The 57,671-nt window shown below is 69.9% G+C and carries 39 protein-coding genes (2 of these 39 cut by a window edge); 19 read left to right on the top strand and 20 right to left on the bottom strand.

Annotated elements, in window-relative coordinates; all coding sequences use genetic code 11:
• The 7 genes from WME89_RS19800 to WME89_RS19770 form a co-directional block, all read right to left on the bottom strand.
• Positions 1-957, bottom strand: the 5' portion of a protein-coding gene (locus tag WME89_RS19800; protein ID WP_438010680.1) for a hypothetical protein. The gene continues 1,074 nt to the left of window position 1, outside the view; the window shows 957 of its 2,031 coding nt (coding positions 1-957); it begins with the start codon at positions 955-957; its stop codon lies off the left edge, out of view.
• A 42-nt stretch (positions 958-999) separates the two neighbouring features.
• Positions 1,000-1,488, bottom strand: a complete 489-nt coding sequence (locus WME89_RS19795; RefSeq protein WP_438010679.1) for a hypothetical protein — start codon at positions 1,486-1,488, stop codon at positions 1,000-1,002.
• Between the two features lie 11 nt (positions 1,489-1,499).
• On the bottom strand, positions 1,500-3,194 hold the full coding sequence (locus tag WME89_RS19790) for a DUF2330 domain-containing protein (protein ID WP_438010678.1): 1,695 nt from the start codon (positions 3,192-3,194) through the stop codon (positions 1,500-1,502).
• A gap of 133 nt (positions 3,195-3,327) precedes the next feature.
• On the bottom strand, positions 3,328-7,167 hold the full coding sequence (gene metH, locus WME89_RS19785) for a methionine synthase (RefSeq protein ID WP_438010677.1): 3,840 nt from the start codon (positions 7,165-7,167) through the stop codon (positions 3,328-3,330).
• A 2-nt stretch (positions 7,168-7,169) separates the two neighbouring features.
• Positions 7,170-8,123, bottom strand: a complete 954-nt coding sequence (locus WME89_RS19780; protein ID WP_438010676.1) for an ArsR/SmtB family transcription factor — start codon at positions 8,121-8,123, stop codon at positions 7,170-7,172.
• 227 nt (positions 8,124-8,350) lie between these two features.
• Positions 8,351-9,136, bottom strand: coding sequence for an SMP-30/gluconolactonase/LRE family protein (locus WME89_RS19775; protein WP_438010675.1), 786 nt, complete (start codon positions 9,134-9,136; stop codon positions 8,351-8,353).
• 288 nt (positions 9,137-9,424) lie between these two features.
• Entirely contained in the window at positions 9,425-10,258 is an 834-nt protein-coding gene (locus WME89_RS19770) for a calcium-binding protein (protein ID WP_438010674.1), read from the bottom strand.
• A 675-nt stretch (positions 10,259-10,933) separates the two neighbouring features.
• Here WME89_RS19770 and WME89_RS19765 point away from each other — a divergent pair.
• The 6 genes from WME89_RS19765 to WME89_RS19740 all read left to right on the top strand — a co-directional run bounded on the left by WME89_RS19765 (position 10,934) and on the right by WME89_RS19740 (position 16,727).
• On the top strand, positions 10,934-12,016 hold the full coding sequence (locus WME89_RS19765) for a hypothetical protein (protein ID WP_438010673.1): 1,083 nt from the start codon (positions 10,934-10,936) through the stop codon (positions 12,014-12,016).
• Between the two features lie 19 nt (positions 12,017-12,035).
• Positions 12,036-12,743 carry a hypothetical protein gene (locus WME89_RS19760; protein WP_438010672.1) on the top strand — a complete coding sequence of 236 codons (708 nt, stop codon included), beginning with the start codon at positions 12,036-12,038 and terminating at the stop codon, positions 12,741-12,743.
• A 97-nt stretch (positions 12,744-12,840) separates the two neighbouring features.
• The gene (locus WME89_RS19755; protein WP_438010671.1) at positions 12,841-13,701 is read left to right on the top strand and encodes an SDR family NAD(P)-dependent oxidoreductase; all 861 of its coding nucleotides are present in this window, start codon (positions 12,841-12,843) and stop codon (positions 13,699-13,701) included.
• A 376-nt stretch (positions 13,702-14,077) separates the two neighbouring features.
• Positions 14,078-14,452 carry a hypothetical protein gene (locus WME89_RS19750; RefSeq protein WP_438010670.1) on the top strand — a complete coding sequence of 125 codons (375 nt, stop codon included), beginning with the start codon at positions 14,078-14,080 and terminating at the stop codon, positions 14,450-14,452.
• Positions 14,453-14,559: 107 nt separating this feature from the next.
• Complete coding sequence (locus WME89_RS19745; protein ID WP_438010669.1) at positions 14,560-15,780, top strand: hypothetical protein; 1,221 nt, start codon at positions 14,560-14,562, stop codon at positions 15,778-15,780.
• 104 nt (positions 15,781-15,884) lie between these two features.
• Positions 15,885-16,727 carry a PfkB family carbohydrate kinase gene (locus WME89_RS19740; protein WP_438010668.1) on the top strand — a complete coding sequence of 281 codons (843 nt, stop codon included), beginning with the start codon at positions 15,885-15,887 and terminating at the stop codon, positions 16,725-16,727.
• A 91-nt stretch (positions 16,728-16,818) separates the two neighbouring features.
• Here WME89_RS19740 and WME89_RS19735 read toward each other — a convergent pair whose 3' ends face one another.
• Complete coding sequence (locus WME89_RS19735; RefSeq protein ID WP_438010667.1) at positions 16,819-17,778, bottom strand: hypothetical protein; 960 nt, start codon at positions 17,776-17,778, stop codon at positions 16,819-16,821.
• Positions 17,779-18,432: 654 nt separating this feature from the next.
• On the opposite strand from WME89_RS19735, the gene WME89_RS19730 reads away from it, so the two are divergent.
• From WME89_RS19730 to WME89_RS19715, 4 genes are all read left to right on the top strand, one after another.
• On the top strand, positions 18,433-19,299 hold the full coding sequence (locus tag WME89_RS19730; protein ID WP_438010666.1) for a phosphotransferase family protein: 867 nt from the start codon (positions 18,433-18,435) through the stop codon (positions 19,297-19,299).
• Positions 19,300-19,599: 300 nt separating this feature from the next.
• Positions 19,600-19,836 (top strand): type II toxin-antitoxin system Phd/YefM family antitoxin, encoded by a 237-nt coding sequence (locus WME89_RS19725; RefSeq protein WP_438010665.1) that lies wholly within the window; start codon positions 19,600-19,602, stop codon positions 19,834-19,836.
• 100 nt (positions 19,837-19,936) lie between these two features.
• Positions 19,937-20,155 (top strand): type II toxin-antitoxin system VapC family toxin, encoded by a 219-nt coding sequence (locus WME89_RS19720; RefSeq protein WP_438010664.1) that lies wholly within the window; start codon positions 19,937-19,939, stop codon positions 20,153-20,155.
• A 601-nt stretch (positions 20,156-20,756) separates the two neighbouring features.
• Positions 20,757-21,710, top strand: a complete 954-nt coding sequence (locus WME89_RS19715; protein ID WP_438010663.1) for a hypothetical protein — start codon at positions 20,757-20,759, stop codon at positions 21,708-21,710.
• Positions 21,711-21,732: 22 nt separating this feature from the next.
• Here the strand turns inward: WME89_RS19715 and WME89_RS19710 are convergent, their stop codons facing one another.
• Together WME89_RS19710 and WME89_RS19705 are read right to left on the bottom strand one after the other, a co-directional pair.
• Positions 21,733-25,113, bottom strand: a complete 3,381-nt coding sequence (locus WME89_RS19710; protein ID WP_438010662.1) for a protein kinase domain-containing protein — start codon at positions 25,111-25,113, stop codon at positions 21,733-21,735.
• Positions 25,114-25,282: 169 nt separating this feature from the next.
• Entirely contained in the window at positions 25,283-26,710 is a 1,428-nt protein-coding gene (locus tag WME89_RS19705; protein ID WP_438010661.1) for a sigma 54-interacting transcriptional regulator, read from the bottom strand.
• Between the two features lie 288 nt (positions 26,711-26,998).
• Between WME89_RS19705 and WME89_RS19700 the strand changes: the two genes are divergently transcribed.
• Positions 26,999-28,906, top strand: a complete 1,908-nt coding sequence (locus WME89_RS19700; protein WP_438010660.1) for a M6 family metalloprotease domain-containing protein — start codon at positions 26,999-27,001, stop codon at positions 28,904-28,906.
• A gap of 49 nt (positions 28,907-28,955) precedes the next feature.
• Here the strand turns inward: WME89_RS19700 and WME89_RS19695 are convergent, their stop codons facing one another.
• The 3 genes from WME89_RS19695 to WME89_RS19685 all read right to left on the bottom strand — a co-directional run bounded on the left by WME89_RS19695 (position 28,956) and on the right by WME89_RS19685 (position 34,100).
• Positions 28,956-30,086 (bottom strand): hypothetical protein, encoded by a 1,131-nt coding sequence (locus WME89_RS19695; RefSeq protein WP_438010659.1) that lies wholly within the window; start codon positions 30,084-30,086, stop codon positions 28,956-28,958.
• Positions 30,087-30,216: 130 nt separating this feature from the next.
• A complete protein-coding gene (locus WME89_RS19690; RefSeq protein WP_438010658.1) occupies positions 30,217-31,803 on the bottom strand; it encodes a DUF2357 domain-containing protein in 1,587 nt (528 codons plus the stop codon).
• Complete coding sequence (locus WME89_RS19685) at positions 31,800-34,100, bottom strand: McrB family protein (protein ID WP_438010657.1); 2,301 nt, start codon at positions 34,098-34,100, stop codon at positions 31,800-31,802. The genes WME89_RS19690 and WME89_RS19685 overlap by 4 nt, the downstream gene beginning before the upstream one ends.
• A gap of 235 nt (positions 34,101-34,335) precedes the next feature.
• Between WME89_RS19685 and WME89_RS19680 the strand changes: the two genes are divergently transcribed.
• On the top strand, positions 34,336-36,039 hold the full coding sequence (locus WME89_RS19680) for an AAA family ATPase (protein WP_438010656.1): 1,704 nt from the start codon (positions 34,336-34,338) through the stop codon (positions 36,037-36,039).
• 19 nt (positions 36,040-36,058) lie between these two features.
• Entirely contained in the window at positions 36,059-37,495 is a 1,437-nt protein-coding gene (locus WME89_RS19675) for a VWA domain-containing protein (RefSeq protein WP_438010655.1), read from the top strand.
• Positions 37,496-37,559: 64 nt separating this feature from the next.
• Here the strand turns inward: WME89_RS19675 and WME89_RS19670 are convergent, their stop codons facing one another.
• From WME89_RS19670 to WME89_RS19660, 3 genes are all read right to left on the bottom strand, one after another.
• On the bottom strand, positions 37,560-38,402 hold the full coding sequence (locus WME89_RS19670; RefSeq protein ID WP_438010654.1) for a hypothetical protein: 843 nt from the start codon (positions 38,400-38,402) through the stop codon (positions 37,560-37,562).
• Positions 38,403-38,620: 218 nt separating this feature from the next.
• On the bottom strand, positions 38,621-41,740 hold the full coding sequence (locus tag WME89_RS19665; RefSeq protein ID WP_438010653.1) for a DUF3427 domain-containing protein: 3,120 nt from the start codon (positions 41,738-41,740) through the stop codon (positions 38,621-38,623).
• A 746-nt stretch (positions 41,741-42,486) separates the two neighbouring features.
• Positions 42,487-43,356, bottom strand: a complete 870-nt coding sequence (locus WME89_RS19660; protein WP_438010652.1) for a hypothetical protein — start codon at positions 43,354-43,356, stop codon at positions 42,487-42,489.
• Positions 43,357-44,057: 701 nt separating this feature from the next.
• Here WME89_RS19660 and WME89_RS19655 point away from each other — a divergent pair.
• Positions 44,058-46,616: a SpvB/TcaC N-terminal domain-containing protein gene (locus tag WME89_RS19655; RefSeq protein ID WP_438010651.1), complete on the top strand. Its 2,559-nt coding sequence runs from the start codon at positions 44,058-44,060 to the stop codon at positions 46,614-46,616.
• A gap of 187 nt (positions 46,617-46,803) precedes the next feature.
• Here WME89_RS19655 and WME89_RS19650 read toward each other — a convergent pair whose 3' ends face one another.
• Positions 46,804-47,172 (bottom strand): hypothetical protein, encoded by a 369-nt coding sequence (locus WME89_RS19650; protein WP_438010650.1) that lies wholly within the window; start codon positions 47,170-47,172, stop codon positions 46,804-46,806.
• 53 nt (positions 47,173-47,225) lie between these two features.
• Between WME89_RS19650 and WME89_RS19645 the strand changes: the two genes are divergently transcribed.
• Both WME89_RS19645 and WME89_RS19640 read left to right on the top strand, forming a co-directional pair.
• Positions 47,226-51,665 carry a toxin TcdB middle/N-terminal domain-containing protein gene (locus WME89_RS19645; RefSeq protein ID WP_438010649.1) on the top strand — a complete coding sequence of 1,480 codons (4,440 nt, stop codon included), beginning with the start codon at positions 47,226-47,228 and terminating at the stop codon, positions 51,663-51,665.
• Entirely contained in the window at positions 51,634-52,122 is a 489-nt protein-coding gene (locus WME89_RS19640; protein WP_438010648.1) for a hypothetical protein, read from the top strand. Before WME89_RS19645 ends, WME89_RS19640 begins: the two co-directional genes overlap by 32 nt.
• 270 nt (positions 52,123-52,392) lie before the next feature.
• On the opposite strand, the gene WME89_RS19635 is transcribed toward WME89_RS19640, so the two are convergent.
• Positions 52,393-53,184 carry a hypothetical protein gene (locus WME89_RS19635; protein ID WP_438010647.1) on the bottom strand — a complete coding sequence of 264 codons (792 nt, stop codon included), beginning with the start codon at positions 53,182-53,184 and terminating at the stop codon, positions 52,393-52,395.
• Between the two features lie 317 nt (positions 53,185-53,501).
• Here WME89_RS19635 and WME89_RS19630 point away from each other — a divergent pair, with 317 nt between their 5' ends.
• Positions 53,502-55,091: a hypothetical protein gene (locus WME89_RS19630; RefSeq protein ID WP_438010646.1), complete on the top strand. Its 1,590-nt coding sequence runs from the start codon at positions 53,502-53,504 to the stop codon at positions 55,089-55,091.
• A gap of 194 nt (positions 55,092-55,285) precedes the next feature.
• Here WME89_RS19630 and WME89_RS19625 read toward each other — a convergent pair whose 3' ends face one another.
• Positions 55,286-55,786, bottom strand: coding sequence for a winged helix-turn-helix transcriptional regulator (locus tag WME89_RS19625; RefSeq protein ID WP_438010645.1), 501 nt, complete (start codon positions 55,784-55,786; stop codon positions 55,286-55,288).
• A 92-nt stretch (positions 55,787-55,878) separates the two neighbouring features.
• Here WME89_RS19625 and WME89_RS19620 point away from each other — a divergent pair, with 92 nt between their 5' ends.
• Both WME89_RS19620 and WME89_RS19615 read left to right on the top strand, forming a co-directional pair.
• Complete coding sequence (locus WME89_RS19620) at positions 55,879-56,541, top strand: glutathione S-transferase family protein (RefSeq protein WP_438010644.1); 663 nt, start codon at positions 55,879-55,881, stop codon at positions 56,539-56,541.
• 270 nt (positions 56,542-56,811) lie between these two features.
• The gene (locus WME89_RS19615; RefSeq protein ID WP_438010643.1) at positions 56,812-57,462 is read left to right on the top strand and encodes a DUF4360 domain-containing protein; all 651 of its coding nucleotides are present in this window, start codon (positions 56,812-56,814) and stop codon (positions 57,460-57,462) included.
• A gap of 174 nt (positions 57,463-57,636) precedes the next feature.
• On the opposite strand, the gene WME89_RS19610 is transcribed toward WME89_RS19615, so the two are convergent.
• Positions 57,637-57,671, bottom strand: partial view of an Ada metal-binding domain-containing protein gene (locus tag WME89_RS19610; RefSeq protein WP_438010642.1) — the final stretch only. Its footprint extends 1,711 nt past the window's final position; only the last 35 of its 1,746 coding nucleotides appear in the window; its start codon lies off the right edge, out of view; the stop codon is at positions 57,637-57,639.

Raw genomic sequence — 57,671 nt, 5'->3', positions numbered from 1 at the left:
GAACGGCTTGAAGTGGTCATTTTTCTCGCCATCGGCATGGTCCATGACCCCTTTACCCACAAGGAAATAATCTAGACGGCCGAGCTCTGCTATTGCTCCGACAGCAGAAGCCTCCATCTCGAGGCCGATCACCTTACGCATCGAAGCTGAAAGCCGATCGAAGACCGAGGTGTCTTCGCGCACCGAGTTGCCGCTGGCGATGGGCCCGACGTGAATCTGAAACGCGGTCTGTGGTGCTTCGCCATCCGGATTCATGAGCTGGTGCTCGTCGAGCGCGGTCCGTCCTGAATCGGTCAGCGCGAGCCCGGTAGCGGAGATCCATTGTTTTGCGCGCAGGTACTCGAGCGTAGCCCTCCAGTTCGGGCAGCGCAGCGCGCGTTCCGGCGACGCCTGAGGACTCCTGGCCGAAGATAGCTCCGAGAGAATCCAGATAGCCTGCTCTTCGAGCGGCTTCGGTCGCTCAGCCAACCAGGATGCCGACGGTGGTATGACCATCCTCTCCGCCGCTTGCTTCCATCTCGGGTCCAGGTTCCATGTTTTCATGTCACCGTAGAACCGCTCTCTCTCCACTCCGTCCTGTCCTCGCTCCCGCACCATCTTGCCAGTGTCGTAAGTCCACACGCGATCAGCGAACACAACGTCGCCTAACGATACTATACCACGTCGTCCGGCGCATACCCCGCACATCGCCAGGCATCGCGGCCTCCGCGCCAGTATGGCTGAGACGGCCGCATAGGTGGTCGCTTGTCCCCCCATCTCGAATGCCTGAGTAACGGCGACCCCAAGGACACCGCCATCGGCGGCCAAGAAGTCTCTCGTGGCCGTTCCAAGGCCGCGATCGTCCTGGAACTCGGTCCAGCGGTCTGCGGGCACGCTGCCATCCTCGACACGAAGCACTGCGTCGTACTCGTCTTTGGTGGCTGTAATGATTAGCAGATCTATCTCGTTATTCGCCATACATGTCGAGCTTCAGGTCTGTGCGCCCAACTATCAGTCCGACTACGGCCGCCCAGCACATGTCTCGTCGCCGCCCCATCGGGGGCGCACCTGCCGCTCGCCGGTCGCGACAGCGCCTCGCGCGTCGAGGACCACCCCCCTGACCTGGAGGGTATGGCCGATGGCGCAAGCAGGCTCGCGGAGCACGGCCGGCCATCCGATGAACTCGCACCGGCCGTCCTCGAGCTCCGTGAGCTCGATCCTCCCCCGGCTGGTCGTCGCCGAGGAGGGGTCGCCGATCACGGTCGTCGTGACCTCGAGCTGGACACCCTCGGGCTCCAGGCCGAGCGTCCGGACGCTGGTCCACAGGTGCCAGCCGCCCTGCGCGCCGTGCGCGAGCTCGACCTCCTGGCCGTCGGCCAGCGGCTCGAACTGCCACTCGCCGGTGCCGAGCTCGACGATGCCCTGCGCCGGCGCCTCGCCCCCGCCAGCGCAGCCAGGAGCGAGCGCGAGGAGCACGACGAGACCGGCGGCGGAGGTCGAGCCGGCCACGGCGTGGACCCCTAGGAGCGCCGGCGGCGACGCACGGCGAACAGCAGCCCGAGCAGCGCGCCGCCGAGGCCGCAGGCGCCGCCAGCATGACCGCCGGCGTTGCAGCCGCCAGACGCGGACTCGACGGCGGGCGGCGGCACGTCGACCGGTCGGCCACCCGGCAGCGAATCGGGCAGCGGCGGAACGCGCCCGTTGTAGAAGGACGCGGGGACGGGCTCGTCGGGAAACACGCAGGTCGTCGCCCGGCTGCCGTCGTCGGCGATGGCGCCTACCGCCACATAACCTGTCGAGCAGCGGCAGGTCGGCGTCATGTTCATGGGCACGCACTCGCCGTTCGAGCCGCAATCGAACGTCGCACAGGGATCCGCGAGCGGCGGCGCGTCAGGGAGCGCCCGGTCACCCGGGTTGAGGAACGACATGCGGAGGTCCTGACAGGTCACCGTCGGGCGACCCGACGGATCGAACGTGGTGCGCGCCGTCGTCCCGGGCACGCACGCGCAGGCGGCCACGGGCTGGGAGCCGGCTGCGACCTCGACGATGCGGCACAGGCCGCCCGCGCCGCACGCCGCAAAGTCGCACGGCGACGCGGCGGCAGCGTCGGCGCCCGGGGCGACGCACAGGTCGCGGCCTTCGACATAGCGCGGGAGCAAGCGGACGTTCGATACCTCGGGACCGTCGGTGCGCCGGAAGAGCGGATCGACGGTCATCTCCTCGGGCGACAGGCGGGTATAGAGGCGCGTGATGGTCGTGTTGCCCTCCAGGAGCGGCAGCAGCGCGTCGCGCGCGGCCAGCTGCGCATCGTCCGAGGTCATCGTGTTGCGGACCTGCTCGGCGATGCTGGCCGTCGGCCCGCTCATCTCCGTGACGAAGCCGCGACCGCCGGCCTCGTCGACGCCGCGCGCGACGAGCGCCGTCCAGTTCGTCTGCATCGGCCACGCGTCCGGCCTCCAGACGATCTGGTCGTCGTCGATCTCGACGTCCGGCCAGTTGGCCGGCCCGTAGCGCCGGTCGCCGAGGAGCATCACGGTGATGCCCATCTCCGGCTCGGCCGCGATCGCCGTCAGCCGGATCGGGATCGACGGCGACCCCGACGGGAGCGTGAAGCGGAACGGCTGGATGTCGCTGACCTCGGCGTCCGGCTGGAGCCGCAGCGCGAGGAACTTCATCCCCTCGCTCGTATAGATGCGGATGTACGGCGCCATCGCGTCGTTGACGCGGAAGCCGTTGCCGCGAAGCCAGTCGATGAGCGCCGTGGGATCGGTCGACTCGATCACGGCCACGTCGTACGGCCCTACCTCTGCCCGGACGTGCACCGTGACGCCGCCGTCGTCGACGCCGCCCGCGGTGGGCCCGCCCCCGGCGTTGAACACGGGGGGGTAGCAGCCCGGGTCGTCGGGCCACTGGAACTGCGGGCCCGTCGCTGTATCGAGGGCGGTGAGCGCGAGCTGCGGGAACACGGCAAGGCTCTCCACCGCCGGCACCTCGGCGAGCGGAACCACCCAGGCGAAGTCCGGCGCCGCGCCCGCATACTGGATCTGCGTCACCATCGTGACCGAGCCGTCCTGGTTCGTCGCGAACAGGATCCGCTCCGCGGTCTGGTCCACCGGCTGGCGTCCGCAAAAGAATCCGCCGCACGCCTCGGCAGGGCGTGGCGCTGCCGTCAGCGCCGCCGCCGCCATCACCGTAGCCGCCAACAGCTTGCGCATGGTCCGATACCTCCTCGCCCGACCGATCGGGCGGACGTCCCCAAGCAGACCCAGTGCCACGCTGGAAAGCAAGGCGATTCCTCGGTACAGCGCCGGGGCGCGACCGGACGGTTCGTCCCTGGGCGACGAGGGACTAGCTCGATGCGTCGTAGTTGAGGTTCGGGCCGAGCCAGCGCTCGACCTCGGCGACGGTCATGCCCTTGCGCGCGTGGTAGTCGATCACCTGGTCACGATCGATCTTTCCGAGGCTGAAGTACCGGGCCTCCGGGTGCGCGAAGTACAGGCCGCTCACGCTCGAGCCGGGCCACATCGCGAACGACTCGGTGATCCGGATGCCGGTGCTCTTCTCGACGTCGAGCAGCCGCCAGAGCGTGCCCTTCTCGGTGTGATCCGGGCACGCAGGGTACCCAGCCGCCGGCCTGATGCCGCGGTATTTCTCCTCGATGAGCTCGCTCTTCGTCAGGTCCTCCTGCCGGCCATAGCCCCACTCGTCGCGCACCCGCTTGTGCAGGCACTCGGCGAACGCCTCGGCCAGGCGATCGGCGATCGCCTCGGCCATGATGGCGTTGTAGTCGTCGTAGCTCGCCCTGAACCGCTCGCACAGCTCCTTCAGGCCGATCCCGGCGGTCACCGCGAAACCGGCGATGTGGTCCGGGAGGCCGCTCTCCCTGGGCGCGATGAAATCCGCGAGCGACCGGTTCGGCTCGCCGCCCTCCTTCGCCGTCTGCTGGCGCAGGAAGTGGAACCGCTCGAGCACCTCCTTGCGCGTCGCGTCCGTGTAAACCTCCACGTCGTCGCCCACGGCGCTCGCGGCGAAGAAGCCATACACGCCGCGCGCCGTCAGCAGCTTCTTCTCGATGATCGTGTCGAGCAGCGCGTTCGCCTCGGAGAAGAGCTGGCGCGCCTGCTCGCCGTACTTCTCGTGCTCCAGGATCCGCGGATAGACGCCCTTCAGCTCCCACGTGTGGAAGAACGGCGTCCAGTCGATGTACTCGCGCAAGGTGGCGAGCGGGAAGTCCTCGAGCACGCGCGCGCCGGTGAACTCGGGCGCCGGCACATCCTCGGCGCGCCACTCGATCCGCGTCCGGTTCGCGCGCGCGGCCTCGATGGAGACGAGCTTGTGCTTCGGCGCCGAGTGGAGCCGCCGGAGCTTCTCGTACTCGGCGCGGTGCTGGGCGACGAACGCCGGCTTGCCCTCGTCGCTCAGGAGGCTCGTCGTGACGGGCACGGCGCGGCTCGCGTCGACCACATGCACGACCGGCTCGCTGTAATGCGGGGCCACCTTCACGGCGGTGTGCGCCTTGCTGGTCGTCGCCCCGCCGATCAAGAGCGGCAGCTTGAAGTTCTGCCGCTCCATCTCGCGGGCGACGTGGATCATCTCGTCGAGCGACGGCGTGATCAGCCCGCTCAGGCCGATCAGATCCGCCTTCTCCTGCTTCGCGCGCTCGAGGATCTTCTCGCACGGGACCATGACGCCCATGTCGATCACCTCGTAATTGTTGCACGCGAGCACCACACCCACGATGTTCTTGCCGATGTCGTGGACATCGCCCTTCACCGTGGCGAGGACGATCTTTCCCTGCGTCTTCACCTCCTGTCCGGCGGCGGCCATCGCCGCTTTCTCCACCTCCATGAACGGCGTGAGGTACGCGACGGCCTTCTTCATCACGCGCGCCGACTTCACCACCTGCGGGAGGAACATCTTGCCGGCGCCGAAGAGATCTCCGACGACGCTCATTCCATCCATCAGAGGGCCCTCGATCACGGAGAGCGGGCGGCCGAGCTTGGCGCGCGCCTCCTCGGTGTCGACATCGATGTACGTGTCGATGCCCTTGACCAGCGCGTACGACAGCCGCTCCTCGACGGCGCCTTTGCGCCACTCCTCTTCCTTCTTCTCGGTCGCGGTGGCGCCGGCGCTCTTGGCCTTCAGCGCTTCGCCGAAATCGACCAGCCGCTCCGTGGCGTCCGGACGCCGGTTGAGCAGGACGTCCTCGACGAGCTCGCGGAGCTCCGGCTCGATCTCCTCGTACACCTCGAGCATGCCCGCGTTGACGATGCCCATGTCCATGCCCGCCTGGATGGCATGGTAGAGGAACGCCGAGTGCATGGCCTCGCGCACCCGGTTGTTGCCGCGAAAGCTGAACGAGATGTTCGACACGCCGCCGCTGACCTTGGCGTGCGGCAGGTTTGCCTTGATCCAGCGGGTGGCCTCGATGAAGTCGACGGCGTAGTTGTTGTGCTCCTCCATGCCGGTGGCGACGGTGAGGATGTTCGGATCGAAGATGATGTCCTCGGGAGGAAACCCCACCTCGTCGACGAGGATGTCATACGCCCGCTTGCAGATCCGGATCTTGTCCTGGTAGGTGGCGGCCTGCCCTTGCTCGTCGAAGGCCATGACCACGACGGCGGCGCCGTACTTGAGGATGGTCCTCGCGTTCTCGCGGAACTTCGCCTCACCCTCCTTGAGGGAGATGGAGTTCACGATGCCCTTGCCTTGCATGCACCTGAGGCCTGCCTCGATGACCTCCCATTTCGACGAGTCCACCATGAACGGGACCTTCGCCACCTCGGGCTCGCTGGCCAGGAGCAGCAAGAAGCGCGTCATCGCGGAGACGCCGTCGATCATGCCCTCGTCCATGCAGATGTCGACGACGTTGGCGCCGTTCTCGACCTGCTGGCGCGCCACGCTCACCGCTTCCTCGAATTTCCCTTCCTTGATGAGCTTCGCGAACTTCGGCGACCCGGCGACGTTGGTGCGCTCGCCCAGGATCATGTAGACGCCGGGCTGCTGCGTGAACGGCTGCGAGCCGGACAGGCGCAGGGGGATCGGCGGGCCGGACGAGGGCGCGCCGGCGGGCGGGGTGTCAGGGGAAGGCTTCGGGTCGAGGGCGCGCGGGGGCTTGCCGGCGACCGCCTTGGCGATGGCCGCGATGTGCTCGGGCGTGTTGCCGCAGCAGCCGCCGGCGATGTTGAGGAGGCCTGCCTCCACGAAGCCGTCGATGTGGCGCGCCATGTCCGCCGGCTCCAGATCGAAGCCCGTGGGCGAGAGCGGGTTCGGCAGGCCGGCGTTCGGGTAGCAGGAGATCGCGGCGCTGGACTTCTCCGAGAGGTCGGACAGGAACGGGTACATCAGGTCCGGGCCGAGCGAGCAGTTCAGCCCGACGGCGAGCGGGTTCACGTGCTTCACCGCGTTCCAGAACGCCTCGACCGTCTGCGCGGAGATCATCGTCTCTCCGCCGCGCCCGACCGCCGCCGAGATCATCACCGGCAGCGTCTTGCCGTCCTTGTCGAACACCTCTCGAATGGCGACGAGCGCGGCCTTCGCGTTGAGCGAGTCGAAGATGGTCTCGACCAGCAGCACGTCGGAGCCGCCGGCGATCAAGGCGCGGATCTGGTGGACGTACGCTTGTTTCACCTGATCGAACGTCACGACGCGGAAACCGGGGTCGTCGGCGTCCGGGGAGTTGGACAGGGAGACGGTGAGCGGGCCGATGGCGCCCGCGACGAACCGCTGCCGCCCGTCGGCGTTCGCCACGCGATCCGCCCATTCGCGGCACTGCCGCGCGGACTGCTCGTTGATCTCCCAGGCGAGGTCGTTGAGGAACGGGTCGTCGATGATCTTCTGATAGAAGGCTGGATCCTTCCGCCCGCCGTGCTCCCGCGGGTCGTCCACGAAGAACTCGCTCTGGGTGATGCTCGTCGCGCCGAAGGTGTTCGTCTCGATGATGTCCGCGCCGGCCTCGAGGAACCGCCGGTGGATATCGCAGATCATGTCCGGCTGCGTGAGCGTGAACAGATCGCCGTTGTTCAGCAGGTCTTTCTTCGAGTCCGCGAATCGCTTGCCCCGGATGTCCGCTTCCTTCATCCCGTAGGTGCGGATGGTCGTCCCCATCGCCCCGTCGATGATGGCGACGCGGCTCTGGAGGAGCTTCTGGAGTGGATGAAGGGGAGGCGTGGGGTTGTTGGACAGCATGATCAGCCTCGCTTGGCGCTCTTGGATGGACCCGGGGTCGGCTTGTCGGCGATGGCGAGCACGACCTGAAAATGTGGCTTTTTCGCCTCGCGGCAGGCGATATCGGACATGACGACATCGAGCCTCACGCGGGTGAGCATGGCGCGGATGTCGGAGGGCGAGAAGCCGGGGTGGCGCTCGCCGTAGGGCGCGGTGACCTCCCGCTGCTGGTGCGCGTCGAGCGACAGGATCACCACCCGTCCGCCCGGGCGGAGCACGCGGGCGCACTCCTCCAGCACCTGCGGCGGGCGCTCGGCATAGGTCAGCGTGTGAAACACGAGGACCGAGTCGAAGGAGGCGTCCTGGAACGGCAGATCGTGGACATCGGCGACCTGGGCGCGGACGTGGGGCCGGGTCGAGAAGCGCTCCTTCGCGGACTCGATCATCCGGCTGCTCGAGTCGATGCAGGTGAGCGAGCGGCAGTAAGGTGCGAGCGAGCCGGCCGCCGCGCCGTCGCCCGATCCGACGTCGAGGACGTCGCCGAGGCGCAGCAATGCGGCGATGCCGGCCGCGAGCGACTGCCACGTGCGGCCCGGGGAGTAGTGCTTCTCCATCTCGCCGGCGAAGGACTCCGGGAGCCCACCGCGCCGCTCGGCGTCGAGCTCCAGGAGGCGCCGCTGGTCGCCTTCCAGGGTCGGGTCGGCCGATTTCGTGGCGTCATCGAGGAGGGCCTTCGCGGTCCCGGGCAGGGTGTCGACCGCGAGCGTGTAGAACGACTGCGGTCCCTGGCGCCGATCCCGGACGAACCCTGCCTCGCGGAGCCGCCCGAGGTGCGTCGAGACGCGCGACTGCGCGATGCCCGTCACGCGAACCAGATCCGTCACCCGCAGCTCGCGCTCGCGGAGGAGCACGCAGAGCCGTATCCGGCTCTCGTCCCCGAGGAGGTTCAGCACCTCGATGTACTCGGAAAGACCCATGTATCCCTGTATCTCGATGCGCGAATGTAATAGAACCCCCGACCTCCGGAGTCAAGCGCGCCGGTACCCGAGGAGCACCGTGCGCTGGCCGCCGAGCTGAGCCCGGAACACCGGCAGGACCTCGGACCGTCGCTGTTCAGCCCTTCAGCATGTCGATCCACGGCTCCGCGAGCGACGCGGAGCGCGTGGGCACCTCGCCTCCGGGCCTGGGATCTCTCGCCCGCGGCTCACTTCAGCTCGTGGACGTCGACCCTGTCCTCCATCACGTGCGGCACGAGGACGCGTCCGCGCTTCGTGTCGTAGCCGATGTCCGTGGGCGTCTTCTGCTCGGGAATCGCGATCTCGAAGGGTCCGCCGAGCTTCCCGCGAAGCACCGCCGACGCCTCGTGGCTGGTCACGAGGAGCGAGTCTCCGACGGAGACCAGGCCGTCGAGGCGGCCGCCGGGCGCTGTGGTGGTCACGTCCTGCCTGGCGCCCTTCTCGTCGAGGCGGAAGACCTCGGGAGCGCCGCTCGAGCAAACCACGAGCCCCTTGTCCGTCCACGCGATGCCGTTCGGCATGTGCATGTCGGTGGTCTTCGCCAGCAGCCTGGCCTTGCCCTTCTCGATGACGTACACGGCGTCGCTCGACGTCGCCTCGAGGTTGCCGGTCGCGCCGATCGTGAAGCCGGAGTCGGACACGTAGACCGTGCCGTCCGGAGCCGCCGCGACGTCGTTCAGCAACGTCACGCCGGGGATGGCGATCTCACCCTTCGGCGCCCCGGTCGTGAGGTCGAACATCCGGACGGTCTTGAGGTCGGCCACGTAGAGCACGCCCTTCACGATCGCGGAGCCCGTCGGCGCGTCGAGCTTGACCTTGTTCTTGCCGCCCTCGATCCACCTCAGGTTCGTCACCTGACCGTCGGGCGAGAGCACGGAGATGAAGCCGTTGTTGTCCCTGTCGCTCGGATTGCCGTTGACGTTCGAGACGAGGTAGCGGTCGTTGTCCGCGTCGTACAGCACGCTCTCCGGCATGGCGAAGCCGGTGTACGTGGCGACCGGGCGCGGCGCGGTGAGCCTGGGCGAGCTGGGCGCAGCGGGAGCTGACGGAGGCGCAGGCGGGGATTCGACGCTGCTCGCCGCCGCGGGCGCGGCGGAAGGAGCAGAAGCCGCCGGTGCCAGCGCGCGCGGAGGAGCCTCGCCCCCGCAGGATGCCATCGCGGCCACAACGACGACGGACGTGAACGTGCCGGGGAGCCGTGCCATGGAGGCCATGAAAGTCCAGACGCCATCCGGCGGTCAAGCTCCTCGCAGCGGCAGCGCTCATCGAAGAGACATGTACACATCGATCACCGTTCCCCGGCGCGCCGTGCCCGCGGCGTCCGTGAAGGCAAAAGCGCTCCGCTCGCCCTCGCAGTTGCCGCGCGCGTCGCAGCGCATATCGCGGGAGTCGTGGAGGTCGATCGACGTCAGGCCGATCGCCTCGAGGGGCTTGATCTCGCTCGGCTCGCTCGTCCGATCGAGGTTTCTATCCGACCATACGACCACCCTGGCGAACGCCGGATCCTGCTTGTCGAAGACGCCGTTGTGATCCGCGTCGAGGTCCCGCAGCGCTTCGAAGCCGTTCTTCGCGAACCCCCCGCCCTCCAGCCGCGTGGCCGAGCCGAAGAGCTCGCCTCCATCACGGATGACGCCGTCGCCGTCGCGATCGAGCGCGAGCCAGGGCGTCGCCGAGGTGGGCCAATCGCTCGCGTGGCACACGCCGGTGCCGGTCAGATCGAAGGCGGCGCCCGCTCCGGCGGTGAACTCCACCGAGCGATTGTCGAAGGAGAGCACGAGAGGCGTGACGCATTCACATCCATCCGTGTTGAGGTACCACGCGGAGTCATAGAAAGGGCACTGGTAGTCGTACGTCTTGAGCCCCCAGACGGCCTCGCCGTCGATGTTCACGCACTTTTCACGGCAAAACCCCGTCGGACCCATGGAATCGTAGTCATCACATGCCCGCTCCTCGCCGATGGTGCATTCGCCGGGCGCCTCGGGGCCGAAGTCAGCCCAGCAGGCGGTCACCTCTTCTTCTTTCACCTCTTCTTCTTTCACCTCTTCTTCTTTCACTTCATCCTGCGCTTGATCGGTTCCGTCCACGACCTCGGCCATGCATCCCACCACGAGGGACGCACACGCCCCCAGCACCCCGACCACAACCGCTCGCCTTGCCATCTCGATGTTCATGATGGCCCGGATCAGCATGCTCCGGACCATCCAGAATGCGCTGGAATTTCGCCAGGTTTCGCAGATGCGGTGACATTTTGTGCCAAGATTCGCCCAGCATGCGCCAGGCGGTCCGGCCCAGATTGGCACGCTTCCTGGGCACGGCGCGCTCCGGGGATGGGGTCGCTACCGCGCCAGGGCGGTCGCCGCGGATCGCTCCGGCGAGCCCCTCGACGGTCGGGCTCTCGAAGAGAGCCGAGACAGGGATCGCCTGGACGCAATCGACGCGACCGACGCGACCGACGCGACCGACGCGACCGACGCGACCGACGCGACGCCCGGGCGAGCTCGCGCTCCGGGCCTCCTGCCCGAATTGACGGCGAGCATGGCCCACGATATCAGCGATGAAGCGCCCCTGATGGAACGGGCCGCGGGTCGCCGTGGGCGGTGGTCCACGGCACGCTGGGCTCGTCGTGGAGGTGCCGCCGGTCGTGACGGACATGGCGCTGGCGACCGGGCGGGCTGTGCAGCAGGCCGGGCGCGAGGTCCCAGCGCGGCCGGGTCGAGGCCGCGCGCGCCGGCGCTTGTGCCGGGCCGCGGGCTCCCGTATCGCATCCCTGCATGCCGCCCCTCGACCTGCACGTCGCCGTGTTCGGCGCTTCCGGCGCCGGCAAGACCGTTCTCCTGGCAGCTTTCTACAGGGCGCAGACCCAGCCCTCGTTCCAGGAGGAGTACGCGTACAAGATCCAGGCGGTCAACAAGGCGCAGGGCAACCAGCTCCTCGGCCGCTTCTATCGCCTCGAGGAGGGCAAGTTCCCGGAGGGCAGCACGCGCTTCGACGAGATCGAGTTCGACTTCTTCCCGAGGGACCTGCCCGAGGCGGCGGTCCGCGTTCACTGGTACGACTACCCCGGACGGTGGTGGGAGGACGAGCCGGTCGACGCGGAGGAGCGGGAAGCGATGCGCCAGGGCCTGCTCAAGCTCGGCATGAGCCAGGTGGGCATCCTCCTCGCGGACGGCGCGAAGTACCGGAGCGAGGGCACCGGGTACATCCGCTGGCTGTTCGAGCACTTCGCGGACGAGTGCGACCGGCTGCGCCGGACGAGCGCCGCCACGGGCGACGAGGTGAGCTTCCCGCGCGAGTGGATCCTCGCCCTCAGCAAGGCGGATCTCTTCCCGCCGGACTACGGCGCGCGCGACTTCGAGCGCGAGGTCTGCCGCGACGCCGACGATCAGCTCGCGAAGCTCTGCTCCGTGCTCCGCGCCGAGCAGGCGTTCGGGCACCGCTTCATGCTGCTCTCGTCGGTCGCCGCGCCAGCCGACGCGCAGGTCGACCCGCGGACGTCGCTCGGCGTGCGCACCCTCGCCCCCGCGATCCTGGTGAGCACGGTCGAGGGCGCGGTCCGCGAGGCGCAGGCGACGCGAAAGGAGAAGTCGGCGAAGGAGACGTTCTTCCAGGGGCTGCGCGATCTCGTGCAGTTCGTGGACTCCGTGGACGACTTCCTGCCGAAGAGATACCAGATCGTCAGCAAGATCCTGAGATTCGTGTCGTTCAAGGACTTCGCGAGCACGCGGGTCGACCGGCTCAAGAAGGTACGCGAGGACGCGCTCCGGCGGGGCGACACGTTCAAGGCGGTCCTGACCGGGATGGTGGCGGCCCTTCGCGACGAAGAGGGGCTGCGGGCCTACCACCAGAACCAGTAGCGCTGTTATGCTCGCGCCCGTGCCGGCCCTCCTCGTCGAGACATCGCGGCTCCTCTGGAGGACGCGCGGCGAGCACTGGGATTACGAGTTCATCTGCGTGCCCGAGACCCCGGCGCTCCCCGCCTGGCTCACGACGCTCGAGGCCATCGTCGGCGACGCGGACGCGGCCGCCGGCGAGCTCCGCTATGGCCTGCTCGAGATCCACGAACAGGGGCCGAGGGAGCCGGGCGTGTTTGCCTATGTGGCGGCGCGGTTCCTCGATCCGGCGCGGAAGGACTGGACCGGGCGGCCGGTGCAGCACTTCGCGGTCTGGTTCCCTCCTGTCGCGCCGGAGGCGGTCGAGGCGCTGCCCGGGGCGGTCCCCGCCGACTGGCACCTTCGCGTGCTCGCCGGGCTCGCGGCGACGTACGGCTCAGGCGAGGTGTTCGGGCTGCCAGAGGAGCAGATCCGCGCCTGGAAGCGGGATCATCAGGTGAGCCGGGCGGCGAGCGCGATGGCGATCGTGAAGCGCACGCCCGCGCTCTCGCTGGCCGACGGCGAGGCGGCGCCGTCGCGGTGGAGGCGGGCGCCGACGGTAAAAAAAAAGTCCCCGGCGGCGCGCGGCGAGGTGGCCCTGCAGACGGTGGGAACAGGCCGTAGGGGCGGGCGCCGTGGGTTCGGCTGCTTCGCGCTCGGCGTGATGATGCTCGTCGCCCTCCAGCACCTGATGGCGTGCGGCGCGGGCTGAGCCGGATTCACGGTGGCTGAGCGCGCCGACGCCCCTTACACTCGCCGCGACCGTCGCGCCACCTGCTGGCGCGCCCAACGCATGATGGAGATCCCCAGTGAATGACCATCCCGCATTGACGCCCGGCCGCGTGGCCGTGGTGACCGGCGCGGCGAGCGGCATCGGCCTCGCCGCCGCCCGCCGCTTCGCGCGCATGGGCCTGAAGGTCTGCCTCGCCGACCTCGACGGGCCGGCGCTGCACGAGGCGGCCGCAGGCGTGGCCGCCGTCGCGGCCGGCGGCAAGGACGACGTGCGGGCCGTGCCGACCGACGTCGCCAGGCTGGACGACGTGCAACGCCTGAAGCAGGTCGCCTACGAGGCGTTCGGCGAGGTGGCCGTGCTGATGAACAACGCCGGGGTGGGCGGCGGCGGCAAGCCCTGGCAGAGCTACGACCGCTGGCGACACCTCATCGAGGTCAACCTCTGGGGCGTGATCCACGGCGTGCAGGCGTTCACCGAGGCGATGCTCGCGCAAGGCACCCCCGGCGCCATCGTCAACACGGGCTCGAAGCAGGGCATCACCACCCCGCCGGGCGACGCTGCCTACAACGTGAGCAAGGCCGGCGTGAAGGTGCTGACCGAGCAGCTCGCGCACGAGCTGCGCAACGTCGCCGGCTCGAAGATCACCGCCCACCTGCTGATCCCGGGCTACACCTACACCGGAATGACCGCGCGCGGCCCGGAGAAGCCCGCGGAGGCATGGACCGCCGACCAGGTCGTCGATTTCATGATCGACAACATGGGTCGCGGGAATTTCTACATCGTATGCCCCGACAACGCGGTCACGCGCGAGATCGACGAGCGCCGCATACAGTGGGCCGCCGACGACCTGATCCGGAACCGCCCCGCGCTGTCCCGGTGGCACCCCGATCACGCCGAAGCGTTCGCGGAGTACATGGCGGGCGCGGCGAAGCCCTGACGCTCGCGACCTCCGGCTCGAGAGCGGCCCGCTGGCCGCCGACGACTCGGCTCTCCCCCCACGACATCTCGAAGCGCTGCACCTCGGACGCGGACCGCGGCGCGACCGAGCCCTTGGTCTCACGTACCGTATCAGGGGAAATCTACGTGCGTTGTGCCGCATCCGGGAATCGGCATTTCAAATTGACGTGCTGATCGGAAGTCTCAGCGCAACAAGCCACCCGATCTCGAGGCGTGGTGTCGGTTTCTTGGGTCCTCCGTTGAGATCTTGCTATAATGTCTTCAACAGATAGTCATCCACGCCACATCCTATCGCGCTCACCATGCTGACCTTCCCTGAACAGCCACTGCAGAGTCATTGGTGTCTCGATGGCACCGTGAAGATCTGGTGCCCTGCCCCGGGGCTGATCGTCACATGCGTCACCGGGAAGCTGGTGGAGGACGGAGCCGCGGCGATCGAGGAGGCGATGTTGCGCCGGGTCGCCGAGGATCGCCGGATCCTCGTCTTCAACGACTGGGAGTCGATGACCGACTACGAGCACGCCTCGCGCACGCGGCTGACCGAGGCGACGACCTCTGTCCTCCACGCGGTCGAGGGAGGGCACTTTCTCCTGAACTCCAGGTCCGTTCACTTCGGGGTTCAGGTCGCGAACGCCGCGATCCGGAAGCTGACGGTCCACCCGTCCCGCGTCCTTTTCGAGCGCGCGCTGCAGGACGTGCTCCGCCAGCGCGTCCTGTACGGCGTGGCCTGACCGGCGGAGCTCCACCGACGCCCCCGCGGCGAGCCGGTGGCGCCCGCGTGGCGCCGGGAGCGTGCTCCGCCGTTCGCGCGCCGGCCTGCCGGGCGGATCCTGCGAGCATGCTCGAGGTGCGCGCCAGCCGTCCCGTCGCCGCCGGCCTCTGCGCCGGCATCGTCGCCCTCGCGGGCTGCAGCCGACCTGCGTCGCACTACGCCATCGAGACCGTCATGGCGAGCGCGTACAGGCCGCCTTCGCTCGCGACGATGGGGTCGCCGGCCGCGGGCGCCGCGCCGGATCTGGTGCTCGCGGGCGACATGCACTGCCACCTGAGCCCGCCGGATCACCCGCGCGAGGCGTCGCGCGATCCGGCGGCGACGGTCGCGCTCGCGGCCGACGAGGAGCTCGACTTCCTGGTGCTGACGCCTCACGTGCCGGCGCGCTTCTTCGAGCACGAGGAGCTGCGCGCGGCCGTGCTCGCGGCGCAGGATCGCCTGCGGGCCGAGCTCGCGGCGCGCTCGGCCGGCCGCACCGTGTACGTCATCGGGATGGAGTACACCGATCCGGTCTACGGCCACGTGGGCGCGGCGTTCGCGGATCTCCGGGCCGTGCTCGCGGACGTTCCGGTCGACGAGGCGCGCGCGCACCCCGGCCGGTTCTTCGAGCGGTTCGTGGCGCGCGGCGGCTTCCTCGTGATCAACCACCCGCTCTCCACGCCCCTGGACTCGTCGTTCGCGATGGCGCGCGCGGATCTCTCGTGGCGCCCCTTCACGAGCGCCGCTCCGGTGCCCGAGGAGATCGCGACGGTGAACCGCCTCGCACCGGGCATCGAGGCGTACAACATGGTCGTCACGCACCTGCGGGATCGGTACCTGCTCCTCGACACGCCCCGCACCCTGCTCGCGACGATGGCCCGCGTGGATCGAGAGATCGCGGCGCAGCAGCGGCGGCTGGTGCCGGTCGGCGGCAGCGACAGCCACACCGATTTCCTGCGGCCGACGACGTACGTCCGCGCGGCGGGGCGCTCGGAGGCCGCCGTCCGCGACGCCCTCGCCGCGGGCCGCGTGTGCGTACGGAGCCCGGAGGCGTGCTCGTTCGAGGTGCGGGCGCCGGGCGGTGCCTGGCAAGGCGTGGGAGCGTCGCTCGGGGCCGCGCCGGTGATCGAGGCGCGAGCGCGCGGCGGGGACGTCGAGGTCCTGGTCGGCGGCGAGGCGGTCGCGGGCGCCGACGACGGCGAGACCGTGCGCGTGCCGCTCTCGAAGCCGGGGTGCGCGGTGGTACGGGCTCGCGTGGGCGACGGCTTCTCCGCGCCGATCTACGTGGGGTGTCCGTTCGCCGGTTGAGACCCCGGCTGCTCGGGGTCGACACGCGGGAGAGGGAGCTCCGGGCGACAGGGCCGTGAGCACTTGACGCGGAGCTGCGCGGGCGCCGTGCTATGTCGAGCCGCATGGCAACGCCGCGCATCGCCGTTGTGGGCCACGTGGAGCACGTCACGCTCGGACGCACCGAGGGCATCCCCAGGCCGGGCGACATCGTTCACCTCCAGGACGCGCGCTTCCTGCCCGCCGGGGGCGGCGGCCTCGCCTTCGCGCAGCTCTGCCGGAGCGACGCCGAGGTCCACCTGTTCACGGCGCTCGGGCGGGACGAGGCGGCGCGGGCGGTCGAGGAGCGCATCCGGGCCGCGAACGAGCGCGTCCACGTCCACGCGGCGCGGCGCTCCGCGGCGCACCCGCGCGTGGTGATCTTCGTCGACGCCGACGGGCGCCGCACCATCATCGTCACCGGGAGCCCGCTCCAGCCCGCGGCGACCGATCCCCTCCCCTGGTCGCTGCTCGCCGACTGCGACGCCGTGTACTTCACCGGCGCCGACCCCGAGAGCCTGCGCCTCGCGCGCGCCGCGCGCCGCCTCGTCGTGACGGCCCGCAGGGGCGCGGCGCTCCGGGCCGCGGCGGTCGCGCCCGAGGTGGCCATCGGCAGCGTCGCGGATCCGCGCGAGAACGCGCCGATCGACGCCTACGACCCCCTCCCCGGCGCGCTGGTGCTCACCGACGGGCCGCGCCCGGTGCGCGTCGTCCGGCCCGGGGGCACGACGCTGGTGGATGCGCCGCCCGCGCCCGAGCGGGTCGTCGGCGACTACGGCGCCGGCGACAGCTTCGCGGGCGCGCTCACGTTCTTCCTCGCCCACGGCCTCTCGGTCGAGGAAGCCTGCCGCCGCGCCGGCCCGCACGGGGCCGCGGTGCTGCGCGGGATCGATCCGCTGGAGACGCAGACGCCCCTCGTCGCGCCGTGATTGTCTCGGACTGGAGGGGGCCATGCGGCCTGTCTCGTCCAGCGGTGGATGGCCGGGGGGCCGGCGGGAGAGCCCGCATCGTCCCCGACTCCTACCCCCACGGGGCCAGCACCGCTCGACGGAGCGCGAGCGCGCGCGCGAGCTGGTAGTCCAGGCGCTCTCGCCGCAGCTCCGGGATGATCGCGGCCAGCTCGCGGACGGCCAGGTTCGCGTGCTCTTCCTGGAGCGCACCCACGAAGCCGTCGACCCCGCGGAGCAGGCCATGGTCCTCCCACACGGCGAGCTCGAGCAGATCGCGCAGGAGGCCGTCGAGCCCGGCATGGTCGCGGGCGAGCCCGAGATAGGCGCGCTCGCTCGCCGCGAACACCTCGCCCATCCGCGCGAAGGAATCATCGACCTGCTCCATCATCTCGACGATCGCGGTCATCGCTGCCCGGTGCAGCGCCAGGCGCTCGAGATCCGACGCCGTCCGCGCCTCGAGGAGGTCGATCTGGCTCTCGACGAAGCTCGCGAGCAGATCCGTGGCGCGGTGATCGTAGTAGCCATCGGCTCCGGCGAGGCTGCGGAGCTCGGGCTCGAAGCGCGCGGGCGACACAGGGAACCGCGGCCAGTGCCCCCGGAGCGCGCGCGCCTCCAGCCGCCGCCGGGGCGTGTTGCGCATCGCGTCCGTGCGGTGGCTTGGACCGCTGTGCCATACGCGCTTCCAGGCCTTCTTCAGCAGCCACTCGCTCGCCTGCTCCTCCGCGTCGAGGACGCCCGCCGGGGTCCGCGCGAGGCGCTCGAGCCGGCCACGAAGGTCGACCACCTGCGCGAGCATCGCCTCGGCCGCATCGCCGCGGATACCTCCGCTGGCCGCGCGCGCGCGGAACTCCCGCGCGATCGCGTCGAGGCCGCGCGGCTCCTCCAGCGCGAGCCGCAGGAGCCATCGATCCCAGTGGGAGAAGGCGACGCCGTCGATCTCGCGCCACGTCTCCGGGCCGTAGCGCACGCCGTCGTCGAGCGGACGCTCTGCCGGGCGCGGCAGGCGCCTGGCTCGGGCATCGTCCTTCACCAGCACCTCCGCTCGGTCCGCGCCAGCGCGGTTCGATCCGAGGTGCGCCCGCCGCCGCACAGGCATGCTTCGTCGCATCCGGCCTCTCGCACGCGGCGCAGGGTACGCGATCCACGCGCGGTGGAACCAGGGAGATGAGCCATCAACTCATGACGGCTGTGCAACCCAAAGCTCATTCCGTTCAGCAAGCATAATTTGCCAACAAAAATCAACAATCTACCGGTCGGGATGAGACGCGCTACCGCAAGATGGGCGAGAATTCGCAACCACGCTTCGTAATGCAAAAGCACATGGAGAGCGTTTCGGAGCGTTCCACCCCGGGGAAACCGCGTGCGCTCCGCGTTCTCATGCACGAGAGGGCTCCACTCCAGGCATCGTTTGTGGCATGAGCTGGCGCACAGATGACGACGGGTTGCCACAAGCCCTCGCTCCTGGACGAGCGCCGCTTCTTCCGGGGTTGTCCTCGGGACGACCGGCTGCTTCCCGGCGGCATGCAGGCGGCGCGTGGGCGGGTCGCTCCTCGCGTCGGGTCCGCAGACGGCGGCGCAGGGGTTGCGTGAGATGGCTGCCCGCGGTGCTGGCGCGGGATGGGCCCGCGCGAAGCTGGCCTTCGAGGCCGCCTTCGCGAGCTCCGGCAGGGCTCGAATCGACCGCGTGAGCAAGGCGGGTCATGGCCTCTCCAGCGAGGTCTATGCTGCCCACGTCGAGCTGGTTCCCGATCCAGAGGGCCGCTCTGGCACCTATGTGGCCCTTCTGCCGGTCACGGGCAGCGCCTCGCGGGCGCTCGCGAGCTGGCAGCGAGAAGGCGCTCTCCTCGCGCGGGTCGCCGCCCGCACGGGCGCGATCCGCGTGCCCACCTTGACGGCGATCGTCCCCATCGGGCGGGTCAACGTCGTCGTGCGACCTTACCTCGACGGGCTCCCCCTCGACCTGCGCGCCGGCCGCCAGCCCAGCGTGGCGCCCTGGGAGGTCGTCGCGCGCGTCGCCGCGACGGTGCATGCCATCGACGTGGACGACATCGCCGACCTCGGGGGACACGCCACGCGGCGCGCGCACGCCCTGTCGGAGATCTCGGCCCTCCATGGCGTCGCCGAGCTCCGCGAGGCGGAGCAGTGGGCGCTCGCTCATCTGCCGCAGGAGGAGCCCTCGACGCTCGTCCATGGGGACCTCCTGGGTCAGAACATCCTGCTCCACTGGGAGAAGCCGTTCGCGGTCATCGACTGGGAGTACGCGACGCGCGGCGATCCCGCGTACGACATGGCCATCGTCACGCGCGGGGCGAGGAGGCCGTTCCAGATCGACCACGGCCTGACGCGGCTCCTGGATGCGTACGCCACGCAGGGGCGACCGCGCATCGAGGCGTCGGCGGTGCGCCTGTACGAGCTTTGCCTGGCGGGACGCTGGTACCGCAATGCGCTCGAGGGCAAGGGCGGCGGAGAGCCCCCGGACCAGAGCTTGCGACACGTCGAGAGAGTCCTCCGGCGAGCCCGCGCGGCGAGCGGAGGACGCGAGCAGGGGTGAGGTGGGCGAGGTATTGATGGCTACAAGCTCGCCCGCAGTGAATTGCGGCACCCCCGGGTCCGCACCCTGCTGAAACGATCTCCGAAGCGTCTGTCATGCCACTGGCCTCGAGCAGCCTGGACACTGTCTCGTGGCGCAGCCGCGACCAGGAAAGTCTCCTCGACGCGGAGTTGCAGGGGCGCTTGGCCCATGAGACGACGCAGGAATCCCTGAAATCCAAGAACGAGCTCCACCGCGCGCTAGCAGGGCAGCGCGTTTCTCGTTCCACGCCGGCCACCGACGCGATATGCTCGGGGTGGTATGGTGCAGGTCACGCTGGATGAAGCGGTGGCTCGCCTCGACGAGCTGATGGCCGCCGCGCGCGGCGGGGAGGCGGTCGTGATCGTGCATGGAGGGGCTGCGGTACAGCTCGTTCCAGTGCCGACGCCCGCCGCGACGCCCGGGAAGCGGCGCGAGGCCGGCGGGGCCGCCGGCCAGATCTGGATGGCTCCTGATTTCAACGCGCCTCTCGACGACTTCGAGGAATACGAGCGGTGAGGCTGCTCGTCGATACGCATGCTTTCCTCTGGTTCCTCGCGAACGACCCGCAGCTCAGCCCCGTGCGAAGAGCTTCCTTGAGGAGCCCACGAATGAGCTCGTGCTGAGCGTGGCAAGCCCATGGGAAATCGCTATCAAGGTGAGCCTGGGAAAGCTGTCCATCCCAGGCGACGTCGAGACGTTCATCAAGCACCACTTGGCGATAAACGACATCGAGCTCCTCGACATACGGCTACGGCACGTCGCGCGCGTGAGCGACTTGCCATTCCATCATCGCGATCCGTTCGATCGTCTCATGATCGCGCAGGCGCTCGTCTGAAGACATCCCCATCGTGAGCCAGGACGTGGTCTTTGACGCATACGGCATCAAGCGCATCGGCTGATCCTGACCACGAGCCCCCCTTCACGCCGCCGCCACGCCAGACCCACGCCGCCGCTCACACGCTCGTGGTCGGGCTTGGGCACGCCGGAAATGGCGCGCGGCACGACCGAGCTGCGGCGCGATGCGGCCAGCGCGGACGCCTGCCCCAAGCGGCGATGGGCCGCGATCGCGACAGAAGCCGTGCCGTGCCGCGCCGCCGGGCAGGGCCTACCCGGTCCGGCACCTCCGACTTCCCCGCCGGCCGGCCGCGCCGTCATGGCCGCCGCGTGACAGCGGCGGTCCCGCTGACCTGAACGCTGTCATGGCCGCGTGACAGCGGCGGTCCGCGCGGCGGTCACCTGTCGCGCCGCCGTTACATCGCCGCGCCGCCTCGCCGGGAGGGCCGCGGGCGATCCGCGGATTCCGCGCCGCTCGCGGCCATGGCATGGCGCATGCTATCTTGTCCGGCTCGCAGGGCGGCGCGCATCGCCGCCGGCATCCTTGACCGGCAAGCGTGCCGGAACGACGGCTTGAACCTCTCCGGAGGATGGAGATCGCAATGAAGCGCTCAGTCTTTGGGCTCGGGATGGTCATGGCGGTGGGGCTCCTCCCGGCGGCTTGCGGGCCGGAGTCGCAGCTCGACGGCGAGCTCGACGGGCCGGGGCTCGAGGCGATGGCGGGCAAGCCCGGATCGGAGGACACCAACGGCACCCCGAAGCGCGCGTGGGACACCTGGAAGGAGCCGATAGCCCGCGCGCTGCGAGTCCGGCTGCTCAACAGCGACGGCACCATCAACCCGGTGATCCTCGACCTCGGGCTCCTCGAGGACCCCATGGGCGACGGCGCGGGCGGCGACGGCGCGGGCGGCGAAGACGCGGCTGGCGAGTGGGTCTCGGGCCACGAGGTCTTCGATCATACCGTCCGCTGCGCCCTCGCGAGCGGCACCGCCGTGACCCACAACGGCAAGTCCTACGTGGGGCGGGGCATGGTGGGCGGCGCGTCGGTCTGGACGAACGAGGGGCTCCCCGAGCACGTGCGCAGCAACGTGCTTGAGTGCGTCATCGCGTTCGTCAACGACAAGACCGACGGCGTCAACGTCCTGCTCACAGGCCCGAACGTGAACGATGACAAGGGCGAGCACGCCAAGTTCATGTTCGGCGAGGCGGTCTGGTGCGCGGACGCCACGGGCGTCGCCGTGAGTGTCTACGCTACGCGCTCGTTCGTGGGGAGCTGCGGGATGGACGCCAAGGCCGCGCTGGAGCAGCGGTACTGCTACGAGCCGGAGGCTTGCAACCTCGACTACAAGGGGATCTTGGAGCTCAACGACGAGTGCGTGCGCGTGGGCGCGCCGGGAAGCGGTCAGTACAAGTGCAACGGCAAGGCGTGCACGATGACGTGGCTGAAGGACCCCGACCCCGAGTGGTGCGTGCCCCCTGCCACGACGCCCCCGACGCCCCCGACGCCCCCGACGCCCCCGACGCCCCCGACGCCTCCGACTCCCCTGCCCCAGTGAGCCCCCGGCGCTCCCGGGCGGCTCAGGGCGCGGCGGGGGCGGGCGCCTCGCCCGTGAGCCGCCGCGCCTCGGCGAGGCGCGCGCCCAGCGTCCGCGCGCGCAGCGGGTTCGCGTGGATCGCCGCCTCGAGGGCCGCCACCTCGCGCAGCGTGTCCTGCCTCCGGGCGGCCGCGTCGGGCGCCGCCGCGGCGCGCAGGCGAAAGAGCGCGCCCTGCGCCGCGAGCGCCCGGTCGTACCGCGGGTTCAGCGCGAGCGCCGCGCCCGCATGCCGGAGCCCCTCGGCGATGTCGTCGGCGCCGTCCTGCCGGCGGCCCACCGTCCGAAGCGCGGCGCGGGCCCCGTGGATCTCGGCCAGCACCGCGTACAGCAGCGGATCGGCGAGCGCCTCGCCCAGCAGCAGCGGGCGGAGCGGGACGAGCGCCGCGTCGAGCCGCGCCGCATCCGGACGGCCTCGCTGCGCGCCCCACCGGAACGCGAGGAGCTCCGCCTCGGCGCGCTGCACGCGGTCCCACACGTCCCAGGGCGTCTCGGAGAGGCTGCGATCGAGCGTCTCACGCGCGACCTGGATCGCGGGCGCCGGGTCCTCGCCCCGCGCCATCCGCACGCGCGCCTCGAGCATCGCCAGCATCGCCCGCAGCGACTCCGGATAGCCAGCCACGCCCGGCGCCATCTCCCGCGCGCTCGCCTGCACGCGCGCGAACGCCGGGCCGGGATCGGCGCCGGCGTCGAGCGCGTACAGCGCCAGCGTGTGATCCAGCCAGAGCCGCCAGTAAGGCGCCCCGGTCCACGAAGGATCCTTTTGACGCATCGCATCAATCACCCCGTGCGTGCGCTGGACGACCTCCTCGGGAGAGCGTCCGGCGCGGGCGAGGTGCTCGGCCTCGTAGATGCCGGTGATCAGCCGGGAGGTGCGCGCGCTGGCGAAGCCTGGATCGAGCGCGAGGACGCTGTCGCAGCGGGCCCGGGCGCGCTCCAGGGAGCCCGCCGGATCGAGGCCGCGCAGGGACTCGTAGCGGCCGCGCTCGGCGAGGACGCCGCAGAGCTCGTGGAGGGCCCAGGCGAAGTCGGGCTCGCGCTGGAGCGCGGCCTCGTAGCCCCGGATGGCGCGCTCGAGGGCCTCGCCCTGCTCGCGCCCGGTGAGGTCCGCGTGGTACGCGCGCGCCCGGAAGACGGCGGCGAGGACGTACCGCGCCATGGCGTCGTCGGGGCTCGTGGCGAGCGCCTCCTCGGCGCGCGCTGTCGCCTCGCGGAGCACCACCCCGGCGTCCTCGCCCGGGGGCATCCTGCTCGCGACCCACCAGGCGAAGGAGCTGTGGACCCAGGCCAGCTTCACGCGCGCCTCGGGGCTGCGCGGGCTCGCCGCGAGCGCCCGCCCGCAGGCCTCGCGCGCCCGCTCGAAGCTCGGGCGCATCGCGTCGCGGCGCTTTCCGGCGGCGTTCATGGTCTGCGCCCAGAGCTCGCACTCGCTGGTGTGGACCGAGGGGTCGGAGCGGCCGTGGTCCGCCGCGATCCGGTACGCCTCGGCGGCGCGATCGAAGTGGGCCTTCATCCTGTCGAAGTCGAAGGCGGCGTCGTGGCGGTAGCGGCTCCCCATCGCGAAGAGCACGTCGCCCTCGAGCTTCTTCGCCTCGTGGAGCCAGGGCGCCTCGGCGAACGCGGCCCGGGCCTTCTCCAGCGCCTCGTCGTGCCTGCCCTCGGCGAGCGCGAGCAGCCCCTCGACGTACGCGGGCGCCTCGATCGCCGCGGCCCCCTCGGCGGCGCCGTCGAGCGCGGCGCGCAGGTGCGCGGCCGCCGGGGCCCTGTACTCGGCCTCCAGCGCCGCGATCCGGGCCTCGCGCTGCGCCTTGTCGTGGATGCGGCGGGTCTCCTCGAGGCCGCGGCGGTAGAGCTCGGAGAGCGCCGCGCCGGCGGCGTAGTCGAGCCCCGGCGACCCGTAGCCGGCGCGCTCGGCCTCCCGGAGGTGCTCGAGGGCGGCGCGCGGCTCCTGGAGCGCGAGCAGGCCGCGGCCGAGGGCGTACTCGCCGGGGCCGCGGCCGAGCGCGCCCGCGGTCGCCATGCGGGCCTCGACGGCCTTCAGCCGGGCGCGGACGACGTCGCGCTCGCGCTCGACGTCGTGGAGGGGCATGCCGTGGGCGCCGCGGAGGAAGAGCTCCATCTCCTTGACTGTCTCGCCGACGGTCTCGCCGAGCTCGCGGGCGAGGGTGGCCTGCTCCGCGGCGGCGCGCCGGCTCCGGACGAACAGGCCGGCGACGACGAGCGCCGCGAGGAGCAGCGCGGCCGCGCCGAGGACCGCGGCCCGGTGCCGCCGCGCCTGCCGGGCGAGGCGGCGCGCGAAGGAGGCGCGGCGCGCGAGCACCGGGTCGCCGTCGAGGAAGCGCTGCAGGTCCTCGCCGAGCGCCCGCGCCGACTCGTAGCGGGCGCCGGGTTCTTTCTCCAGGCAGCGCAGCACCACGGCCTCGAGGTCCTGGGGGATGTCGCGGTCGAGGGTGCGCAGCGGCGGCGGCTCGGCCTCGAGCACCTGGCGGAGGACATCCATCACCGCGCCCCCCGCGAACGGCGGGCGCCCGGCGAGCAGCGCGTGGAGGGTGGCGCCCAGGCCGTAGACGTCGGTCCGCCGGTCGAGCGAGCGCACCATGCCGGCCGCCTGCTCGGGGGCCATGTACGCGGGGGTCCCGAGCAGGGCGGCGCCGGTGAGGGTGAGCCCGCTCTCGCCGACGTCGCGCGCGATGCCGAAGTCCATGAGGTAAGGGCGGTACGCGCCGTCGTCGCCCCGCTCGAGGAGGATGTTGCTCGGCTTGACGTCGCGGTGCACGAGGCCGAGCCGGTGCGCCTCGTGGAGCGCCGCGGCGATGGTCCGGGCGACGCCGACCTTCTCCTCGAGGGTCAGGTCGCCTCGGGCCTCCTGGAGGGAGCGGCCCTCGATGTAGCGCATGACGATGAACGGCACGCGATCGGCGACGCCGGCCTCGTAGACCTCGCAGACGTTCTCGTGGCGGAGGCGCGCCTGGGAGCGGGCCTCGCGCAGGAAGCTGCCGTCGATCTGGGCGCCCGAGGAGACGAGCTTGATGGCCACGCGGCGGCCGAGGCGGAGATCCCAGGCCCGGAAGACGACGCCCATGCCGCCGCGGCCGAGGAGGTGGAAGTCCTCGAAGCGGGCGTGGAGGGAGGGCGGGATCGGCGAAGGGTCGTCGGGGGCGGCGGGGGCGCGGGGGCTGTCGCCGGTCGGGTCGAGGCCGAGGTCGGGGGTGGGCTCGGGCGCGGCGACGGGGACGTCGCCGGACGAGCCGAGGCCGGGATTGGGGATGGCGGGCGTGCTCGGGCCGGTCACGGTCGCGTCGTCGCGGCCGCGCCTGGGCGCCGGCGACGCCAGCACCGCGTCGCCCAGGTGCATCCCTGGTTTCATGTGAAAAGGAACCACAGAGGCACAGAGGCACAGAGGACAGAGAGTTTCTTTGTTCTCTCCTCTGTGTCCTCTGTGCCTCTGTGGTTCAATTTTTCCCCCTCACGGAATCAGAAACGAACCTGGCGACATGGTACCAGGGCGGCGGGATGGTCGGCGCCCGCGGGCAGGATCATCGGGCGCGGAGGCCGTAGCGCTGGATCAAGCGGTGGACGAGCTGGCGGGAGACGCCCATCGCGTCGGCCGCTTGCGAGATGTTGCCGCCGTGCTGGCGGAGCTTCTCGGTGAGGTAGGCGCGCTCGAGCTCCTCCATCACGACCTCGCGCGCCTCGGGGAGCGGCAGATCGAGGAGCCGGCGCAGGCGGGCTTCCTCGGGCCCGGCCGGCGGCGCGGCGGCGGGGGTCGCGCCGGCGGGCGACGCGGTCGCGCCGGTCGGAGCCGGATGGGGAGGCCCCTGCGGCGCCGGCGGCGCGGCGCTGACGATCTCGTGGAGCAGCTCGGGGAAGAGCACGAGCCGCGCGACGGTGTTGCGGAGCTCGCGCACGTTCCCTGGCCAGTCGTGGGACTCCAGCAGCGGGAGCGCGCCCGGCGGCAGGTCCGCGAGCGCGCGCGGCGGATCGCGCGCGACGAGGAAGCGCTCGACGAGCAGCGGGATGTCGTCCTTGCGCTCCCGGAGCGCGGGGACGTGGACCTCCACCACCGAGAGCCGGAAGTAGAGATCGGCCCGGAACGAGCCGTCCTGGGCCTTCGCGCGCAGGTTCCTGTGGGTGGCCGCCACGATCCGCGCGTCGAAGGGGACCCACTCGTTCGAGCCGAGCCGCCGGATCTGCCGCCCCTCGATCGCGCGCAGGAGCTTCGGCTGGAGATCGAGCGGGAGCTCGCCGATCTCGTCGATGAAGAGCGTGCCCCCGCTCGCCTGCTCGAGCAGCCCCGACCGCGCCCCCGCGGCGCCCGTGAACGCGCCCCTGGCGTGGCCGAAGAGCTCGCTCTCCACCAGGCTCGGCGCGACGGCGCCGCAGTCCACGACGACGAAGGGGCCGTCCTTGCGGCGGCTCCGGGCGTGGATCGCCCGCGCCAGCACCTCCTTGCCGGTGCCGGAGTCGCCGAGCAGGAGCAGCGTCTCGTCCGTCGGCGCCGCGCGCTCCAGCTTGGCGAAGAGGGCGCGCATGGTCAGGCTCCGGCCCACCGCGTCGCCGAACGCATCCGCGGCGGAGAGCGGCAGGACGGACGGCGGGCCCGCAGCGCCGACGACGAGCTCGGAGCTGCCGACCGTGGCGGGCACGCCCGGCGAGAGGAAGGCCTCGAGGATGCGGACGTCGCGGACCAGGGTGCCGTTCTTGCTGCCGAGGTCGCGGAGGAGCACGCCGCGCTCGGTCATCCGGACCTCGCAGTGCCTGCGCGAGGCGCGGGGATCGGTGAGGACCAGATCGCAGTCGGCGCCCGCCCCGATGACGAGGGGGCGCAGCTCGAGCGGCGCGGTGAGCGTGCGCCGGTCCGGGAGCGTGACCGTCACGGAGAGCGCAGGGAGCCGCAGGGAGCGACCCTGATCGAAGCTCGTGAGCGTGAACGTCGCCCCGGGATCCTCGCCCATGAGCGCCATGGTGACCCTGGGGGGGTCCGCGTCAACCCGGAAGCGGCGCGCGCCGGGGAGCACGGAGCGGTGCGCGTGTGGGACGCCTGTTGGAGCGGACTGTCATGCTACCGCGACAGCGGCCGTCATGCGCGCGTGACAGGTGTCCCGGCGGCGTGTCGGTGAGGGGCTCGGCGCCCGCGGGAGACGCGGGGAACGGCCTGAAAGCGCCTCGATTCGCGCCGGGCCGGGGGACGGCACACGGGTTGCGATGTGCCCCCGCGACGCGACGAAACGCGGATCGAGGAGGATGCGAACATGACATCTCGTGACAGCGGCGCAGGCAAGGTGGAGCACGGGGCGATCTTCGGAGCGCGACGCGGGACGAGGCTCGGGCTCGTCGCCCTCGCCGCGCTGGCGAGCGCCGTCTCCATGAGCCGCCCGGCGGCCGCGGTGAGCGCCGAGCCGGGCCTGCGCGCGATCCCGCTCGACCCGACCGGCGCGACCTTCCGCGCCGAGGTGATCGGCGACGAGCACTTCGACTACCTCCGGATGGCGGACGGCACCGTCGCCGTGCTCAACGAGCTCACGGACGACTACGAGGTCGCCGAGCTCGGCCGGGACGCGAGCGGCGCCCCCGCGCTCGTGCCTTCGGGGATCCTGATTCGCGATCTCCGCGAGCTGGGCGGCCGCGTGGATCCGGCGCTGCTGCCGCGCATCGACGACGAGGAGATCGACGCCCTCTGGGAGGCGGCGACAGCGCGCGCCCCGAGCCCGCTCCCGCTCGCGGCGGGGACGACCCCGATCACCGGGATCCGGCGCCCGCTGCTCACCATCCTCCTGGAGTTCACCCAGGGGGGCGGGATCACGGCCCCGAACGCGTTCACCGGCAACTTCGAGACCGACATCGCGTACTGGAAGCAGACCCTGTACGGGAGCCTCGAGGGCTCGGTGAACCACTACTATGGCGAGATGTCGCGCGGGAAGTTCTCCTTCATCCGCGCGCGGGAGACGCAGGGCACGGCCAACGACGGGATCGTCCGGATCAAGCTGCCTTTCGCGCACCCGAACAGCAAGAAGGACTTCGCGCTGATCCAGCCGTACCTGAAGGAGGCGCTGGCGGCGGCGAATCCGTTCGTCAACTTCGCCTCCTTCGACACGAACGGCGACAACAAGGTCCGGGGCGACGAGCTCAACGTGCTCTTCGTGGTGGCCGGCTACGAGACCTCGAACAGCAGCAAGACGCCGTCCATCTGGGCACACGCGAAGGGCTTTGAGGAGCCGATCACGCTCGATGGGAAGGCCTTGAGCGGATACGCGGCGATCGGAGAGCGGCAGGTCCACAAGATCCGCGGCGTGTCCATGACGATGCCGGCCACCGTGGGGGTCATCGTCCACGAGCTCGGGCACTCGGCGATCGGGCTGCCGGATCTGTACAAGGGGCCGACCCCGCTCGGGGCGTGGTGCGTGATGGCGAGCGGGAGCTGGGGGACGACGAGCGGCTCGCCGGCGGGCTCGACGCCCGTGGCGATGGGCGCGTGGAGCCGGCTCCGGGCCGGGTTCCTGGCGCCGACCGTGATCGAGCCGGGGGCGCCGGCGCAGGACATTCCGGTGGTCCAGTCGGCCGGCGCGGAGCTCTTCGGGCAGAGCGTGGATCCGACGATCTACAAGATCGAGACGTCGGATCCGGACCAGTACTTCCTGGTCGAAAACCGGCAGAACGAAGGGTACGACCGGGGGCTGCAGCGGTGGATCGACTTTGGGGGGGTGTCTGGCGGCGTGGGGGTGTACCGGATCGACGAGGCGAGGTCGGCGGGCAAAGGGAAGGTCGCGTTCATGGCGAGCAACCCGAGCTCGACGAGCTCGGTGGAGAACCTCTACAACGAGGAGGGGGGAAGGACGTTCACGCCGTTCACGGATCCGAGCAGCGACGACGGGGACGGGCAGTTCACCGGGCTGTCGCTCACGGGGTTCAATGAAGCCGGGCCGATCATGCTGGCTCACGTGAGCTACGGGCCGTTCGGGTGCAACGCGATCACCGCGTCGATCGCGGAGCACGAGGTGCACGGGAGGGTGCAGAAGCAGGTGGTGGACTTTGGGGACGAGCAGATGTTCCTGGGATACCGCACCACGGGGGCGCTGGAGGGGCTGGGGGTCGACAAGAACGAGGTCGTCACGCTCCACGTGGAGGCGCCGGGGATGTGGAGCGTGGGGGAGTGCGACTGAGCGGGGGGATGGTCGGGCGGAGCGGAGAGGGAGGGAGTTGCGGTCGTTGTCAGGCGCCCGCGGTTCCCGCGTCGCCCGCGAGCAAGGACCTCGCATGGGCGAGCGCGGCGCGCATCCCGGCGACGGAATGCTCGAAGAACCTGTTCTCCGCATGGTTGCCGTCCTTGTAGACGACCAGCTTGACGGGGCCCGTCTCCGCACCCCACTCGAGGTCGATCGTGTACCCGCTCGTCTCCTTCTTCTTCACGATGCGACGGGTGATGCGCCGCTCCTGCGCCTTGAAGTCCGGGCACCAGCCGTCGTAGGTGACCCCGATCCCGTCGTGGTCCTCCGGAGAGAAGGCCGGGTCTTTCAGGGTCTGGACGAAGGTGAGGTAGAGCGGGTCGTTCGCGCGGAAGCCGGCGAGCCATGAGTCGTACCTCTTCCGAGCTTCCTCCTTGGCCATGCGCCTCGCCTGCTCCTTCTCGGACACCCACTCGCTCTGGAGGACGAGCTTCAGGCCGTCGCGACGGAATGTCTGGGTCGCGGCGATCGGGGCCTCGGCGATCGGAGCCGCGGCGCCCGGAGTCGCGGCGGCGTCGGCCTTGACGTCGTCGGCGGACGCCGACTGGTAGCAGATGATCGTCCCGTCGGCGCTGAACGTCGGCGGACGCCGGTCGGCGTCGATCATCGTGGCGGACTCGATCTCGGGCCACCCTGACATCGGGTCCGAGAAGTCGAAGAAGCGGAACTCGTACGGGCACGCCCAGATGCACCCCTCGACGACGAGCACCGCGGCCGGTACCTCGAAGCGCATGTCTGTCCAGCAGAAGCCGATTCCCTGCTCTGCCTCGTTCGGCAGGTGATCGCGGCGCTTCCCCGTGTCGAGCTCCACCACGCTCTGGCCCTGATAGTCCTCACCGCACACCAGGTAGTCGTGGCCGTTGGGATGCTCCTCGATGAAGAGGAACGGGAACGAGTCGTGGTTCCTCTGCACGACGACGATTGGCGCATCGGAGCCGGTCCTGTAGACCTTGCCCTGGGAGTAGTCCCAGGCGCCACGTCCGGTCGAGAAGCTCGACACCACGAGACGGAACTTCCCCGTGGGGCTCAAGAACTCGCTGCGTGAGCCCTCGCGCTCGTTCTCGGGTCGGAAGAACGCTGCCTTCTCGAGGGCGTGGGCCGCTGATTCGTCCGTCATGTCTCCTCAGCGCGCACGGCGTCGTCAGGCTGCAGTGTGCTGAGTGTAACAGAGCCGCGGGGCGGTGGCGGTGCCATCATCAGGCTCCAGAGAGACTGTGCTTTGCGAGGAGCGCCGCCGCCATTGGCACCTACGCTCGATCGGGTCCACGTCCCATGGCGAGAATGAGCTTCGCCAGCTCGAGATCCGGCGGCTCCCCGGGCGTCAGCCGCCAGGCTCCGATCCCAAACCGCTCGCGGAACTCGCCCGCGAACCAAGGCTGACATTCCGGCTCGACCGCCGGAACGAGGAGCAGCCCGCCGCGGCACGGGCCGCCGAACGCCTCCCACCGCAGCGCGTCACGGTAGATGTGGAGCGAGGTGAAGGAATCCGCGAGCGCTTCCCGCCCTACCCGGTACTTGGCATCCAGACAGATCCACGAACGCTGCCCGTCGGGTGACTCGAACGAGATCACGATGTCGGGTCGGCGCTCACGGGAGATGCTGTATCGGTCCGAGGTCCCCCGGGCGAGGTATCCGGGGAACGTCATGTTGTACCGGAGTTCGAGCCGCGCCCCGTCCGTCGGACGCCTCGCGGTGAACGCCGCCCCCGCCCCGAAGCCGGCGAGCAGTTCGTTCCCCGGCCCCTGCTGCCAGGTCCACGTCCACCCATCGAGGACTCCGGCGAGCGCCCGCTGCACGGCGAGCAGCGTCCACAGCTCGTAAAGCTCGAAGCTCGGGCGCACCGGGGCTTCACCGCCGTCCAGCGACTCGCGCAGGCGGAATCGCGGCGACAGGAAGGGTCGAGCCAGCGCGTGAGCGCGGGCGTAGACGGGATCGTCCTGCACCGCGAGGAGCGCGGCCTCGGTGGCAGGCGTGGGCGTCAGCGACCCGAGAAACGTCCGGCGCAGCGTGATTGACAGCTCGTCCGCCGCGCCTGCGGCCACGCGAGCTCGCGCACGGCACCATTGCGCGGTGTCGGGCTGCAGGCGTCGTTTCACGGCGGCGTCTCCAAGCACGCTGCTCAGCTCACGGAGCACGCGAGCGACCCGCCCGACGAGCCAGGCGAGGTAGCGGTTCACCGGGTGATCGACGGTCTCGTGCGTCGTGTCCTGCGGCACGTACGGGTCCTGCTGGCCGTGGCGAGCGGCCAACCAGGGATCCACCGCGCGTGCGGCCGCCGGGTGCCTCGCAAGCCAGTGGAGCGTCTCCCGATCCGCGCGACGCACGCCTCGCAACGGGACGTCCTCGCGCCTGGACGTCGCGAGCTCCCGCGGCGCGGCGGCGATGGCGTGAACGGCGCGGACGAGCGCCGGCACCAGGGGCAGCAGCGCTGTGGCCAGCACCGTCGCCGTGGTGCCCTCCGACTGGACGGCGCCGACGCCGCCGCCCTCGAGGCCGATGGACAGGCCCGGCGACCACGCCTCCAGGTCCGCGAGGAGCGCGAGCCATGCCCCGTCGGAGAGCTTCTCGTTGCGCGGGCCCACCTGGACGGCGACCACCGTCTCCTGGGCGCCGTGCGCCACCCTCAGCTCCGCGGAGCCGACCCAGTGGCCCACCTCGAGCGTGAACGACCCGCGCTCCTGGCTCCAGGGCAACTCCAGCGGCCCGAGCCACGCCCGCGGCGCGCCGGCACCAGGAGGCGCATCGACGTGGTAGGTCCTTGCCTCTTCGAGGTGCAGGACGCTGTCGACGATGTATTGGTCGAGGCCGGCCGCGTCGCGAACTTGAAGGCTCATGCCCAGAACCGGGTCACGCCCGTGCGCTTGAGCAGCTCCATCATGCTCCCGAGCTTGGCCTCGCACATGGTGAGGCCGCGGCCCTTGCAAATCTTCAGAAGCGTCTCCATCGCGCCCTTGAACGCCGGCGTGTCCTCGCCGCGCAGGCGCGGCAGCACCTTCGAGAACACGGCCTGGTCGAGGAACGTCGTCTGGGTCGCGCCGCCCAGCTCCGCGACGGCGTGCATGAACGCGAGCACCTCGCCGGCCGTGCGGTAGCCGAAGTGACGACGTACCGCGCGCATGGCGTCGTGCAGCTCGAGCAGCGTCGCCTCCACGTCCGGGAGCCGCTCGCCCGGGCTCCTGGCCGCGGCGCGCTCGAAGAAGCGCTTGAGATCCACGTCCCAGAACTCGAGCGTGAAGGCCCGGTCCAGCACCTTGTCGCTGAACGGATGGGTCGTCTCGTCCATGTTGACGGTGCCCGCGATGTGGAGGTTCGCCGGCCAGGGAACGCGCGGGGGAACGTCATTGACCTCGGCACCGTTGGCGTGAAGCACGAGATCCTTGCCCGTCTCCATGGCCGAGAGGAACGGCGCGAAATAGCGCTCCACACGGGCGAGGTTCATCTCGTCGAGGATGAGGAAATAGGGGCGCCCCGGGTCGGCGGCGGCGCGCAGGACGAGGCGGAGCGCAGGCTCGGCCTGAAACGTGGGGTCGGCGTGCAGGGCGTTGAAGTACCCGAGCAGCCCCGAGGGATCCCGCCAGTCGGGCGAGACGGGCACGACCTCCCGGTGCTCGGACTCAGAGAGCCCCATCAGCTCGCAGACCGCGCGCGAGTAGCAGAGCGTGACAGCCGTCTTGCCGGTGCCCGAGAGCCCGGAGAGGAGCACGAAGCGCTTGCGTGGATTGCTGCGCCAGGCGGCGTGGAGGGTGGCGAGCTGGCGGTCGTCGAAGACGAAGTCGGCGATCGCCGGATCGGCCTTGAAGCGCGTGAGGATGGCATCGAAAGCGGGGTATGGGGTCGCCGGCCGCGCGAGGGCGGCCGTGGTCGCGGTGGGGCCCGTATCGATGCGCTCCTCGGGCGGAGGCTTCGGGAGCTCCTTCGGGAGCCGGGCAACCCAGGCGGCGCCATACTCCGTCAGGTGGAGGCCGCCGCGCTCGTCGCGCTTGAGCAAGCCGAAGTAGAGGCTCCAGTTCCGGAGATCGCTGGGAACACCCGCGGTGGTCCAGTTGGGATAGATCTTCTGGAGAGCGTCGACCACGGCATCGTCGGTCGCCCCGCGATGCTCGTCGACGAACCGGAGGAGCTGGGCGAAGCCGAAGACGCGCTGGAGGAGGCGCTCGATGAAGAGGTCCGGCTGTCCGCTGCCCAGCAGCTCGTCGCCCTCCTTCGAGGGGTAGAGCAGACCGTCGCGCTGCTCGATGAACCCGAGCCCCTTGGCGCGGATGATGAGCTGGCGCAGCGTCGTCGTCGGGACATTGTCGAAGCTCCCGCTCGCCTGAAGCACGCCTACCAGGTCGTCTTGCGAGAGCCCCGGGAGCGCCGCTTGCACCACGGCGCGGTACGCGCCCGCGAAGTTGCGCACCGCGAGATAGCCCACGTACTGCTTGGCGAAAGGCCAGACCACGAGCAGAGGCAGCTTGTCGTCGGGCGGGGGCATCGCTGTGCCGTCGGCGGGCACGTCGCCTCTCCAGGGCGGCATCTGCCCAGCCGAAAGGCGTTCGTAGTTCTCGTGGAGCCACCAGCAGAAGGTCGAGCGCTGCACGTGCTCGGCCAGGGTTGTCTCCTCCCCGAGCACGGCCCGGAGCCGCGCGCGCATCTTCACCTGGGCCACGAGCGGGGGATCGCTCGCGTCCCCCAGAAGGAGCTTTGCGATATTCCGGACGGCATCGTAGCTGAGCACGCAGCTCAGCTCGGCTGGCATGAGCGCGCCGACCAGCCGCTGGAGCTTGGCGAGCGGCCGGGGCTTGACCTCGCGCGCCACGGCGATGCCGAGGATGCGCTCGTACTCGCCCTGGATTTCAGCGGCTCGGAGGGCGACATCGGACGAAAAAGCGCGCCCGCGGAGGCCGACGATGGCGTCCACGCACTCGCGGTCGGCCAGGAGCGCGTCGACGTTGATGGCGTCCCCGGGGCCGGCGGGGGTGATCGCGCGGGCGTTCCAGAGCTTCTTCTGCGCAGCTTCGGTCCGCAGCTCAGACTCGTGGGCGTTGCGCACCCAGGAGAGGAAGTCGAGGTAGTCTTTCTGCCACCTCGCCCACCACGCAGGTGGGGTGAAGCCCTTCCAGACGGTGGTGAGCTGTTCGTCGGTCAGCATGACGATGCGCTGCGACGGTAGCGGACCGTGGAGAGGTCACGCAAGATCCCGGACCTTTCCGGAGCGCTGGGCGCTTGCCGTCGCGCATCCTCGCACATGGGCTCCGTGGGAGGCGCTGACTGCAGCCGTCACGGCAGGTCGGAGGACCCACGACGCTGCGGAGCGGCGATCGAGACGCCTCGACGGACCTCTTCGCCCTCGACACGCCACGGCCTGGTCCCGCTATGCTGTGCCGGTGAAATCCGGTTCTCATAACGTGGCGGCTCCGGTGACCGCCGCCGACCCAGAGCTCGCGTTCATCCAGGGGAAGATCAATCGGCTCTTGCAGGCGCTCGATCGAAGCTTCGTCGAGCGTGCGACCCACGTCCGCGTGGCATTGCTCGCGATCCTGTCGGGGCACCACTTGTTGCTGCTCGGGCCGCCGGGGACGGCGAAGAGCCTGCTGGCCAGGGCGCTCTGCGCGAGCCTGCACGATGCGACACTCTTCGAGTACCTCCTCTCGAAATTCACCCACCCCGACGAGCTCTTCGGGCCGGTCAGCATCCCCGGGCTCAAAGAAGAAGATTACCGCCGACTCACCGAGGGGTACCTGCCGCGCGCGCACATTGCCTTCCTCGACGAGGTCTTCAAGGCAAACAGCGCGATCCTGAACAGCCTGCTCACCCTCATCAACGAGCGGGTGTTTCATCACGGCAAGCACCGCGACGAGGCGCCGCTGATCAGCATCATCGGCGCCAGCAACGAGCCCCCGGACCCGGAAGGAGGGCTTGGAGCTCTCTATGACCGGTTCCTCGTCCGCATGAGCGTCCCCCCCATCGCCGATTCGCAGAAGTTCCTTCAGGTCTGCCTCGGCGAGGTGCCGGCATATCAGCCAGTCGCCACCGACAAGCTCACACGCGAAGAGATCGAGTGGCTGCGAGAGCGGACAAAGAGGATCGGCGCCGATGACAGCGCGCGCAAGGCGCTGCTCCGGGTGCGCGAGAGGTTCTCCGAGGAGGACGTCGATGCGAGCGACCGCCGCTGGCGCTGGTCGCTGGAGCTGCTCAAGATGTCCGCCCTCACCTCCGGGCGAGCCAGGATCTCGCCGCTCGACGTGGTGCTCCTCGAGCATTGCTTCGGAAATCCAGGAGCCGACCAGGCCGGCGTCCGCATGTGCGTGCGCGAGTCGCTCGTGGTTCTGGACGAGCATGACGAGTACCTGACGCCCCTGCGGCAGCTGTGGGCCGAGATCGAGGCGGACGCAGCTTCCCCGGAACTGTCGACATGGCGCCTCGGTGCCGTCCGCCGGCTGGACCGGTTCGACGACGCATGCCGCAGGGCCCGGGAGCTGCTCGATCAGCACCTCGAGCACCTGCAGCAGGAGCTCGCACGCACGCCCTGGTGCACGGAGCTGCCTCCCGAGCTCGTCGCAGGGCTCGTGGCCGTTCGCACCAGGCTCCAGGTTTTCGAGCGCACGAGCGCTCAACATCGCGCCGCGGTCGCCGCCTATGGTCCCGCGAGCCTCTTGATATCGCGCATGCGCCAGGCGTCGCAGGAACGCGGATATTACGGCAGCGACGTGAGGCTGTGGGTATGCGCTCCCACCGACTCCGAGGACGATGCGATCGGCTTGGGTACGGATGGGGAGCCGACCCGGCGCAGCTCGTACCACCAGGAGCGGGCTGCACCGGTCGTGGTCGACGACACGAATGCGCACCGCCTCCTTGTCGGGAAAGACACGGGCGCCGTGCTCGCGTCGTTGGTTGCTCAGATGGTTGGTCAGGCGCGCGTCCGAACGAGCTCGCGGGGTAGCGGCCCAGCCGAGCGAAACGAGACCTCGCAGGCGCACCTGAAGCAGGTGTTCGAGGGCTGGACCACCTGGATCCAGAAGAACGTCTCGCGACACCTTCCCAAGGCCCCTTCCCTCCCCGCCTCCGGATCGCCGACGGCCAATGCGTGAGGCTCGAACGAGCTCGCCTGTGGAAAGTGATCCGCTGGCGCCGCTCGCGGACGCGACGCCGGAGCTCCGCACGCTGGCTGCGTCCGTCGGCCTGGAACCGTGGATCGGCGCGGCGACGCTCGCTGTCGCCAGGCGACTCTGCGGCGCGCCCGTGGGCGATCCGGGCCCGCTGGGCGCGCTGTGGTTCGCCGTGGCCGACGGCGAGCTGCGCCTGCTGGAGATGGCGTGCCAGGGAGAGCCGTTGCGAGCGGCGGCCTGCGCGGTCGCGTGGAGTGCGCACGTCCTCCGCCTCCACGGCTCGCGCGCCCCGAAGGCGACCGGCGCCCACCAAGACGCCACTATGAAGGAGGGTAACGCCGGAGATGAAGAAAGCGAGCTACGGGCGCTGCGCAAGCAGCTCGCGGTGCTCATGGGGCGGCGCCTGCCCGATGGCTTCCCGCTGCCGGTCTCAGGCCCGCTTCCCCGCGAACGAAGCGCCTTGGGCCTGGGCGCTCGGGTCCGGGACCAGCTCGGCGCCGATGACGCGACTGCGGCAGCCGCGGCCGCCGCGCGCGCGTGCGACGAAGCGGTCCTCGCCCTCGGCGCGCTCGTCCCCGGGATCGGCTGGGATTTCTCGACGGGCCAGCTCCACCGGACGTTGCTGGCGCGCATCGAGCGCCTGTCGGCGCTGCTGGGCCGGCTGCCGGTGCTTCGCCGGGTCGTCGAGGAGCTCGGGCGCCTCGAGGCCCTGCAACGTCAGGCGCGCCGGGCAGAGCGCGGTGGGCGCGAGGCGGTCGCGGGCGTGCGCGTCGGCGGCGAGCTCTCGGACGCGCTCGGCTGCGAGCTCGCCCTGCTCGCGTCTCCCGAGACCGAGGATCTCTTCTTCCAGCGCTTCGTCGAGCATCGGCTCGTCTGCCTGGAGCTGCTGGGGACCACGACGCAGACCACGCCCATGGACGAGCGGCGTGGTCCTGCCATCGCGTGCGTGGACACGAGCGGCTCCATGCAAGGTGCGCCCGAGGCAGTCGCGAAGGCGCTGGTCCTGGCCGTGGTGCGGCAGCTCGTTCCCAAAGGCCGTGCAGTCCAGCTCCTCCTGTTCGGCGGGCCCGGGGAGGCGGAGCCGCTGGAGATCCGGCGTGGTCGGCAGGGCCTCGCGCACCTGCTCGACTTCCTGAGCATGGGCTTTCATGCCGGCACCGATTACGACACCCCCCTGCTCCGCGCTCTCGAGCTTCTGAGAACGGACGCATACGCCAGGGCGGATGTCCTGGTGGTGACCGACGGCCTGTGCCGCGCCAGCGCACGCGTCGCACAGCAAGTGGCTCGGGCGAAGCAAGACGCCGGGGCCCGCGTCCTCTCCGTCGTGGTGGGCGGCGACCCTGCCGGCGTTGAATGCTTCAGCGATCAGGTGTGGCTCGTGGACCCGAGCGCACCAATCGCGGGAGGCCTCGATGTACGGGAGTGGTGTGGCCCTTGATGTCACGAAGGCCGAGTCCCCTCCCGGTCGCGCCGCGATGCAGCCAGGGGGTTTCGATATGGGGCTATTGGACCGCGGCGCCGGCAGGCTCCGCGGGAGCCAGCGCCGCCAGCCACCGCACCGTCCCCGCCACGTCGAGCAGGAAGTTCTCGATGACCTCCAGCGCGAACCTCTCGGGGAGGCAGTCCTGGAACTTCGATAGCCGGTAGCCCGGCAACCTCGCGAGCACGGCCTGGCGCAACTCGGGTGCTTCCCAGAAGGCCGACGACGACATCCTGGCGATCGTCCCCCGAACGCTTTCGTTGCCGATGCCGTCCCCCTCGATGCGAAGCTGGAAGTTGTCCGCGACGACCTTCCAGCCTTCCGCGACCTCGAACCCGTACTTGAGCGAGTGGTTCACTCGCCCGCCCGCGAAGGTCCACCAGCGGGCGACGCTGCCGTCGACCTGCACGGCATGGCCGGACCGCTGAAGTAGATCGCCCAGATCCTCTCGCTTCTCCTCGATGTGCCGCATCCCCCGCGCGTCGACGTACGGGTAGCGAACGGACTCCGTGAGCACCCGCTTCATCCTCTGGCAGAGCTCGAACCCGAGGAGCTGCGGGATGAACCCGCCCCAGCTCGGCTTCACGCCGGCCGGAGCTTCGCGAACAATGACAATACGATCGCCATGGTTCACGCGCTCGGCGGTCCAAGCACGACCGCCAAGGAGGAACGAGCTCATCTGCTCCACGAGCCGGTCCACGAAATCCTGTTCGAGCGATCCGAGGTCGCGCCCCGTACGCGTCACGACGCGGTAAAGCACCGGGGACGAGAACACAGCGTACAGCTCCATGAAGTTCTTCTTGCCGTACGCCCGCTCGGCCTTCTGCCCCATGGACAGCACCACCGGGAGACGGGTGCCACCCATCTCCCGCGTGGACGCGCCACCTCGCCCGGATAGGTTCACGGCATCCCGCCCGCGTCAGCCAGGGGCGCCTGGACGGCTTCGGGCTTCTTCGCAGGGGCTTTCCGGCGGGATTTCCCGCAGTCGTCGACCATCTCGATGTAAGGCGCCAGCAGGAATGCGGCCAGCGCCTCGCTCCCCGCGATCTCCGGGCCGGGCTGCGTGGAACCGAAGCGCCCCCCTCACGCCACCGCCGCCGCAAACGACGCGAACAGGTCCCCCGGCAGCGCGTGGTGCAGCCGCCACGTGATCGCCATCGGCAGCTCGCCTTCGTGCCGCACATAGCTCGCCGGCCCCAGGAACCAGAACGCCCGCTCATCGCTGCGCAGCCGCGCGAAAAGCATCACCGCCGTACCGAGCGCCTCGTGCCGTTGATAGCGCCGCCCGGTCTCGCTCTCGGCGCGGGTGCTCGACTGGCTCTCCCAGTGGATCAGCTGCCGGCTGATGGCGTGGTCGCGGTAGCGCGTGGTCGGCGAGAACTGCCCGCTCGTCTTGTCGAGCGTGAACGCGAGCAGGTCGGCCCTGGCGTCCTTCGCCCAGTACACGCCAGTCTGCCAGGGCGCCACCTTCGCGCCGCCTCCTCCCCCGCCCCCGCCGCTGCCGACCCCGACCCCGAACGCCGCCAGGATCTCGATCCGCGAGTACCGCGCGTGCACCTCGAGCGGCACGTCCGGATGGGTCGCCAGCGCTCGGTGAACATGGTCGACGCGGGCGGCGAGCAGGTCCAGCACCTCGACGAGCTCCGCGCGCACCTGTGGGTGCGCCCAGACGAGCGCACACGCCTCCGCAAGCGTGTTCGCCTTCTCGATGGCGCGATCGGCCACGGTGGCCACGAGCATGCGCAAGAGCCGTCGCTCTCGCTCGCTCATCGCCCCCGGATCCGGACACGCCCTCGACGCGAGCAGCCGGCGATACCCCTCGATCCGCACGAAGTCGTCCACGTGCAGCAGCCGCCCGCACGCGCGCCGCAGCGCTTTCTCGTGCGGTCCCGCGCCGAGCAACGGAAGCCCGGCGTCCTCCCGGAGCTCTGACCACGATCGCTGGCCGAAATAAACGTCCTCTATCTCCAGCCCGGTCTCCTCGAGGAACCGCGCGAGGCTCACGTCGCCGCCGCGGGCCATCCGCCGCAGCTCCTCGACCTTCGCCGTCCACCCCGACGGCACGGCCTGCCGGATGTTCTCGAGCACGAGCTCCGAGGCCTTCGGATCGAGCTCCATGTGGCAACCCGCCGGCAGAAACGGGAACCCGTCCTCGATCTGCTGAGCGATCTCCATCCGGCTCCCGCCAAGCAGGGCTCCAAAGCGGCGGTCGAAGCGGAATTCGCGGCGATGGTGCCCGACGAAGTCGAGCACCGTGCAGGCGGTCTTGCCGGCGCTGCGCCGCAAACCGCGCCCTAGTTGCTGCAAAAAGAGCGTGGCGCTATCGGTCGGGCGCAGCAGGATCAGCGTGTCGACCGCGGGGACGTCAATTCCCTCGTTGAACAGATCCACCGAGAAAACCACGTTGATCTCCCGCGCCCCGAGCCCCACCAGTGCCGCGCGCCGCTCGCCATCGGGGCTGTCCCCCCACACGGCGCTCGCCGCGATGCCCGCCTCGCGGAAGACGCGCGCCATGAACCGCGCGTGCTCGATGCTGGCGCAGAACCCGAGCGCCCGCATCCTTCGCACGTCGTCGACGTGCGCGGCGACCTCCGCCACCACCTGCCGGGCCCAGATGTCGTTGGCCGTGAGCAGCTTCGACAGGCCGTCGATGTCGTAGCCGCGCCCGCGGCGCCAGGGCACGTCGCGCAGGTCGAGCCCATCGTGGATGCCGTAGTAGACGAACGGCACGAGCCGGTGCTGATCGATCGCGTCCCAGAGCCGCAGCTCTGCGGCGATCCGGTCGTCGAACCAGCCGAGCAGCGGGAGTCCATCGCTCCTCTCGGGCGTGGCCGTGAGGCCGAGGAGCTCGACGGGCTGCACGTGCTCCAGCAAGGCGCAGTACGACGGCGCGGCGGCGTGGTGGAACTCGTCGATGATCACCACGTCGAAGTGACGTGCATCCAGATGATCGAGCCCTGCCGCAGCGAGGCTCTGGATCGACGCAAACACATGCTCGAAGCGCCGCGGACGACGGCCGCCGACCCACAGCTCGCCGAAGGCGTGATCCCGCAGGCCCTGACGGAAGGTCGCGAGGCTCTGCTCCAGGATCTCCTCGCGGTGGGCCACGAAGAGCAGGCGCGCGCGGGGCAGCGCCTCTCGCAACCGCGCGTAGTCGATGGCCGCCATCACGGTCTTGCCGGTGCCGGTCGCCGACACGAGCAAGTTGCGGTGGTGCCCGCGCTCGCGGGAGAGCGCGATCTGCTCGAGCAAGCGCTCCTGGAACGGTTCGGGCCGTAGCTCGATCGGGCTGATCATCACCGCTGTCGCCCCGCTCGCCGCCTGCTCGCCGCGCTCAAGGAACTCCTCGCGGTCGTACGGCACGAAGTCGCCGCTGTTCCAGTAGCCCTCGAAGACCGCGGCGACCTTCTCGACGACATCCGGGTTGCGGGCGCCCGACACGCGCACGTTCCACTCGAGCCCGCTCGTCTGCGCTGTGTGCGTCAGGTTCGAGGAGCCGATATAGGCCGTCGAGAAGCCCGACGCGCGATGAAAGAGCCAGGCCTTCGCGTGCAGCCGCGTCGTCCCCGTGTCGTACGAGACGCGCACGCTGGCGCCCATCTTCCGGAGCGCATCGAGCGCCGTCGCTTCGGTCGAGCCCGTGTACGTGGTCGTCAGCACGCGCAGCTCACGGCCCGCCTCGCAGTGCGCGCGGAGCGCCTCGCGCAGCGGGGCGATGCCGCTCCGGCGGACGAACGCCATGACCACATCGATGCGGTCCGCCGAACGGACCTCGGTCAGGAGCTGGTGGCCCACCCTGGGCTCGCCAGGGGCGTTGGTGAGCAGCGTCGTATCGAGCAACGGGATGAGCGGCTCGGGGATCGTCTCCGGCCTGCCGTCCGGCTGGCGCCCGGCGATGGCCCGGAGCACCGTCGCCGGCTCGACGGGCGCATCCGGCCGGACCTCTGCGCCGACGATCACCTCCTCGATCTGCTCGACGATCCTCCGCGCCAGACCCACGCCCACGCGCACCCGCTCTGCGTCGGGCACACCGGCGATGGCGCGCTGCACGATGCGACTCAGATGCAGCGCAACGCGATCGGCGGCCTCAGCGGGGCGGAGCGCTCCGGTGCTGGCCTCTACGCTGGCGTCCAGGTCGCGCAGGCCCGACGCCACCGCCTCCGTAACCAGGATCTCGTAAAGACCGCGCCGGCTCGCCGCCATCGCGCGCGAGTCTACGCCAGACGAGCGCACCTCCGAGAGATCTCACTCATCTCCACAATCACCTCACATCTCAACACAGGCACTCTGCTCGCCACGTCACCAATCCCCCTCCGAGCCCCCTTGCCTCGCCTGTACCATCGCCCTTCCCCTCCCCGACCGTGCCCGCCGCGCACCATCGAGCGCACGCATTCAGGCATCACGCTCGCGTCGGTCGGCGAGCGCTCCCGCCTGTTCTGGCTGGTCGAGCGCCGACGCGACGCCCAAGCAGGCGCGGCTCTACGACGCGCGCTTCGGCCACGCGCGTGACCCGATCACCCTCTCCCTCTCGGAGCTCATCCGCGGCGCTGCCGCCGGCGGCGTGGACGCCCCGCAGGCCGTCCCCCGAGGCCGTCCTCGACACCGCGCTGGCCGGCTGCTGGGGCGCGCTCGCCGAGCCCCTGCGCGACCACCTAGTCGTCGCCACGGCGTTCGGGCGCTCCTACCGTGGGGTTGCTTACACCAGAGCGCCGCCGAGACGGGCTGGCCAGGGGATCGCGAGGCCGGACGGTGGCCTCTCCACCGCGGAGATGGGTGCCACCCGTCTTTTCTTGGAGCCACGTCCACCGGGAGACGGGTGCCACCCATCTTTTCTTGGAGCCACGTCCACCGCGGAGATGGGTGCCACCCATCTTTTCTTGGAGCCACGTCCACCGGGAGACGGGTGCCACCCATCTCCCGCGTGGACGAGCCACCTCACCCGGATGGGTTCACGGCATCCCGCCCGCGTCCGGCAGGGGCACCGAGACGCCTTCGGGCTTCTTCGCGGGCGCCTTCCGGCGGGCTCTCCCGAGGTCGTCGACCATCTCGACGTAGGGCGCCAGCAGGAACGCCGCCAGCGCCTCGCTCCCCGGGATGTCCGGGTCGGCGTGGCTCTCGATCTTCTGGATCAGGCTCCGCAGCGCATCCCGGGCGGCGCTCCACTGCGGCCGGCCGTCGGTCGGCGCGCCCTCCTTGGCGAGGACCACGTTCGTGAAGCCGTAGGCCTCGCCGAAGCGCGCGTGGGCGGCGACGAGTTGCTGGTAGTGTCGGGTCCCGCCGAACCCCTCGATCACCGCCTGCGCGCGCTCCTCCTCCAGCGTCTTCATCCGCTGCACCATCGCGGCCCACTGGATCCGGGGCCGGCGCGTGATGAACCGAAGCCCCTCGGGCGCCGGGAACAGCTGCGCATACAGCCAGCGCGCCTCGGCCGGCGACGGCGTCTCCCCATCGTCCGAGAGCCCGGCGGCCCCCGCGTTCCACTGCTCGAACGCGCGCCATCGGTCGTCGCTGTCGGTGTTCGCCGCGCTCCGCTCGCCCTCGCTCGGCGCCGCATGGCGCTGGTCGGCCTGCGCGCTCGCCCGCAGGCCGCGGAACCCCTGAAGCTCCGTCGCGGCCGCGTCGAAGCGCTTCCACGGCCTGTCGATGTGCGGCGGCAGCGCCGCGACCGGATCGACCCCCTTGGGCAGCGGCGCGTCGCCCTCTTTGCGCTTGCCGCCCTTGGGCCGGAGCACCGCCGCGATCCGCGCGCTCATCTGATCTCGGAGACCGATCACGTCGTCCGCGACGAGATCCGGGGGGAGGACGATGGTCGAAAACATCGGTGATTCACTCACGGGGTAAACCTCCTGTGCTGTCTGATGGGATCCGGCCTGCCGCCGCCGGCGACACGCCGTGGTTTCGTTGCGGCGTGGCGGCACGGCAACCGACGTGCCGGCGCGAGACACGTCCCTATCTCCGCGCAACGTCTGAAGACGACACCCAGGGGCTAAGCGCAACGCCCTGTCATGATCCGCAACGGATTGCGCTGTTGCGCAACGCTCCCGCCGGCGCCTCACGATCGTTCGTTCTTTCCAGCTGCGCATGGGGCCGCGACGGCGCCTTGGGGCGCCATGAACCTGCCGCCTCGAACCTGGCGCACCCCCTCCAAGGGTGCGCGTCCGACGGACGTTTCCAACTCGCCGACGGCTGACCAGACCCGGTCGATGGCTCCGCCGAAGCGTGCGGGCGAAGGCGTAGAATTCGTGCTGCCGAGCGGGTCAACAGCGCGATTTTCATGATGCGCTCGTGCAAACGTACCGTTCTTGATTGCCAATACGTCCCTGGATTGCTCCTATCGCCGCCGCGGAGGGATGCAATGGCATCCGGGTTGATGAAATGGATGTGGCGGTGGTGCGCGAGCTGCGCTGTCTTGCTCGTCATGGCGAGCGCGCCGCTCTGCGCGTGGGCTCAGGCGCTGACGCTGCGCCGGATGGGCGAGCCCCTCCGCGCGCGGCTCAGCGGCGCTCGCGCTGGCGCTGAGATGGCAGCTGCGTTAGCCGGCGGGGCTGCCGCGCTCGCGAGCGGGCGCCGCCCGACCGGCGGCCAGGAAGGCCGCGCCACGGTCCCGATCGCCGCCCTGCCGGTGGACGTTCGCGTTGCTTCCGGCGCGCAGGGTGCGGACCCATGGATCCTGTTCGACGGACGCGCTGACACCGGGCTCCACAGCGAGACCGGTGAGGTGACGCGGGTCCGGGTCTCCTTTGCCGAGCCGACATCGCTCGAGGCGCTGGCGCTGTACGGGCGCATCGATGGCGCGCTCACGGTCTATGCAGAGGACGGCGCCGAGCGTCAGGAGGCGTCCGGCCCGGTCGACGTACCGCTCCACGACACGGGCGAGCGCTGGACACGCTTTCCCATGGCCATCACGACGCAGCACCTCGTGCTCGAGTGGCAGCCTTCGGGCGAGCGCGGTCCGCAGGAGCTCGTGTTCTGGACCGCCGGCGCTCCCACGCGCAGCCTGGCGGAGGTGGAGCTAGCCGATCGCGTGCTCACGGGGAAGCTGGCGGGCGCCTACCAGTTCCCGGCGATGTCCGAGCGGGCGGCGGTGACGCGCACGGGCGGCGAGCAGTCGTTGACGTTTCCCATGGACACCGATCCACGGGCGCTCGCGCGCGCGTTCCTCGTCTATGAGCTGGAGGGGCGCGGGCACTGGTCGAGCGTGGACCGGCGGCTGAACGGCCTGGCACCGCGCGGCGGCTTCCGGGCGGAAGCGCCAGCCACGGGAGGGCTTCAGGTCGAGGAGATCGCGCCCGCATGGCTGAAGCGCGGGGACAACGTCGTGCGATTCCGACCTCACGCGGACATCGAGCACGGATTCACCGTGCGCGCGCTCCGGTTGGTCGGGATCCCGCACGCTGGCGTGTACGAGGCGCGCGCCGCCGCACGATCGGCCGGGGGCGAGCGCGCGCGTCGCGATGAGGCGCTCAGCATCGATTTCGGCGCGCGCGTGGCCCCGCACGCGCTCCTGTTCCAGCTGACCGCCGCGGGCGCCGGGGAGATCGAGATCGCGCCCGACGCTGGCGCAGACGGGCTGCGCTTCGACCTGAAGGACCTCTCGCCGGGCTGGCACCGCCTCGACCTCCCGGTTCAATGGACCTGGCCCGAGACGGCCTCGGTGCAGGTCCGGCCGGCGAAGGGTAGCCGCGCCGAGGTACCGGACGTCGCCGTGGCGGCGAGCCTCATCCCGTCCCGCTCCCCACGGATCGCGCTGAGCACACCGCTGCACGGCGAGTGCACCGACGGGAGAGCGTACGTGCGCGGGTTCCTCGACCTCCCCGGAGAGGGCACGCCGCGAGCGCGGCTCTTCGTCGATGCAACGCCCGTGGAGCTGGGAGACGACGGCAGCTTCGAGCTCACCCTGTCGGAGCCCGATGGCGCCCGTCATCGAGCGTGGAGGGCGCACATCGAGGCGCGGATCGAGGACGGCACGCGCCTTGGTCGAGAGGTACAGCTCGGTCCGTGCGTTGACGGCGCCGCAGCGAGCACGGCGCCGGGCGAGCTCGTCACCGATGAGGGCGCCCCGTATGGCGCGGTGGTGAGCCCGGAGCAGGGCGGCGTGCTCTCGTTCGCGGGCGCCACGCTCGAGGTCCCGCCGGGCGCGCTGGCGGAGGCGACGCGCATCACGATCCGGCCGCTGATGCCCGTCCAGGTGCAGCCGATGGGGCGCGCGATGCGCAACGTGACGCCTGAGGGCCGCGCGTACCGCTTCGGCCCGCACGGCCTCAGGTTCAAGAAGCCGGTGAAGCTGACGCTCCCCCTCGACGGCGAGAGCCTCCCGAGCGGCACCGGCGCAAAGGACGTCTTCGCCTTCTACTTCGACGAGACGGCGAAGCAGTGGACGAAGCTCGGCCGCGCCGATGAGGGCCGCGCCCGCGAGCTCACGAGCTTGACGGACCACTTCACCGACTTCGTCAACGCGACGGTCGCCATGCCGGATCAGCCTGGGGCGCAGTCGTTCGACCCCAACGCGATGAAGGGAATCGAGCTCGCGAGCCCCTCGGCCGGCGTGTCGTTCATCGAGCCGCCGGAGGCGAGCAGCCGGGGAACCGCGCAGCTCGCGTACCCGATCGAGGTGCCGCCTGGCCGGCACGGCATGGAGCCGGAGCTCGCCGTCACCTACGAGAGCGAGCTGGGGAATGGCTGGCTCGGCGTGGGGTGGGACCTGCGCGTCTCCGCGATCGAGATCGACACACGGTTCGGCGTCCCGCGCTACACGGGCGACGAGCTCTACGCGCTCGACGGCGAGATGCTCCGGGCCATCCCCGGTCAGCCGGGCCGCTATGAACGGCGCGTCGAGGGCGCGTTCGATCGCATCGAGCGGCTCGGGGCCGATCCCAGGAGCTATCACTGGGTGGTCACGGACAAGAACGGCACCCGGTACACGTACGGCCAGAGCGCGGGCGCGCGAGCGGCGTTCCTGGAGCTCACTACCACGTGCTCTTCATCCTGGACGACGGCGAGCAGCGGAGAGACATCCTCAGCTCGGCACGCGCAGGCTTCGAGGTGCGGACGACGCGGAGGCTCGAACGCGTCGACGTGACCATGGGTCAGGTGCCCGGAGCCGAGGAGATCATCCGGAGCTACCACTTCGCCTACGGCGAGCCCGACGCGCGGCGTTACTACAAGTCGCTCCTCAGGAGCATCGCCCTCCACGGAAACGACGATGCCGAGCAGCTCTACGAGCACACGTTCGAGTACTTCGGTCTCGATCAGCAGGACGGCAGGCTTCAGGTCTTCTCGGCCCCGACCGAGTGGAGCCGTCCGGCGGAAGGGCGCGACGGCCTCGGGGCGACGAGCTCGATCGAAGGGGGGCTCAACGCGTTCGTCGGCGCGGGGCCGCCGGTCTGCGATCCCCATGGCGGGCTGGGCGTCGGCGTCTCGTTCGGCGTGGACGAGGAGCAGGTCGCCTTCACCGACATCAACGGCGACGGGCTCCCGGATTTCGTGGGGAGCAACGGGGTCTGGTTGAACTCGCTCCCGGATCGGTCCAGCGGGAACGCGTTCTCCCCGGAGGGCGTCGGCAGCACGCACCAGATCACGGCCAGCCTGCAGGGGGCGATCCACTGGTTCCAGGAGCTCGGAGGGGCTGGTCTCAACGGCTCCTGGAGCACCGTTCTCGGAGACGACGGCGTTCAACGCTGGTTATGGCGTGCCGATCAAGATCACGACGCCGTACGTGTGCATCGTCGTCGAGATCGCGGCGCAGCTCGGCTTGAACGACGGGCGGAGCGAGCTCGGATGGGACGACCTGGACGGCGACGGGACGGTCGATCACGTGCTGAAGCTGAGCGACGGGATGCTGCGCGAGAGCGACGCGGCGCTGCGGGCGCGACTGAACCTGACGGGCAAGACCAACCGCCTCTCGCGCGTGGTCCGTCCGCTTGGCGGCAGCTTCGCGCTGGACTATGAGCGTGAAGGCAACAAGGTGGCGCATGCGAGCGACCCGCGCGAGCTGAGCGTGGACATGCCCGGCAGCAAGTGGGTGCTGTCGCGGGTCGAGGTGGACGACGGCATGGGTACGCCCGCCTATGTCCACACGTTCGATTACCACCAGAGCGGGTTCTACGACCGCGCGGAGCGCGAGGACTACGGCTTCGCGCAGGTGACGGCGACGCGCGAGGACGGCTCGCAGATCGTCACGTGGTACCACAACCAGGACTATTACCGGCGTGGGCTCGTGGCCGAGGTGATCGAGCAGGACGGCGAAGGGCGGCTGTTCAGCCGGCAGCAGATCTCCTACCGCGAGCCCGGGGCGCAGCCGACGCTGACGGGATCGTTCTTCCCCGGGGAAGAGCTGCGGACGACGTCATGGTACGAGGGCAAGACGACGGACCCGGGCGCGCCTGGCAAGCAGACGAGCAAGGAGCGCGACTGGGATAACCGCGGCAACCTGATCGGGCTGACGGAGCACGGCGAGCCAGGCACACTGGAGGACGATGTCACGACCACGATCCACCACGTGACCTACGATGGGCCGGACATCGTTCGCGCGGATAGCGTCGAGGCGCGCGACAGCGCCGGCACGCTGCTGCGCAAGCGCACCGCGATGTACGACGAGGCGACCGGGGCGGTGGAGTGGATCACGAGCACGGTGATCGGCGGCAAGGAGCCGGCGACGGGCGCGCCGTACACGGGCGACGACGCGACAAACCCTACCTGGCATTTCAGCCACGATGCGTACGGCAACCTCGAGCATGCGATCGACCCACGGGGTTTCACGCTCACGTACGAATACGAGGATGTTGCGGAGACGTGCCTCGAGCGGGTGGACGATTCGTTCGGCTACTTCTCGGTGACGTCATTGGACTACCGTTACGGCGCGGTGAGCGCGGTCCAGGACGTCAACGGCCATGAGGTGCGCTACGAGTACGACGCGTTCGGCCGGCTGCGCGCCGTGTTCGGTCCGGATGATCCCATCACGGCGGCGGAGGCGACGATCTCCTTCGAGTATGCGCTCCAGCCGGGGGTGAGCCCCGCTGCCCCGGCGTGGGCGCGGACGCGCCACAAGGACGTGCAGCATCCCGGGGATCCGATCGATACGGTGACGTTCATCGACGGGCTCGACCGGGTGATCCAGACGAAGAAGGACCTGGAGAAGGATCAGGGGCCGGCTGCCGACCCGATCGTCGGCATGTCGGTGAGCGGGAGGGTCGTCTTCGACGAGCGCGGCCGGGTCGCGTACCAGGGCCAGCCGGTGTTCGATGCGGGCGCGGCGACGGCGTTCGTGGACGTGCCGCTGAAGAACCCGACGGTGTTCGCGTACGACGTGCTCTCGCGCGTCATCGAGGCGAGGGAGCCGGACGACGAGGCCGGCGAGGTGGTGACGACGACGAGCTATGACATCGATGTGCTCGACGGCGTGGCGATGTTCGTCGCGACGGAGACCGACCCCAACGGGAAGGTGCGGAAGGCGTACCAGGACGTGGACAACGCGATCGTGGCGGTCGAGGAGCGCAATCGGCTGCACGGGTCGGAGACGTGGACGACGCTGGTGACGCGGTACGCCTACAACCCCGCCGGCGAGCTCGTGCGCGTGACGGACCCGCGCGGGAACGTCACGACCGCGGAGTACGACACGGTGGGCCGCATGGTTGCGCTCACGAACCCGGACACGGGCCGTAGCGAGTGGCGCTATGACCTGTCGGGCAACCTCGGGGCGCGGCAGACGGCGAAGCTGGCCGCAGGGCCGGTGAGCAAGCTGATCCGGTACGAGTACGACTTCAACCGGCTCCGGCGCGTGGACTACCCGGATTCGACGGACGTGACGTATGTGTACGGCGAGCCGAGCGAGGCGGGCGACGAGCACGGCAACCGCGCCGGCCGGCTGGCGGAGGAGCAGAGCGAGGCCGGGAAGAGGACGTTCGCGTACGACCGGCTCGGGAACGTCAAGACGCTGACGACCGAGTTCCCCCGGCTGCGCGAGCCGCACCGGGGGCCGTACCAGGCGACGATGGAGTACGAGTTCGACTCGTTCGGGCGCCTCTTGTCGATGAAGTTCCCCGGCTCCGGGGCGGAGGTGGTGACCTATGGCTACGACCGGGGCGGCCTGGTGCGGTCGGCCGTGGGGACGAACACGCAGACCAATCCGGAGCACCCGGACGAGCCGGCGGTGACGCAGTATCTGCTGCACATCGGGTACGACGAGTTCGAGCAGCGGGTGCGCGTGGTGCACGGCAACGGGATCGCGACGTCGTACAGGTACCACGAGAAGTCGCGGCGGCTGGAGCAGATCAACGCCGATCACCGCGACCGGTTCCTCGTGGAACGAGGGCTGCCGGCGAGGCCGTTCCTGCGGATGCGCTATGACCACGACGCGGCCGGGAACCTGGAGCAGGTGCGGAACGAGGCGCCGTACGACCAGGAGATGCCGGGGTCGGTGCGGGTCGGGCCGACGACCCACGACTACGGCTATGACGATCTGTACCAGCTCGTGTCGGCCAGCGGCACATACCAGGACTGGAAGGACTGGCAGTACCGATATCGGGTGTCGTTCGATCACGACGAGATTGGCAACATCCTGGTCAAGGATCAGGCCAGCTATCGCTACGTGCCGGATACGAGCGCGGACCGGTGCGAAGGGGATTGGTGCGAGGAGCAGGCGATCCGGGAGCAAACGTACCGGTCGGTGTACCAGTACACGGGTCCGCAGCCGCATACGCCCACGCAGATCGACGAGCACCTCGTGGCGGAGTCGATCCCGTGGCCGCGGGTGATCAGCTACGACGCCAGCGGCAACCAGACCGGGTGGGTGTACCGGGGCTCGACGACGCGCGTGACGGAGTGGAACGAGGAGAACCGCGTCACCCGGGTGAGCCAGAACGGGCAGGAGCTGTCGCGCGTGCTCTACGACGGAGACGGCGAGCGGCGCGTGCACCTGCACCGCATCAGCGGCGAGGAGGAGACGGCCTACCACGACCAGCACCTGACGCTGCGCGACGGGCGGTTCATCACGAAGCACATCTACGCGGGGCAGACGCGCATCGCGAGCAAGATGGATCCGGACTGGTTCCGGGACCCGCCGACGCTCTACTACCATCCGGACCATCTGGGCAGCACGAGCTTCGCGTCGAACAACGAGCAGGCGCTGACGCAGCGGGACGAGTACTTCCCGAGCGGGGAGCTGTGGATCGACGCGTCGGACTCGCGGTACGAGCTGCGGCGGGCGTACGTGTTCACCGGCAAGGAGCTCGACCAGGCGACGGGGCTCTACTACTTCGGGGCGCGGTACTACGACCCGCGGATGAGCGCGTGGCTGAGCCCGGATCCGATCCTGGATGAGTACATGCAGGGAGGGCCGGGTGCGGGGGTGTTCAATCCGGGGAACCTGGGGCTGTATAGCTACACGCTGAACAATCCGGTGAACCTCGTCGACCCGGATGGGCGGCAGACGCAGGGCGGGCACCGGAACTTCCCGCCGGGCGGCGCCGGGATGGGGGGCTGCCGGAGCCCGAGCTGCTGGACCGGGCCCGAGGGCGCCCGTTTCAATCAGCTGATCCAGGCGCAGCGCATGGCGGAGCAGCAGGCGCAGGGCAAGGCGCCCGTCAGCCCGGCGGCGGCTCCTCCTCGGACGGTGCGCATGGGCGGCGTGAACCAGCAGCCGGTGCTGCCGCCGCGACCTGCCGGGCAGCAGCAAGCGGCTTCGCAGCCGGCGCCGGCTGCGAAGCCGTTGCAACCTGCGCAGGCGGCACAGCCGGCGAAGCCGCCGCAGCCGGCGAAAGCCGGGCACACGGCTGGGAAGCAGCCGTCAGCAGCTTCAGGAACCGCAAAGGGGGGGGCCAAGCCCCTGCCCGAGCTGAAGGTTGATCGTGCTCAATTCGGGAAGAAGGTCGGCAAGCACGCCGAGGATTTCGGGCTCAACCCGGCCAACCCAGATCATCGCCAGTGGGTTCGAGATCGGATTGACACGATAGTCAAGAAGTACGACGAAGTGCGACAGGGACCGTGGAATCCACGCGGCGGCGGAGGAAACGATTTCCTGTTTTTCAGGCAAGGTACCGATGTGGTGGTCACCAAACCGAGTGGCGAATTTGTCACAGTCCTTGCAGGAGGCCAGTCAAATGGATGGTTCAACGGTGCTTCCGGTCGCTAGCCTCAAATCGTTGCCCGGAAGGCGACTTCTTGCGGTGACGCGAATACTCTTTGTGTACGGCGGTCGAGTTGAGTCAGACGATGGGCCGCTTGAGCTCCACTTGGACGACGGCACTGTCGTTCTCCTCGACGGAGCGGGGGATGGCGAGAGTCTTCTCGTGCGAGGCGCTCCATGGACGGACCCCTTCGAACCGCCAATTTCCGCAGAAAACCGCCTCTATATCGAGCAAAACGGGAAGTGGAGTAGAAGCGAGCAATCGGGCGATCCGATGTTTTCCAGCGTGCTCGGAAAGGTCATTTCCTCTGTGAAGATCCTGGAGAATGAATTCGGTAGAGAAGCTGGAGTCCAGCTCTCTATTGGAGGAACGGACCTCTGGTTCGTGGTCACAGGCGACGAGTGCCACGTCCACTGGGCGCAACCGATCGGGTTCCGAACAAGTGCCGGTTACGCACAGTAGGAACCACGTCATCGAGGCCTCGAGCAGATAATGGGACACCACCCGACTCCCCTCGCCGAGCGCGTGGAGACCGCGCTCCCAGGCGACGAGGATCTCGGAGCAAGGCACGCCGCGTCCTTCGGGGAACCCGCGCAGCAGAGGCTCGGCCCACGAATGGTTGAACTTGCCATGGCGCTGGATCCAGGAGAGAAGCGAAGGATGAATTTGATCCTCCCATTTCGTTGACGGGAAACGGAGAAGAGGGGACGGCAGAGCCGGAACGACGCGGTGCTAGCGCGATCCACCAATCCGCACGCCCAAATACGTGGGTCCCCACGCAACCGCGCCTGGGTCGAGCTCCGGCGGCGCCAGATCCGAGAACGCGACGTCCGCACACACGAGCCATATCGATGGCGACCTCTCGACCGTGAGCTCGCGCGCCAGCGCAGAGGTCTCGATCAGGTTGTGCAGCGGTACCACGCCGGCCGCGACCGGGGCCTCCTCCTGATCGAACGGCAGCCGCACCAGGTACACGTCCTTGTCCCCCCACGGCACCTCCGAGCGCGCCACCTCCGCGCTGGCCGCGATAGCCCCGCCGCGCTCGTCGCTCGCGAGCCGCTCACAGAGCCACGCGAGCACGACGTCCTTTCGTGGGTCGCCATCCAGTCGTAGCTCCGCTCGCGATGGCATCGGAGCGTCGTCAAGCCTGCCCCCCGTCGCGAGCCCCATCTCCTCCACGAGATCGACGAGCGCGACACCCCGGTCCGTGGGCGCGCGGCGGCGCAGGGCGGCAGCAGCGGCGGCACGCACGCGCGCGTCGCTGTCGCACAGCCGCGCCCGGGCGAGGTCGACGGCGCTCGCGTCGTCGCCGAGGAGCTCCAGCATCACGGCACGGAGCGCGGGGCTGGGATCGTCCCGCCGGGCGATGACCGCGCCGCGGTGCTGCCCCTGAGCCCAGAGGAGCCTCGCGGCCGGGATCCTCAGCGCATCGAGCTCCTGGACGTCGCCCCGCAGGGGCGGACGCCACCTGCCGTGGCCGACGGCGCCGCGTCGCTCGATCCGAGCGTGTCTCCTCCCGGGCATGTTTGTAAAGAATATTTAAAAACAGAGCTCCGGGCCGAGACGAACGTTGAACATCGTTCTTGTTCAGCTACACCATCGCTCGCCTGAGGTGGCCTCGAGCATCGCCGGCGCCCCGGAGCGCGTCGTCGCGCGCTGGGCGGCGGGGGCTGCCTCCCCGGCGGTTTCCGCGCCGGGGCGTGGATCACGAGGCCCACGCCGCGCCGCTGGGCGGCTCCGATTGCTCCGCGGCCACGCTGAAGAATGGATGGAAACGCGCCGCTTTCCTGCTCGTAGCCGCTCACTACGAGCGGGCGCTGCGCTTATCAGGAGAACGCTTGATGGGAAGCTCGAAAGTGGGGCTGCTGTTGGCGTGCGGGGTCGGGATGGCCCTGTTCGCCGGGGGGTGCTCGGATGCAGAGGACGCGATCCCGGAGCCCCTCGATGAAGTTTCGCAATCGCTCACCCTGGCGGATCGGCTCGCTGAATGCGCGCAGGATCCGCGCGTGGTCGCCGGGCTCGTCTCGCAGGACATCTGCGCGGGCGCGGGCGTCTTCTTCCACGAGACGTTCGAGGGCAACGGCCGCACCTGCGGCACCTGCCACCCGGTGGCCAACAACACGACGCTCGACGTGCCGTTCATCCAGGCCCTGGACCAGACCAACCCCGATGACCCGCTCTTCGTCTTCAGGGAGGTGCCCGAGCTCGCCGAGCTCGAGACCTCGGACCTGCTGGACGACGCGGCCATCCTCGAGAACGTGGACGGGTTCGCCGATCCGACGCACCGGTTCGTCTCGCGCGGGGTGAACCACGTCCTCTCGCTCAGCACCAGCATCCGGGCGGATTCGGGGGACGGCACCACCAATCCGCCCGCGGAGCGGACGGGCTGGGGCGGCGACGGGTCGAGCGACGGCACGCTGCGCGGCTTCCTCAAGGACGCGATCACCCAGCATTTCCCCAGGCGCCTCGCCCGCGAGCCGGGCGTCGATTTCCGCTTGCCGACACCGGACGAAGAGGACGTGACCCTGGCCTTCCAGCTCAGCCTGGGCCGGCTGAACGAGCTCGATCTGGCGAGCGTTCAACTGTTCGATGCGGAGGCGGAGGACGGCCGGCAAGCGTTCATGGACCCGAACCGGGGCCGCTGCAACGTGTGCCACCACAACGCCGGCGCGAACTTCCAGGACACCGGCAACAACCGCAACTTCGACACCGGCACGCGCACCAAGGGGTCGCCGCTCAACGGGGGCACCTTCGGGGGCGAGTTCCTCGCGGACGGCGGCTTCGGCGGGCGAGACCTGCCTGCGCCCAACTTCGACGCCACGGGCATCGGCTTCCCCAATTCGTTCGGCAACGGCACCTTCAACCCGCCGCCCCTCATCGAGGCCGCGGACACGCCGCCCTTCTTCCACAACAACCTGCAGATCAACGACAAGGCGGATCCGGGCCTCAACGATGCCGTCACGTTCTACGCCTCGACGCCCTTCGGCTTCTCGCCCGCCGCCCAGGAGCTCGAGCAGCGCTTCGGGACGCCGCTCAACCTCGCGCCGCTCGACGCGCTCGCCATCGCTCGCTTCCTGCGCGCGCTGAACGCCGCCTTCAACGTCGACATCGCCAGGCAACGGCTGGACGCCGCGCGGGTGCTCGTCGATCAGTTCGCGAACACGCGCGCCGACGTGCAGCAGAAGCTGATGGAGCTCGCCCGCGTCGAGATCGACGACGCCATCGAGGTGATGGCCCCGATGACGCTGTATCCCGCTGCGGCGCAGCAGCTCGACCTCGCGCGCGCCGAGATCGCCCAGGGCCTCGCGGCGAGCTCGGCGGCCGACCGCCGCAACCGCATCGTGAACGCCACCGCGCACGTGACAACCGCCCGGGCCCAGTTCGGTCAGAACATCACGTTCGTGCTCGGCCAGGGCAACCTGATGTACTGAGTTCAGTTCATCACGCGCGAGGTCGAGACGAACCGGCCCGGGTCCGAGATCGTCCTCCTCCGGATGGAGAGCGTCGAGCCCTCCTCGAGCGTGTTGCCGAACGATGAGGCAGCCCCGGGGCCAAGGGATTTGGCGCTCTTTCTGCTCGGCGTGGCAGCTTCGTGCCCCTGGCGGCGGTAGCCCCTCGACGTCCCTCAGCGGGCGCGGTGCGCCATTGCCTTCTCGTAGGCGGCCTGCAGCTCGCCGAACACCGAGCGCGCCGGACGCGGCGCGCCGAGATGCAGGTGGCGCAGCTCATCCATGAAGGCGTTCCACAGCGGAGCGCCGCCCTTTTCCAGCAGCTCCGCGCGCACGGACAATTCCTTGCTCGGGCGCGTATGCCGGCGGCCCCAGGCGCCCATGTGCGCGAGCAACGGCACGAGCTGGATGGCCGCTTCCGTGAGGCTGTAGATCCCTTTCTGCCGGTGCTTCGGATCGGGGCGTCGCGTCAGCAGGCCGGACGCGGTCAGGCGCTTCAGCCGGTCTGCGAGGATGTTCGAGGCGATGCCTTCCTCGCTCTGCGCGAGCAGCTCGCCGTAGCTGCGCCTGTTCCCGAACATGACGTCGCGGATGACGATCAGGCTCCAGCGGTCGCCGAGCTGCTCGAGCGTCAGGTTGATCGGGCAGCCGGATCGTCCTGTCTGCGGCACGGTCATTCTCCTGAGACTACTGCTTGCATTACGCAAGCGGTAGGAGTAGGTTTCGGACCACTTGCAAATTGCAAGTGGTCCGAACCAGGAGTCCCACGATGTCGCTCGCGCTCTATGGTCATCCCTTCTCCTCGTACACGCAGAAAGCACTCATTGCGCTGTACGAGAACGGCACACCCTTCGAGTTCCGCTGCCTCGGGCCGGATACGCCGCAGCACTCGACCGAGTGGCTGCAGCGCTGGCCGCTGCGCAAGTTCCCGCTGCTGGTGGACGGCGAGCGCAACATCGTCGAGACCAGCATCATCATCGAGTACCTGCAGCTCGTGCATCCCGGGCCAGTGCGCCTGCTGCCCGCAGACCCGATGGCCGCGCTGGACGTGCGCTTTCTCGACCGCTTCTTCGACCTGCACGTCATGAGCTTGGTGCAGCACGCGGTAGACGGTGCGCTGACGGGTGATCCGGTGAAGCGCCAGGAAGGACTGACCCTCGCTGCAAAGAAGCTGGAGCTCGCCTACGCCTGGCTCGAAGGGCAGCTCGCCGGCAGGACCTGGGCCGCCGCTGGCGCGGACTTCACGATGGCGGACTGCGCGGCCGCGCCTTCGCTGTTCTACGCGGACTGGACGCACCGGATCTCCGAGGCTTTTCCCGTGCTGCGCGCCTACCGCGCGCGGCTGCTCGCGCGCCCGTCCTTCGCCCGCGCCGTGGATGACGCGCGGCCTTTCCGGCCGCTCTTCCCCCTGGGAGCGCCGGACCGGGATTGAAGCCAGCGTCGACACCGCGTCACCCAGGTGGATCCGTGGTCCCGCCACCACGGATGATTTCGTCGCGGCAGGAAATGACACGCCTCGGTACATGGCTAACCCGTTCGTGACCGCATCATCACGCGGCGGACAAGCGAACGGGCTGAACAAGCCCTGATCAAATAATCTGAAGGGCTGGTCCCCGTCGCGCCATCAAGTCCATGAGCTGCCCCGATCCGGGAGGCGAGCTGTCCTGTGTGCTCTGGGCCGATGTGCGAAAATGGTTCTATCATGCTGCATGATTCTATCTTCACTGCTACCAGGATGTCTTTTCTACTTGTCGCCATCGCCGCGGGCTCCCTGTGCGTCGCGTGCGCCGACACCTCCGGCGAAGGCGAGATCGTGGAAGTCGAGCCGGCCGCCCTCGACGACGGCGACGTGCCTGACCCGAGCCAGGTCTCGATCAAGGCAACTGCCTCCGGCTGCGGAGCCATGAATACGCAGGTTGGGGCTGTCAACACGGAATACGCGCTCACGTTCGATGACGCTCGCGGGGGCCGTGACGACTTTGGCACGTACGACGTCGCTTGTGACGTCGAGGTCACCTATACGTTTCCAGCGGGCTACACGTTCGACGCGCCGTCCCTGGATGTGTTTGGTGACGTGTATACCGAAGACGCGGCTGTCGTCACGGTTCAAGCAAGCCAATCACTGGCCGGCACGGCCAGCGCCTCCAGGACGTTCGAGAACATCGACACGGACGTCGAAGGAGTGTTCGAGCTGCTCTCTATCCCTGCCGGGGGACAAGCGGGCAGCGCCCCGTGTGGTGCCACCTCGGCTACGGTCAACGTGCAACTCCGCGCCACGATCGGTGGCACGGGGAGAGCATCCGTCGAGTTCAACTATATTGATGGGCTGATCCCCTGGCGCCGCTGTCAATGAACCGACCCAGGGCCTGCCGTCGCGTCGACCGCTCGCGCTGTCTTGTCACCCTGCAATCAGGCCGCATGGCGCTGGTCGGCCTGCGCGCTCGCCCGCAGGCCGCGGAAGCCCTGAGGCTCGTCCGAGAGGCGCCAGTGCCAGACCAGCCGCGGACGCGCCACGCCGACCCCCGCGTCAGGTCACCGCCCGCCGCTGCGCCCACCCGTCGA

The sequence above is a fragment of the Sorangium sp. So ce321 genome (genome assembly GCF_051530195.1).
In the GTDB taxonomy this organism is placed as follows: domain Bacteria; phylum Myxococcota_A; class Polyangia; order Polyangiales; family Polyangiaceae; genus Sorangium.
The sequence above is the reverse complement of the archived record's forward strand: the minus strand, read 5'-3'. Positions and strand labels throughout refer to the sequence as shown.

What these genes read in the sequence shown, in the direction of transcription:
- WME89_RS19790 (WP_438010678.1), bottom strand. Translation starts at nt 3,194, where the DNA reads ATGCGCAAGCTGTTGGCGGCTACGGTGATGGCGGCGGCGGCGCTGACG.
- metH (WP_438010677.1), bottom strand. Translation starts at nt 7,167, where the DNA reads ATGCTGTCCAACAACCCCACGCCTCCCCTTCATCCACTCCAGAAGCTC.
- WME89_RS19780 (WP_438010676.1), bottom strand. Translation starts at nt 8,123, where the DNA reads ATGGGTCTTTCCGAGTACATCGAGGTGCTGAACCTCCTCGGGGACGAG.
- WME89_RS19775 (WP_438010675.1), bottom strand. Translation starts at nt 9,136, where the DNA reads ATGCCGGAGAGCGTGCTGTACGACGCGGACAACGACCGCTACCTCGTC.
- WME89_RS19770 (WP_438010674.1), bottom strand. Translation starts at nt 10,258, where the DNA reads ATGGCCGAGGTCGTGGACGGAACCGATCAAGCGCAGGATGAAGTGAAA.
- WME89_RS19765 (WP_438010673.1), top strand. Translation starts at nt 10,934, where the DNA reads ATGCCGCCCCTCGACCTGCACGTCGCCGTGTTCGGCGCTTCCGGCGCC.
- WME89_RS19745 (WP_438010669.1), top strand. Translation starts at nt 14,560, where the DNA reads ATGCTCGAGGTGCGCGCCAGCCGTCCCGTCGCCGCCGGCCTCTGCGCC.
- WME89_RS19740 (WP_438010668.1), top strand. Translation starts at nt 15,885, where the DNA reads ATGGCAACGCCGCGCATCGCCGTTGTGGGCCACGTGGAGCACGTCACG.
- WME89_RS19725 (WP_438010665.1), top strand. Translation starts at nt 19,600, where the DNA reads ATGGTGCAGGTCACGCTGGATGAAGCGGTGGCTCGCCTCGACGAGCTG.
- WME89_RS19715 (WP_438010663.1), top strand. Translation starts at nt 20,757, where the DNA reads ATGAAGCGCTCAGTCTTTGGGCTCGGGATGGTCATGGCGGTGGGGCTC.
- WME89_RS19710 (WP_438010662.1), bottom strand. Translation starts at nt 25,113, where the DNA reads ATGAAACCAGGGATGCACCTGGGCGACGCGGTGCTGGCGTCGCCGGCG.
- WME89_RS19705 (WP_438010661.1), bottom strand. Translation starts at nt 26,710, where the DNA reads ATGGCGCTCATGGGCGAGGATCCCGGGGCGACGTTCACGCTCACGAGC.
- WME89_RS19700 (WP_438010660.1), top strand. Translation starts at nt 26,999, where the DNA reads ATGACATCTCGTGACAGCGGCGCAGGCAAGGTGGAGCACGGGGCGATC.
- WME89_RS19695 (WP_438010659.1), bottom strand. Translation starts at nt 30,086, where the DNA reads ATGACGGACGAATCAGCGGCCCACGCCCTCGAGAAGGCAGCGTTCTTC.
- WME89_RS19690 (WP_438010658.1), bottom strand. Translation starts at nt 31,803, where the DNA reads ATGAGCCTTCAAGTTCGCGACGCGGCCGGCCTCGACCAATACATCGTC.
- WME89_RS19685 (WP_438010657.1), bottom strand. Translation starts at nt 34,100, where the DNA reads ATGCTGACCGACGAACAGCTCACCACCGTCTGGAAGGGCTTCACCCCA.
- WME89_RS19670 (WP_438010654.1), bottom strand. Translation starts at nt 38,402, where the DNA reads ATGGGTGGCACCCGTCTCCCGGTGGTGCTGTCCATGGGGCAGAAGGCC.
- WME89_RS19665 (WP_438010653.1), bottom strand. Translation starts at nt 41,740, where the DNA reads ATGGCGGCGAGCCGGCGCGGTCTTTACGAGATCCTGGTTACGGAGGCG.
- WME89_RS19660 (WP_438010652.1), bottom strand. Translation starts at nt 43,356, where the DNA reads ATGTTTTCGACCATCGTCCTCCCCCCGGATCTCGTCGCGGACGACGTG.
- WME89_RS19655 (WP_438010651.1), top strand. Translation starts at nt 44,058, where the DNA reads ATGGCAGCTGCGTTAGCCGGCGGGGCTGCCGCGCTCGCGAGCGGGCGC.
- WME89_RS19640 (WP_438010648.1), top strand. Translation starts at nt 51,634, where the DNA reads ATGGATGGTTCAACGGTGCTTCCGGTCGCTAGCCTCAAATCGTTGCCC.
- WME89_RS19635 (WP_438010647.1), bottom strand. Translation starts at nt 53,184, where the DNA reads ATGCCCGGGAGGAGACACGCTCGGATCGAGCGACGCGGCGCCGTCGGC.
- WME89_RS19630 (WP_438010646.1), top strand. Translation starts at nt 53,502, where the DNA reads ATGGGAAGCTCGAAAGTGGGGCTGCTGTTGGCGTGCGGGGTCGGGATG.
- WME89_RS19625 (WP_438010645.1), bottom strand. Translation starts at nt 55,786, where the DNA reads ATGACCGTGCCGCAGACAGGACGATCCGGCTGCCCGATCAACCTGACG.
- WME89_RS19620 (WP_438010644.1), top strand. Translation starts at nt 55,879, where the DNA reads ATGTCGCTCGCGCTCTATGGTCATCCCTTCTCCTCGTACACGCAGAAA.
- WME89_RS19615 (WP_438010643.1), top strand. Translation starts at nt 56,812, where the DNA reads ATGCTGCATGATTCTATCTTCACTGCTACCAGGATGTCTTTTCTACTT.